General features: G+C 40.8%; 48 protein-coding genes (2 of these 48 only partly in view). 24 read left to right on the top strand and 24 right to left on the bottom strand.

Annotated features, from left to right (window positions below; translation table 11 throughout):
* On the bottom strand, positions 1-1,080 hold the 5' portion of the coding sequence (locus tag ACH30E_RS12405) for a S1C family serine protease (protein WP_294992737.1). Its footprint begins 24 nt before the window's first position; 1,080 of the gene's 1,104 nt are visible here — the first part of the coding sequence; it begins with the start codon at positions 1,078-1,080; its stop codon lies off the left edge, out of view.
* Between the two features lie 5 nt (positions 1,081-1,085).
* Entirely contained in the window at positions 1,086-1,652 is a 567-nt protein-coding gene (locus ACH30E_RS12410; RefSeq protein ID WP_294992734.1) for an RNA polymerase sigma factor, read from the bottom strand.
* Positions 1,653-1,795: 143 nt separating this feature from the next.
* Between ACH30E_RS12410 and ACH30E_RS12415 the strand changes: the two genes are divergently transcribed.
* The 13 genes from ACH30E_RS12415 to ACH30E_RS12475 all read left to right on the top strand — a co-directional run bounded on the left by ACH30E_RS12415 (position 1,796) and on the right by ACH30E_RS12475 (position 14,610).
* Positions 1,796-1,969 (top strand): hypothetical protein, encoded by a 174-nt coding sequence (locus ACH30E_RS12415; RefSeq protein ID WP_294992731.1) that lies wholly within the window; start codon positions 1,796-1,798, stop codon positions 1,967-1,969.
* Positions 1,970-2,521: 552 nt separating this feature from the next.
* A complete protein-coding gene (locus ACH30E_RS12420; RefSeq protein ID WP_490825069.1) occupies positions 2,522-3,376 on the top strand; it encodes a prephenate dehydratase in 855 nt (284 codons plus the stop codon).
* 3 nt (positions 3,377-3,379) lie between these two features.
* Positions 3,380-4,546: a pyridoxal phosphate-dependent aminotransferase gene (locus ACH30E_RS12425; protein ID WP_490825070.1), complete on the top strand. Its 1,167-nt coding sequence runs from the start codon at positions 3,380-3,382 to the stop codon at positions 4,544-4,546.
* Positions 4,543-5,382, top strand: a complete 840-nt coding sequence (locus ACH30E_RS12430) for a prephenate dehydrogenase (RefSeq protein ID WP_490825071.1) — start codon at positions 4,543-4,545, stop codon at positions 5,380-5,382. The genes ACH30E_RS12425 and ACH30E_RS12430 overlap by 4 nt, the downstream gene beginning before the upstream one ends.
* Before the next feature lie 138 nt (positions 5,383-5,520).
* Complete coding sequence (locus tag ACH30E_RS12435) at positions 5,521-7,212, top strand: DEAD/DEAH box helicase (protein ID WP_490825072.1); 1,692 nt, start codon at positions 5,521-5,523, stop codon at positions 7,210-7,212.
* 109 nt (positions 7,213-7,321) lie between these two features.
* On the top strand, positions 7,322-8,407 hold the full coding sequence (locus tag ACH30E_RS12440) for a chorismate mutase (protein WP_294992714.1): 1,086 nt from the start codon (positions 7,322-7,324) through the stop codon (positions 8,405-8,407).
* A gap of 26 nt (positions 8,408-8,433) precedes the next feature.
* Complete coding sequence (gene aroB, locus ACH30E_RS12445) at positions 8,434-9,453, top strand: 3-dehydroquinate synthase (protein WP_490825073.1); 1,020 nt, start codon at positions 8,434-8,436, stop codon at positions 9,451-9,453.
* Between the two features lie 37 nt (positions 9,454-9,490).
* The gene (gene aroA, locus ACH30E_RS12450) at positions 9,491-10,762 is read left to right on the top strand and encodes a 3-phosphoshikimate 1-carboxyvinyltransferase (RefSeq protein ID WP_490825074.1); all 1,272 of its coding nucleotides are present in this window, start codon (positions 9,491-9,493) and stop codon (positions 10,760-10,762) included.
* Positions 10,763-10,819: 57 nt separating this feature from the next.
* Complete coding sequence (locus ACH30E_RS12455; protein WP_490825075.1) at positions 10,820-11,812, top strand: chorismate synthase; 993 nt, start codon at positions 10,820-10,822, stop codon at positions 11,810-11,812.
* A 22-nt stretch (positions 11,813-11,834) separates the two neighbouring features.
* Positions 11,835-12,152, top strand: a complete 318-nt coding sequence (locus ACH30E_RS12460) for a DUF952 domain-containing protein (RefSeq protein ID WP_490825076.1) — start codon at positions 11,835-11,837, stop codon at positions 12,150-12,152.
* Positions 12,149-12,451, top strand: coding sequence for a thiamine-binding protein (locus tag ACH30E_RS12465; RefSeq protein ID WP_490825077.1), 303 nt, complete (start codon positions 12,149-12,151; stop codon positions 12,449-12,451). Before ACH30E_RS12460 ends, ACH30E_RS12465 begins: the two co-directional genes overlap by 4 nt.
* A 182-nt stretch (positions 12,452-12,633) precedes the next feature.
* On the top strand, positions 12,634-13,173 hold the full coding sequence (locus tag ACH30E_RS12470; protein WP_490825078.1) for a septal ring lytic transglycosylase RlpA family protein: 540 nt from the start codon (positions 12,634-12,636) through the stop codon (positions 13,171-13,173).
* A 72-nt stretch (positions 13,174-13,245) separates the two neighbouring features.
* The gene (locus tag ACH30E_RS12475) at positions 13,246-14,610 is read left to right on the top strand and encodes an OmpA family protein (protein ID WP_490825079.1); all 1,365 of its coding nucleotides are present in this window, start codon (positions 13,246-13,248) and stop codon (positions 14,608-14,610) included.
* Between the two features lie 79 nt (positions 14,611-14,689).
* Here ACH30E_RS12475 and murB read toward each other — a convergent pair whose 3' ends face one another.
* The 10 genes from murB to ACH30E_RS12525 all read right to left on the bottom strand — a co-directional run bounded on the left by murB (position 14,690) and on the right by ACH30E_RS12525 (position 30,342).
* Positions 14,690-15,721 carry a UDP-N-acetylmuramate dehydrogenase gene (murB, locus tag ACH30E_RS12480; RefSeq protein WP_490825080.1) on the bottom strand — a complete coding sequence of 344 codons (1,032 nt, stop codon included), beginning with the start codon at positions 15,719-15,721 and terminating at the stop codon, positions 14,690-14,692.
* Positions 15,722-15,736: 15 nt separating this feature from the next.
* Positions 15,737-18,172 (bottom strand): replication restart helicase PriA, encoded by a 2,436-nt coding sequence (gene priA / locus ACH30E_RS12485; RefSeq protein ID WP_490825081.1) that lies wholly within the window; start codon positions 18,170-18,172, stop codon positions 15,737-15,739.
* 28 nt (positions 18,173-18,200) lie between these two features.
* Positions 18,201-18,959 carry a lysophospholipid acyltransferase family protein gene (locus tag ACH30E_RS12490; RefSeq protein WP_490825082.1) on the bottom strand — a complete coding sequence of 253 codons (759 nt, stop codon included), beginning with the start codon at positions 18,957-18,959 and terminating at the stop codon, positions 18,201-18,203.
* Positions 18,960-19,030: 71 nt separating this feature from the next.
* Entirely contained in the window at positions 19,031-20,059 is a 1,029-nt protein-coding gene (locus tag ACH30E_RS12495) for an outer membrane beta-barrel protein (protein ID WP_294992685.1), read from the bottom strand.
* 237 nt (positions 20,060-20,296) lie between these two features.
* A complete protein-coding gene (locus ACH30E_RS12500; protein WP_294992683.1) occupies positions 20,297-21,685 on the bottom strand; it encodes an ammonium transporter in 1,389 nt (462 codons plus the stop codon).
* A gap of 225 nt (positions 21,686-21,910) precedes the next feature.
* The gene (locus ACH30E_RS12505; protein ID WP_490825083.1) at positions 21,911-23,383 is read right to left on the bottom strand and encodes a glutamate synthase subunit beta; all 1,473 of its coding nucleotides are present in this window, start codon (positions 23,381-23,383) and stop codon (positions 21,911-21,913) included.
* A 72-nt stretch (positions 23,384-23,455) separates the two neighbouring features.
* Positions 23,456-27,979 (bottom strand): glutamate synthase large subunit, encoded by a 4,524-nt coding sequence (gltB, locus tag ACH30E_RS12510; protein ID WP_490825084.1) that lies wholly within the window; start codon positions 27,977-27,979, stop codon positions 23,456-23,458.
* Between the two features lie 366 nt (positions 27,980-28,345).
* Positions 28,346-29,167: a 4-(cytidine 5'-diphospho)-2-C-methyl-D-erythritol kinase gene (ispE, locus tag ACH30E_RS12515; protein ID WP_490825085.1), complete on the bottom strand. Its 822-nt coding sequence runs from the start codon at positions 29,165-29,167 to the stop codon at positions 28,346-28,348.
* 155 nt (positions 29,168-29,322) lie between these two features.
* Entirely contained in the window at positions 29,323-29,907 is a 585-nt protein-coding gene (locus ACH30E_RS12520; RefSeq protein WP_294992348.1) for a bifunctional nuclease family protein, read from the bottom strand.
* Positions 29,908-29,985: 78 nt separating this feature from the next.
* Positions 29,986-30,342 carry a DUF3817 domain-containing protein gene (locus ACH30E_RS12525; protein ID WP_490825086.1) on the bottom strand — a complete coding sequence of 119 codons (357 nt, stop codon included), beginning with the start codon at positions 30,340-30,342 and terminating at the stop codon, positions 29,986-29,988.
* 11 nt (positions 30,343-30,353) lie between these two features.
* Here ACH30E_RS12525 and ACH30E_RS12530 point away from each other — a divergent pair, with 11 nt between their 5' ends.
* The 6 genes from ACH30E_RS12530 (at position 30,354) to ACH30E_RS12555 (ending at position 34,463) form a co-directional block, all read left to right on the top strand.
* Positions 30,354-30,680, top strand: coding sequence for a cupin domain-containing protein (locus ACH30E_RS12530; protein ID WP_294992340.1), 327 nt, complete (start codon positions 30,354-30,356; stop codon positions 30,678-30,680).
* A 10-nt stretch (positions 30,681-30,690) separates the two neighbouring features.
* A complete protein-coding gene (locus ACH30E_RS12535) occupies positions 30,691-31,479 on the top strand; it encodes an SDR family oxidoreductase (protein WP_294992337.1) in 789 nt (262 codons plus the stop codon).
* Positions 31,480-32,203: 724 nt separating this feature from the next.
* On the top strand, positions 32,204-32,749 hold the full coding sequence (locus ACH30E_RS12540) for a hypothetical protein (RefSeq protein ID WP_490825087.1): 546 nt from the start codon (positions 32,204-32,206) through the stop codon (positions 32,747-32,749).
* Between the two features lie 232 nt (positions 32,750-32,981).
* Positions 32,982-33,680, top strand: a complete 699-nt coding sequence (locus ACH30E_RS12545) for a GIY-YIG nuclease family protein (protein ID WP_490825088.1) — start codon at positions 32,982-32,984, stop codon at positions 33,678-33,680.
* 130 nt (positions 33,681-33,810) lie between these two features.
* Positions 33,811-34,053, top strand: coding sequence for a DUF6364 family protein (locus tag ACH30E_RS12550; protein WP_294992335.1), 243 nt, complete (start codon positions 33,811-33,813; stop codon positions 34,051-34,053).
* Complete coding sequence (locus ACH30E_RS12555; protein ID WP_490825089.1) at positions 34,050-34,463, top strand: type II toxin-antitoxin system VapC family toxin; 414 nt, start codon at positions 34,050-34,052, stop codon at positions 34,461-34,463. The genes ACH30E_RS12550 and ACH30E_RS12555 overlap by 4 nt, the downstream gene beginning before the upstream one ends.
* A 156-nt stretch (positions 34,464-34,619) precedes the next feature.
* Here the strand turns inward: ACH30E_RS12555 and ACH30E_RS12560 are convergent, their stop codons facing one another.
* The 3 genes from ACH30E_RS12560 to ACH30E_RS12570 all read right to left on the bottom strand — a co-directional run bounded on the left by ACH30E_RS12560 (position 34,620) and on the right by ACH30E_RS12570 (position 37,985).
* Positions 34,620-36,098 carry a rhomboid family intramembrane serine protease gene (locus ACH30E_RS12560; RefSeq protein WP_490825090.1) on the bottom strand — a complete coding sequence of 493 codons (1,479 nt, stop codon included), beginning with the start codon at positions 36,096-36,098 and terminating at the stop codon, positions 34,620-34,622.
* A gap of 148 nt (positions 36,099-36,246) precedes the next feature.
* Positions 36,247-37,209, bottom strand: a complete 963-nt coding sequence (locus tag ACH30E_RS12565; RefSeq protein ID WP_490825091.1) for an electron transfer flavoprotein subunit alpha/FixB family protein — start codon at positions 37,207-37,209, stop codon at positions 36,247-36,249.
* A 35-nt stretch (positions 37,210-37,244) separates the two neighbouring features.
* Positions 37,245-37,985 (bottom strand): electron transfer flavoprotein subunit beta/FixA family protein, encoded by a 741-nt coding sequence (locus ACH30E_RS12570; RefSeq protein ID WP_490825092.1) that lies wholly within the window; start codon positions 37,983-37,985, stop codon positions 37,245-37,247.
* 210 nt (positions 37,986-38,195) lie between these two features.
* Here ACH30E_RS12570 and ACH30E_RS12575 point away from each other — a divergent pair, with 210 nt between their 5' ends.
* Positions 38,196-38,507: a tetratricopeptide repeat protein gene (locus tag ACH30E_RS12575; protein WP_294992318.1), complete on the top strand. Its 312-nt coding sequence runs from the start codon at positions 38,196-38,198 to the stop codon at positions 38,505-38,507.
* A gap of 70 nt (positions 38,508-38,577) precedes the next feature.
* Here ACH30E_RS12575 and ACH30E_RS12580 read toward each other — a convergent pair whose 3' ends face one another.
* Together ACH30E_RS12580 and ACH30E_RS12585 are read right to left on the bottom strand one after the other, a co-directional pair.
* Positions 38,578-38,733 carry a hypothetical protein gene (locus ACH30E_RS12580; RefSeq protein WP_294992315.1) on the bottom strand — a complete coding sequence of 52 codons (156 nt, stop codon included), beginning with the start codon at positions 38,731-38,733 and terminating at the stop codon, positions 38,578-38,580.
* 49 nt (positions 38,734-38,782) lie between these two features.
* Positions 38,783-39,370 (bottom strand): hypothetical protein, encoded by a 588-nt coding sequence (locus ACH30E_RS12585; RefSeq protein WP_490825093.1) that lies wholly within the window; start codon positions 39,368-39,370, stop codon positions 38,783-38,785.
* Between the two features lie 349 nt (positions 39,371-39,719).
* On the opposite strand from ACH30E_RS12585, the gene hutU reads away from it, so the two are divergent.
* Positions 39,720-41,378 carry a urocanate hydratase gene (gene hutU / locus ACH30E_RS12590; RefSeq protein ID WP_490825094.1) on the top strand — a complete coding sequence of 553 codons (1,659 nt, stop codon included), beginning with the start codon at positions 39,720-39,722 and terminating at the stop codon, positions 41,376-41,378.
* 120 nt (positions 41,379-41,498) lie between these two features.
* On the opposite strand, the gene ACH30E_RS12595 is transcribed toward hutU, so the two are convergent.
* The 3 genes from ACH30E_RS12595 to ACH30E_RS12605 all read right to left on the bottom strand — a co-directional run bounded on the left by ACH30E_RS12595 (position 41,499) and on the right by ACH30E_RS12605 (position 43,855).
* Positions 41,499-42,062 carry a hypothetical protein gene (locus tag ACH30E_RS12595; RefSeq protein ID WP_294992307.1) on the bottom strand — a complete coding sequence of 188 codons (564 nt, stop codon included), beginning with the start codon at positions 42,060-42,062 and terminating at the stop codon, positions 41,499-41,501.
* 125 nt (positions 42,063-42,187) lie between these two features.
* Positions 42,188-43,003, bottom strand: coding sequence for an N-acetylmuramic acid 6-phosphate etherase (gene murQ, locus ACH30E_RS12600; RefSeq protein WP_294992305.1), 816 nt, complete (start codon positions 43,001-43,003; stop codon positions 42,188-42,190).
* Positions 43,004-43,012: 9 nt separating this feature from the next.
* Entirely contained in the window at positions 43,013-43,855 is an 843-nt protein-coding gene (locus tag ACH30E_RS12605; RefSeq protein ID WP_490825095.1) for an N-acetylglucosamine kinase, read from the bottom strand.
* Between the two features lie 137 nt (positions 43,856-43,992).
* On the opposite strand from ACH30E_RS12605, the gene ACH30E_RS12610 reads away from it, so the two are divergent.
* From ACH30E_RS12610 to ACH30E_RS12620, 3 genes are all read left to right on the top strand, one after another.
* Entirely contained in the window at positions 43,993-45,600 is a 1,608-nt protein-coding gene (locus tag ACH30E_RS12610; RefSeq protein ID WP_490825096.1) for a S41 family peptidase, read from the top strand.
* A 57-nt stretch (positions 45,601-45,657) separates the two neighbouring features.
* Positions 45,658-46,404, top strand: coding sequence for a DUF2490 domain-containing protein (locus ACH30E_RS12615; protein WP_490825097.1), 747 nt, complete (start codon positions 45,658-45,660; stop codon positions 46,402-46,404).
* Positions 46,405-46,472: 68 nt separating this feature from the next.
* Positions 46,473-53,402, top strand: coding sequence for an Ig-like domain-containing protein (locus ACH30E_RS12620; RefSeq protein WP_490825098.1), 6,930 nt, complete (start codon positions 46,473-46,475; stop codon positions 53,400-53,402).
* 5 nt (positions 53,403-53,407) lie between these two features.
* On the opposite strand, the gene ACH30E_RS12625 is transcribed toward ACH30E_RS12620, so the two are convergent.
* The 4 genes from ACH30E_RS12625 to ACH30E_RS12640 all read right to left on the bottom strand — a co-directional run.
* The gene (locus tag ACH30E_RS12625) at positions 53,408-55,480 is read right to left on the bottom strand and encodes a T9SS type B sorting domain-containing protein (protein ID WP_490825099.1); all 2,073 of its coding nucleotides are present in this window, start codon (positions 55,478-55,480) and stop codon (positions 53,408-53,410) included.
* 140 nt (positions 55,481-55,620) lie between these two features.
* On the bottom strand, positions 55,621-56,514 hold the full coding sequence (locus ACH30E_RS12630) for a M43 family zinc metalloprotease (protein WP_490825100.1): 894 nt from the start codon (positions 56,512-56,514) through the stop codon (positions 55,621-55,623).
* Positions 56,515-56,922: 408 nt separating this feature from the next.
* On the bottom strand, positions 56,923-57,594 hold the full coding sequence (locus ACH30E_RS12635; RefSeq protein WP_490825101.1) for a response regulator transcription factor: 672 nt from the start codon (positions 57,592-57,594) through the stop codon (positions 56,923-56,925).
* 3 nt (positions 57,595-57,597) lie between these two features.
* A protein-coding gene (locus tag ACH30E_RS12640; RefSeq protein ID WP_490825102.1) for a sensor histidine kinase crosses the window boundary here: on the bottom strand, positions 57,598-57,671 show its end. Its footprint extends 742 nt past the window's final position; only the last 74 of its 816 coding nucleotides appear in the window; the start codon falls outside the window, past its right edge; it ends in the stop codon at positions 57,598-57,600.

The raw sequence follows: 57,671 nt of genomic DNA on the forward strand, positions 1-57,671 counted from the left end.
GAACACACAATCTTCCACTTCTGCGATCTGCTGTTTGCGTTGTACGCCTTTGAGGCTGGATTTTGATGGGAGTTTTATTTTTTCTGCGGTATCGCTTTTGCGGAACGCATCAACAATGCGGAATATATTTCTTGATTTAACAGCGAATACCACACCTTCTGCTGAAGTTTGTCTGGTACTGAGTACGCCGATGATTTCGCCATTGCTGTTGAGAACTGGTGCACCTGAGTTGCCTGGATTGGCACTCATTTGAAGCTGGTAGGAGAGTGAGTCGCCTTCCAGTCCACTGCGTGCGCTCAGGTAACCCATTCCATAAACGATTTCATTACGTGGGTAGCCGAGTGTATAGATTTCTTCTCCGAGGTCAGAACTGTTTTTACGGATGCCGTATGGCAGGCTTTTACGGGGAACAAATTCTTTGTCGGTTACTTTCAGGAGGGCCAGGTCTTTTTCGTGGTCAATATGAACGATATCAGCACTGAATTCCTGTCCTTTACTGTTTACCACAATAGCACCAGAGCCTTTCAGTACGTGTGCATTGGTAATAATATAGCCCTTAGGGTCGATTAAGAAACCGGAACCACCGCTGACAAAGCGAACACCTTCGGGTAATTTGCTTTTTACTTCATTGATAAGGTTACCCTGTACCTGCTGGTTTCTTTTGATCACAGCAATATCGTTGCTAAGTTGTTGCAACTGGTTGCCATTTACAGCAGGTGCAAAATACATGACAATACCGCTGATAAAAAGTGCAATTACACCACCTACACCTGCTGCAATAGCTGTAACGCGCTTGTATTTATTCCATAACTGAATTACACGACCACGGGTACTGATGTCGCCACCTTCATTGATATCTCCTCTTTCGAGCAGGCGCTGGTGGGTTTCATGAATACTGTGTCGGAGGTTACGGTGGGCCGCATACATATCCATCTGGTGCAGGAACATGTTATGTTCAACAACCATCTGGTCGATCTCAGGGGTGTTTTTGCGGAGGTTTTCGAAATAGGTACGCTCTTCGGCGCTCATGTCGTCGCTGAGGTATCTTTCTATGGCTTCTAGTAATAAAATATCATCCATGGTACTTACTCTCCGATATTATATTGCGCAAAGAAGAGTTTCTTTAAGCGCATTAAACATTTATACTTTTGGTTTTTGGCATTATCGGCATTGGTATAACCAAATTCCGAAGCCAATTCCTGCATGCCCATTTTTTTAAGGTAATAACCTTCTAATAAGCTCTTGCAGGGTTCTCCCAGACTATTCATCGCCCGATCCATGATGGCGAAAGCGGCGTTTCGTTTTTCATGGTTTTCGAGGTCTTCTTCCACCGGTACAGTCTCCTCCAGGCTGTCCACCTGATTAGTATACCTTCCCAATTGCTGAAGTCTTTTAAGCCATAAACGCCTGCATATGGAATATACATAGGTTTTAATTTGACAGGTTAAGACAAATGATTCGCTTTGTGCTTTTTCATACAGCGCAATCATTGCTTCCTGAAAAATATCCCTGGCGTCGTCATAAGAACCGTTGTTATTTAGTATAAAAGCCTGTATGGTATTGAAATTCTCCTTGTAGATGGTCTCAATAGCCCTGGAATCGTTATTTGCCAGTCCTTTCAGTAATGCTTGTTCGTTAGTATCAGCTTTCACTAAATGTTCTTTTAATACGTTGAGGTCGGTAAAAGTAACCCAAAATACTGCGAAAACTTTTTTTTGAAAAAAATCCGATAACCCGGGTTACCTTTTATTATATCCGGGTATTAACATCAAAATCACTCAAAAAAAACCACACAATGAAAAAATTATTAGTCGTTCTAGCATTAGGCGCTTTCGCTGCATGTAATTCAGGTGAAAACAAAGAAGCAACTGCAGATACTGCTGCTGCTCCTGTAGCTGCAGATACAACAACTGCTCCTGCTGCTGACACAACTGCTCCTGCAGCTGATACTACAGCCGTAGCTAAGTAATTGAATTCGAAACCAGGTGATTCCTGTTTAGTAGGGCCTGCTTGCCGGCAGTACTGGTTTCTATAAGAATTTTCATATGGCAAGCAATCGTTAGAGGCCGCTCCGTTTCCACGGAGGGGCTTTTTTTTTGTCGCAGCCCTTGTGCGCTCCTCAAAATGACGGACGTTTCCTGTTTTAGCATCCTTCTTTACTGAGGTATTTTATGTTTCATAAACAATCATCATCCAAAGGAGTGTTTCAACCCCGGTTGAAACATACGACGAGGGAAACGAAGGTTTGTTAGTATAATTTTTTTTAATGACTTGATGGTTGGTATTATTTACTGTTCTATATTTGACTCAATGAACACAAAAGCAAACAATACCTGGTTTTATTTTTTCTTTTATTACTTCTTTAATCAAAGGAGCCGGGTTGTATTTGCTAAAGCTTAAGAAATAGAAAATACTAGATATAGAATCCCGGCCAAATGGTCGGGATTTTTTTTGTGGTAAACAGAGATAAGCAATAAGAAATAAAAATATTGAAGTGGGTAGGAGAGAAAATTTTTCGTTTATGAAATCAGTTGGAAATATTAAAGGTGGCATTGCCATTCAGGGATATGAAGGGAGTTTTCACCAGGTGGCGGCAAGGTCATTTTTTGGGAAAGATGTGGAAGTAATTCCATGCGCGAATTTCCGCGACCTTATTCATATTGCAGGTGATGCCAAACAATCTGCAGGTGGAATAATGGCTATTGAAAATTCCATAGCCGGAAGCATCCTTCCTAACTATAACCTTCTTCAAAAAAGCAAACTTAAAGTTGTTGGAGAAGTTTACCTTTCTATCAGCCAAAACCTTCTCGTTAACCACGGTGTAAAACTGGAAGACATCAAAGAAGTGCATAGTCATCCAATGGCCATTCTTCAATGCCTTGATTACCTGGAACAACACCCATGGAAACTGGTTGAAACAGAAGATACAGCCCTGAGTGCAAAACACCTGCAACAACACAGAAGTAAACATACAGCAGCTATCGCGAGTAAACTCGCCGCTGAACTTTTTAAGCTGGATGTTATTGGTCCTGATATACATACCATGAAAAATAATGTTACCCGTTTCCTGGTATTAAAACGGGCAAACGAAACAAAAGAGGATCCCAATGCAAATAAGGCATCCCTTTATTTTCAAACCAATCATGCCAGAGGTGCTTTATCGAAAGTGTTAACCACCATTGCATCAGGAGGTATTAACCTGAGCAAATTGCAAAGCATGCCTATCCCGGGTAGCCATTTCAAATACGGATTCTATGTTGATATGGAATTTGAAAAAAGAAGCCAGTTAGATAAAGTGCTGGCATCACTAACATCACTTACCAATAACGTTAAAATATTTGGAGTTTACCGGAAAGGAAAACTTATAAAAGGATAATTTATGCTGATCAAGACCGCGAATAGACTGGATGGAATCGGAGAGTATTATTTCTCGCAAAAACTGCGTGAAATTGATACGCTTAACAAAGCTGGAAAAGATATACTCAATTTGGGAATCGGTAGCCCAGACCTGCCCCCACATCCTGAAGTGATTCGTGTATTGCAGGACACTGCGGCACAACCCAATGTACATGCTTACCAGAGCTATAAAGGATCCCCGGTTTTACGCAAAGCAGTGGTAACCTGGTATCAGCAATGGTATGGCGTTTCACTTGATCCAGAAACAGAAATATTGCCGCTTATTGGTAGTAAGGAAGGGATCATGCATATCTGCATGACTTACCTCAATAATGGGGATGAAGCTTTGATACCTAATCCGGGATACCCTACTTATAGCAGTGCCGTTAAATTGGCGGGCGCAAAGCCAGTGCCCTATACTTTATCGGAAGAGCATAACTGGCAACCAGACCTGGATGCCTTAGCACAATCAGACCTGTCGAATGTAAAACTGATGTGGGTGAATTACCCGCATATGCCTACCGGACAATTACCCTCTGCCAGTTTCTTTGAAAAGCTGATTGCGTTTGCACAGAAACATAATATCCTGATCTGTCATGATAATCCATATAGCTTCATCTTAAATGAACAACCAGTTAGCTTACTGAGCATTCCTGGTGCAAAAGAAGTCGTACTGGAACTTAATTCGCTTAGTAAAAGTTCGAATATGGCAGGATGGAGGGTAGGAATGCTGGCAGCAGCCAAAGAAAGGATTGATGAAGTACTTCGTTTCAAAAGTAATATGGATAGCGGGATGTTTCTTCCGGTTCAACTGGCAGCGGCAAAGGCTTTGGAACTCGGAAAAGACTGGTACGATTCAATCAATACTATTTATGCAGAACGAAGGACCAAGGTTTTTGAAATGCTTGACCTGCTGAACTGCAGTTATGCAACTGGACAGGTAGGCATGTTTGTTTGGGCTAAAATTCCAGCAACTTTTACCGATGGTTTTGCCTTAAGTGATAAAGTATTGTATGAAGCTTCCGTATTCATTACTCCCGGTGGCATATTTGGTGATGCCGGTAATGGATATATCAGGGTGAGTCTTTGTGGAAGTATAGAAAGATTTGAAGAAGCTATTCAACGCATCAAAACAAGATTAGTAAAATGAGGATTACAATTATCGGAACCGGTTTAATCGGAGGCTCACTCTCACTTACCTTAAAGGCAAATGGAGTTGCATCTTTTGTAACCGGCGTGGAACAGAATGAAAAACACGCTAAACGCGCCCTGGAACTTGGACTGGCAGATGCCATTGAATCTTTGCCTAAAGCAATTGCTGATTCAGATCTAATTGTACTTGCTACACCTATTGATGCTGCTGAAGCACTGTTGCCGGGTATTTTGGACATGGTTTCAAAACAGGTGGTAATGGATGTAGGATCTACCAAAAAAGTCATCTGTGAATCGGTGGCAAACCATCCTAAGAGAGGAAGATTCGTGGCTACACACCCTATGTGGGGTACAGAATACAGTGGACCGGATGCGGCTATAAGTACCGCATTTGCCGATAAAGCCACTGTAATATGCTCGAAGGAAGAAAGTGATACAGATGCGGTTGAACTGGTAGAGCAGGTTTACAAAACATTGGGCATGCACTTACTATACATGAAGGCCGATGACCATGATGTACATGTGGCTTATGTGAGTCATATTTCACATATTACTTCTTTTGCGCTTGCCAATACCGTATTGGAGAAAGAAAGAGAAGAGGATGCCATTTTCGAACTGGCCAGCGGTGGTTTTGAAAGTACCGTTCGACTGGCCAAAAGTAACCCAGCTATGTGGGTTCCGATTTTTATGCAAAACCGGGAGAATGTGCTGGATGTACTAAATGAACACATTGCCCAATTGCGCAAGTTCAAAGCCTGTCTGGAAAAAGAGAATTTCGATTACCTCCAGGAATTGATTGAACATGCGAATGGGATTAGAAGAATTTTGAAATAGGGGGCGTGAATGGTCAATGGTGAATGGTGAATAGGTGTATTCATATTGACAATTCACCATTGACCATTCACCGGCTCTGTTCCCAAATAAAACCCGCAAAGCCCCTGATATTGGGTAACTTTGCAAAAAAAATTATACATGACGACATTTGAAGCGTTAGGAATTGATGCGAGATTGGTTCAGGCAACCGATGAGTTGGGGTATGTGAACCCAACCCAGATTCAGGAACAGGCAATACCCATTCTGTTGAGTGGTACGAAAGACTTTATTGGTCTGGCTCAAACTGGAACAGGTAAAACGGCTGCTTTTGGTTTACCACTCTTACATGTGATCGACGCAAAAGCAAAACACCCACAGGCATTAGTGATATGCCCTACACGCGAACTCTGTTTACAGATCGTAAAAGAAATTGAACTGTTTAAAAAATATATGACCGGAGTTTCGGTAGTAGCAGTTTACGGAGGCGCGTCAATTGGTTTACAAATTCGCGACCTCAAAAGAGGAACACAGATTGTAGTAGCTACCCCGGGCCGATTAATTGATTTGATTGAAAGAAAAGCCATCAACCTGGAAGAAATTAAGTACGTAGTGCTTGATGAGGCTGACGAAATGCTGAATATGGGCTTTCAGGATGATATTGAATTTATCCTGAAAAATACCCCTCAGCGTGAAAGTACATGGCTCTTCAGTGCAACCATGCCTCCTGAAATCAGGAAAGTGAGCAAGCGTTACATGAAAGAACCTGCAGAAGTTACAGTAGGTAAGGTAAACACTGCTAACAAAAGCATCGATCACCAGTACTATGTAACCAGTTCACAGCATCGTTATGAAACACTGAAAAGGATCATTGATTTTAATCCCGGTATCTATGGTATCATTTTTACCCGTACTAAAATAGATGCACAGGAAATTTCTGAGCGTCTTACACGCGAAGGATATGATATCGATGCATTACATGGCGATCTTACCCAGGCTCAGCGTGATAAGGTAATGGGACAATTCCGAGACAAAAGCCTGCAATTACTTATTGCAACAGATGTTGCTGCGCGTGGTATTGATGTGCAAGGTATTACCCATGTAATCAACTACGAATTACCCGATGATGTTGAAGTGTATACCCATAGAAGCGGAAGAACCGGTAGAGCAGGTAATGTAGGTATTTGCATTTCTATTGTCCACAGCAGGGAAATGTATCGCCTGAAACAAATAGAACGCATCAATAACTCCAGATTCCATAAGCTGGATATTCCAAGTGGTAAAGATGTGTGCCGTAAACAGTTCTTTCATTTCATGGATAAATTACTGTCGGCAGATATTAGTCATGGTGATTATGAAACTTATGTTCCCATGCTGGCAGAAAAATTTGCGGATGTGAGCAAAGAGGAAGTGTTGAAACGCGTAGCCGCAATGGAATTCGATCGTTTCCTCAAGTATTATGAAAATGCAGAGGATCTCAATTTCCGTGAGAGAAGCAGGAAAGAACAAAGTGACGCAGGCGATCAAGGTCGCCGTCGTGATGCAGGAAAAGGGGATAATCGTAAAGAATACAAACGTGGTGGTGGATTTAGTCGCCTTTTCGTAAACCTGGGTACAAAAGATGGTTTCTACAAAGCCAGCTTCCTGCAGTTTATTCTTGACATGAGCGATTTGAAAAAAGATGTGTTAGGAAGAATTGACATGAAAGATATGAACAGTTGGATTGAAATAGATAAAGGAGCTGCCAATCAAATGATCCGCGCCCTTGATGGTAAAAACTACAAAGGCAGAAGAATCCGGATGAACGACGCAGACAGCGGTGGCGGCAGAAAACCGAGGAGAGGAGAGGAGTAATTGCATTTTAAGATGTCAGATGGCAGATGTCAGATTTGAAATATATTAAATAATACATCTGACATCTGACATCTGACATCTGAGATCTGATATCATACATTTTAATTTTATGGAGCAAGCAATCGAACAAAAGACAGCGGTGGAGGCATTATTGCAAAAACGTCCACTGATTATTTCTGGTCCCTGCAGTGCAGAGACAGAAGAGCAGGTAATTCAAACTGCCACCAGACTGGCAGCTACCGGTAAAGTAGATATTCTGCGAGCAGGTATCTGGAAACCACGAACACGTCCGGGAAGTTTTGAAGGTATTGGTACCAAGGGTTTGCCCTGGTTGCAGCAAGCAAGAAAAGCTTCGGGATTACCAGTAGCGGTAGAAGTAGCCACCGGTAAACAAGTTGAAGATGCGCTTCATTTTGATGTGGATGTATTATGGATCGGGGCACGTACCACCGTTAATCCTTTTAGTGTGCAGGAAGTTGCCGATGCATTAAAAGGAGTGAAAGTGCCTGTATTAATTAAGAACCCCATTAACCCGGATTTGGAATTATGGATCGGTGCAGTAGAGCGCGTAGCGAAATCAGGAATTGAAGATATTGGTCTTATACACCGCGGCTTCAGCTCTTACGGCAATACTGAATACAGAAACGCCCCAATGTGGCACCTGGCAATTGAAATGAAAAGACGTAACCCGGGTATGCTGCTTATCAATGACCCTTCTCATATCTGTGGTCGTAGGGATATATTAATGGATGTAGCACAAAAAGCGATAGACCTGGATTTTGATGGGTTAATTATTGAAAGCCATATCGATCCGGATAATGCATGGAGCGATGCCAAACAACAGGTTACACCTGAACGTTTGGGTGAAATGATTGGTTCGATCATCTGGCGTAAGGAAGACATCAGTTCAGAAGAACTGCACGCAGCAATGGAAAAAATGCGCCAGCAGATTAATCAACTCGATGATGAACTGTTGCAGTTATTAGGACAAAGAATGAAAGTGGCCGATAAAATTGGTCAGTATAAGAAAGATAATAATATTACTATCCTGCAAACCAATCGCTGGAATGCCATTCTCGATCGGGCATTCGACAAAGGAGAAAAACTTGGGCTGAGCCGTGAGTTCATCACCAAGTATTTTGATGCCGTACACATGGAAAGTATCAATCACCAGAATAAGATCATGAACTCCTAAGCAATTAGGGTTGATGTGGAACAGGTATGAAAAAAAGAAGCTTTCAATTTGCAACCAAAACGGTTCAGTATTATTTCGATGCATCTTTCGACCTGCTGGATAAAATAGCCGGCAAGGAAAAAGCTGTACTCGTTACAGATGAACATGTTTTTAAAGCCCATAAAAAGAAATTCAAAGGGTGGAACACCATTGTGCTAAAGCCCGGAGAAGCCTATAAAATTCAGCAAACAGTAGATGTGTTGATTGATCAGCTAATCGAAATGGGTGCCGACCGAAAAACCATACTTGTGGGTGTTGGAGGAGGTGTTGTTACAGATATCACCGGATATGTAGCCGGTATTTATATGCGCGGCATTGAGTTTGGTTTTGTCCCCACCAGTTTATTAGCCATGGTTGATGCTTCAATCGGAGGAAAGAATGGTATTGATGTAGGCATTTACAAGAATATGGTGGGATTGATTCGCCAACCTTCTTTTCTTTTATACGACTACAGTTTACTTGCTTCTTTGCCACTTGCTGAATGGAGAAATGGTTTTGCAGAAATTATTAAACATGCCTGCATTAAAGATGCCGCCATGTTTAAACAACTGCAGCAGCATACATTGAAGCAATACCAGCAAGACAAAAAACTATTGTCAGCACTGGTTGAGCGAAATGCCATGATCAAAACCAAAGTGGTACTGGGTGATGAGTTTGAAAGCGGTGAACGTAAACTACTCAACTTTGGACATACGCTTGGACATGCTATTGAAAACATGTATGAGCTTAGTCACGGACAGGCCATCAGTATTGGTATGACCTACGCTGCAATTATGTCGCAGCAGTTAAAAGGGTATAAAGATGCTGATCAGGTTATGAACCTCTTAACCCGGTATGGGTTGCCAACAATGGCAGAGTTCGACAAGAAAAAAGCTTTTAAAGTTTTACAGAAGGATAAAAAGAAGGACAGCGTGAGTATACAATACATCCTGCTGGAAAAAACCGGAAAGGGTGTGGTGCAGCCATTGTTGTTTGTTCAATTGGAAGAAATTTTCAAACAGTTTTAATGCGATTGCTGCAGGGCAGTAATTCAGTTTATTATTTATGCAGGTAAGTATACAGCCATCTTCGATTCATGGAAATATAAGGGCAGCGGCAGGTAAAAGCAGTATGCAAAGGGCTTGTGCTGCTGCATTATTAACAAAAGGTACTACCAGAATCATTAACCCAGGCAAAAGCAACGATGACCTTGCAGCGCTTGATGTAATTCAGAAGCTGGGTGCAACCATTTCATTTGAAGAAAATGGTGATCTGCTGATTTATTCAAATGGGATTAACCCAGTGAGTACCGAAATTAATTGTGGGGAGAGTGGATTGGGTATACGCATGTTTACACCTATTGTAGCATTGAGTGAACAGGCACTAACAATTAATGGTAGTGGCAGCCTTACCACAAGACCTATGCATTTTTTTGATGAGATACTTCCGCAACTGAATGTACGGATACAATCGAACGAGGGTAAATTACCCTTACAGATACAAGGGCCATTGCAACCTGGCAATATTGAAGTGGATGGTTCACTAAGCTCTCAGTTTTTAACCGGACTATTGATGGCATTTGGTGCGGCTGGTGCAAATGGTGCTTCTATTCGGGTACGAGATTTAAAAAGCAAGCCTTATATTGATCTTACACTGAAAGTAATGCAGGATTTTGGTTGGAAGGTAACGCATGAGCAATATGAGCGATTTGATTTTCATGGCAGGCAGATCAATGAAGACGAAACACGCAGCTACGCTGTAGAAGGCGACTGGAGCGGGGCAGCTTTTCTGTTGGTAGCAGGGGCTGTTGCAGGTGGTATAACCGTAACAGGGCTCGATGTTTTTTCGACCCAGGCCGATAAAGCTATATTACAGGCTTTGATAGATTGTGGTTGTCGTTTATCTGTACAGGAAAAACAAATTGAGGTTTCTCCATTGCCTTTAAAGGCATTTCACTTTAATGCGACTGATTGTCCTGACCTGTTTCCTCCACTTGTAGCCCTGGCAGCTTATTGTGATGGTACTACGGTTATTGAGGGCGTTAGCCGACTGGCGCATAAAGAAAGTGACCGCGGTCTAACATTACAGGAAGAGTTTGCTAAATTGGGTATTGAAATAGTATTACAGGATGACCTGATGCTCGTAAAAGGCGGAACGGGAGTGAAAGCTGGAATAGTTCATTCAAGACATGATCACCGCATCGCTATGGCCTGTGCTGTAGCTGCATTAAAAGCTGAGGGCACGGTAACCATTCAGGATGCCGATGCCATCAATAAATCCTATCCCGATTTTTATGATCATTTAAAACTATTGGGTGCAGATATTATCATTGATTAATCTCCACCAAAGCCAACAACCTAAAACCTAATCCCTAACCCCTAAAAACCTTAAATTTTGAACTCATTCGGACGCATTTTCAGGATTCATATTTTCGGAGAGTCGCACGGTGATTGTGTCGGACTGGTAGTGGATGGTTGTCCGGCAGGACTCCAATTGTCCGTAGAAGACTTTATGCCAGATATCGAAAGGAGAAAAGGAGGGGTGCAGAAAGGTACTACGCCAAGAAAAGAGGATGATATTCCCATCTTTAAAACAGGGCTGTTTAATGGAAAAACAACCGGAGCGCCGCTAACAATCTTATTTGAAAATAAGAACACCCGGAGTGGTGATTACGAAAAGCAAAGGGCAGTACCTCGTCCGGGGCATGCTGATTTTACCGCAAATGCTAAATATGGGGGGTATGAGGACTACAGAGGCGGAGGACATTTCAGTGGAAGATTAACCGTATGCCTGGTCGCAGCAGGGGTAATTGCGAAAAAGCTGCTTAAAAATATTAGTGTTACTGCCAATATTCTTGAAATAGGGGGAGAAAAAGACCTTGAAAAAGGACTTCAACTGGCTATAGACCAAAAAGATAGTATTGGGGGAATTGTAGAGTGCAGGGCAAATGGGCTGCCTATTGGATTGGGGGAACATTTTTTCGATTCAATTGAGTCGGTACTGTCACATGCAGTATTCTCCATTCCTGCCATAAAAGGCGTGGAATTTGGGGCCGGGTTTGCCGCGGCAAGGATGTTTGGCACTGAACACAATGATGCCATCATGGATGCCAATGGCACTACCTCCACCAATCATGCTGGTGGGGTTGTAGGTGGTATTACCAATGGCAATGAACTGGTGTACAGGGTTGTAGTGAAGCCAACATCTTCTACCCCAAAAGAACAACAAACCTGGAATTGGGAAACCGGGCAGGTGGAAGGGTTTTCTGTAAAAGGAAGACATGATTTATGTATTGCCTTACGCGTACCTGTGGTGCTGGAAGCGGTAACCGCAATGGTACTTGTCGATTTTATGTTGATCGAGCAAAAAATTAATAAAGTTTTATAAAATATTCAATTTCAATTAGATAATGGAAAATTCATCTGAATTTATATATCATATTACAACAGCTGCCCAATGGGAGAAAGCAACCAATGAGGGAGTGTATACGGCCGATAGTCTGGCAACGGAGGGTTTTATTCACTGCAGTACCGAAGACCAGGTTGCGGGGGTATTAGAGCGTTATTATCAGGGTCAGAAGGGGCTGGTTAGGTTAACGATTCAGCGTGATAAAGTAGAACGGCCATTGATTTTTGAGCTGGCGGGTTCAATTAATGAAGTGTTTCCGCATATTCATGGTCCCTTAAATCTTGATGCGGTGGTGGCAGTAAACCCTGTTTTGTCATGAGTAATGCGAATATTGTCAGTGCGTCGATTCAAATGTTGCCTGTTCAATCGGGTAGCCTGCATCCTTATGAATGGGTTGATGAAGTAATCGATATCATTAAATCGAGTGGAGTAGTTTACGAGATAGGGGCATTTAATACTTCTATTGAGTCTGATTATGAGTCAGTTATGAGAGTTATTGATAAAATAAACAGGCATTTGCTGGAAAGAGGCTGTCCGGAATGGATTTTAGGGGTGCAATTGCAGCTTAGATCAGGCGCTGACATCACAAGCGCAGAGAAACTAGAAAAGCATAGATAGGATAATAATCATTTGATTATTAATTATTTAAAGGTTTTACTTCAACTAATTATTGGAGTAAAACCTTTTTTTTGGCATGGTGTTTGGTCTAATGGGTCACACAAAATAAGCTGAATATTTACTCGTTTACTATATAGGTGGATGGGTTTATTAACCCTTCGGGGCAGCGATAAAGGAATAATATGAAAACTATTGTGTACCTGATCGTCTTACTCATTTTTCTCCTTCCCTCCGGGGCAAGGCTGGAACCAGTGGGTGTGCACCAGACCAGGGATACCATACCTGCTTTAGATACTTTACCTTCAGATAGTAGCCGTTTCTTCAATGATAGTTTGATCATTGTTAGTGATACACTCGGTACAATTGATACGTTTACTTACAGTGGCAAGCAGGTTAAAGGGATTGCCAGTTATTACAGTAAAAAGTTTGAGGGCAGGAAAACAGCAACGGGCGATGTTTTTCGACATGCTAAACTTACCGCTGCCAGTAATCATTTTAAACTTAATACCCTGGTTAAGGTAACCAATCTGAAAAATAATAAAAGCGTAATAGTGCTGATTAATGACCGAATGCATGCCCGTATGAAGAAAAAGGGAAGGGTTGTTGATCTCAGTAAAAGCGCTGCTACAGAGCTTAATTTTGTAAAAAACGGGATTACCCGGGTAGCTGTACAGCCACTAACTCCATATACAAGAAAACAAGTGGGTATAAGTTCGGAATAACTTAAAGTTATCTTAATTTTCAGAAAATCAGATTCACCCTGTATTTTTGTGGGAATTAATAAAAACCTGTTTATGAAGAAACTGCTTTTTTCTTTATTAGCCAGTGGTTTGTTTTTTTCTGCTACCGCTCAAAATGCGCCAGCAAGCTATAAAAAAAGACCCTCCCTTGGTATCAATTTCATTCTTAAAGATATGTACACCTCTGAAGCTATCAGCAGGAGTTCTATATCATCTGTTATTTCTAATAAAAATTGGACGCCATTCAGCCAGTTGGATCCAGGACTAAGTGTACAGTATTTTAATGGCTTAACTGAGTATGTTGACTTCCAGGCAACACTTTCAGGTTCTTATGTGAAATATCCTTTTTATAAAAAAAGTGGTGTAGCACAGCCTACTACAGCAAAGTTTTTATTAGAGCTTGATGCTGCTGCAAATATCAAGTTGCTTACAGACAAATACAAAGTAGTTCCTTACCTCACTTTTGGTTTAGGTGCTTCAATGTACACAAGCACATATTTTGCTGCGTATGCACCAGCTGGTATGGGGCTTCAGTTTAACCTTGGACAGGAAACTTTTCTGCATACCCAGTTCGTTCACCGTTCTGCAATTTCAAATCTTGCAGTTAACCACCTGACTTACTCTATTGGCCTGTCTTCTCCTCTTAAAGATAAAAAAGAGCCTGTAGTAGTAACTCCACCGCCTCCTGCACCTGCACCTGTTGAAAAAGATACAGATGGCGACGGTATCCTGGATAGTAAAGACAAATGTCCTACAGTACCAGGTACTGCTAAATATGACGGTTGTCCGGTACCGGATACTGACGGTGATGGTATCAATGATGAAAATGATAAATGCCCTACCGTTAAAGGTCTTGCCAAATACGATGGTTGCCCTGTTCCTGATACCGATAAAGATGGTATTAATGATGAAGAAGATAAATGTCCAACCGTTGCAGGCGTTGCCCGTTACCAGGGTTGTCCTGTTCCGGATACAGACAAAGATGGTGTGAATGATGAAGAAGATAAATGTCCAACAGTACCTGGCGTAAGAGAAAACAATGGTTGTCCAGCAGTGAAAGAAGAAATCGTGAAGAAAGTAGCAGCTAGCGCTAAAAATGTATTCTTTGTAACCGGTAGTGCGAAATTGCAGACTAAATCTTTCAAATCACTTGATGAAGTGGTTGCTATTCTTAAAGAAGATGCGGCGCTGAAACTGGATATTGAAGGTCATACCGATAATACTGGTTCTGATAAAGTAAATGTACCATTGAGTCAGAATCGTGCTAAGTCTGTATACGATTATATCGTTAGCAAAGGAATTGATGCTTCAAGACTTAGCTCTGAAGGTTTTGGATCTTCTCAGCCTGTTGCAGATAACAAAACTGCAAAAGGTCGTACGCTTAACAGAAGAGTAGAAATGAAACTGAAATATTATTAATCGAAAGATTAATTGAATAAAAAATAAACCCCGGTTGAAATTTCAACCGGGGTTTATTTTTTATTATAAATATTGTACATCAAATAATGTTTACCTCTCTTTCCAGTCTTACCCCAAACTTTTTGAATACCGATTCCATAATTTCTGTGGAGAGTAGAAAAATATCGGCACCTGTTGCATTGCCATAATTCACCAAAACTAGTGCCTGCTGACTATGACAACCTGCATCACCTTTTCTGTATCCCTTCCATCCACATTGCTCTATTAACCAGCCTGCGGCTAGTTTTATTCTTGAATCATTCACCGGATAACCAACTATATCTGGAAATGATTCCTGAAGCTTTTTAAATAGTTGCTGTGATATGGTAGGGTTCTTAAAAAAGCTACCAGCATTACCCGTTATTGTGGGATCCGGCAGTTTCGACTGCCTGATATTAACTACCGCTTTCGCAATGGCCGAAATACTCAATTCCTGTACCCCCATCTTTTCAAGTTCCTCCGTTATGGCACCATAAGCGGTTTGGTATACCGGTTTTTTATTAAGCCGGTAGGTAACACTTGTAATAATAAACCTGTTCCTGTATTTTTCTTTGAACACACTTTCCCGGTAGCCAAAACCACAGTCTTTCAGGTAAAAGGTTTCCCTGTGTTTTTCGTTGATATGCCAGGCTTCTAATGAATGGAACACATCTTTCAATTCAACCCCATAGGCGCCAATATTCTGCATTGGAGATGCCCCTACACTGCCTGGAATAAGGCTTAGGTTCTCTACTCCCGCATAACCCTGTTCTATACAGTAACAAACAAACTGGTGCCAGTTTTCGCCAGCCTGTGCCCTTATATAATAATGATCTGCATCTTCATTCACCAATTCAATACCCTTCAAAGCATTTTGTAGTACCAATCCATCTACATCCCTTGTAAATAAAATATTACTTCCTCCTCCCAATATATGCATGGGCATATAAGGCAGATGCTGGTATTGTTCCAGTAATTCCTGCATCATTTCGTGAGATTGAAAAGAGGCATAGAACCTGGCCCGTACATCTATATGAAAGCTGTTCAGCGATTTTAGTGAATAGTCTGGTAGGAAGGGGGTATTTTGATACATAGCAGCTCTGTAGCATTAAAGTGGGTCAACATTTACTATAATTCTCACAGAACTGTATCGTTTGTTCGAATGTAAAATGGCAGTTTGTTGTAAAATCATTTGTTTGCACTGTCCGATCCTTAGCATGTCTTTAGGCAATTTAATCAATAACTCCCAAAGATATTGGTTTCTTATCCTGTCAACCACAGGTTGTGCCGGACCGCTGATTTCTTTTGGGAAATGGGTTGAAAGAGCTGACATCATGATATTGGCAGCTTCTTCTGCGATATGTTTTTCCTTGTGTTTAAAGACCAATTGAATGATTCTGGTAAAAGGAGGATAGTGAAATTCTTTTCTGTTAGACATCTCATATTGGTACAAAGCCCCATAATCGTGGTTTTGTACAAAACCTAATACAGGATGTCGGGTATTGCTTACTTGTATCAGCACTTTACCCTGGTCATCTTTTCTTCCGGCTCTTCCGCTTACCTGCTCCATTAATTGGAATGCTTTTTCATTAACCCTGAAGTCGGTAAATCCCAGAATTCCATCTGCGTCTATTATTCCTACCAGGTTCACATGTTCAAAATCAAGTCCTTTTACCACCATTTGGGTTCCTACCAATATATCGAGCCTTTTTTGTTCAAATAGTTTAATCAAGGCATCGTGTTCGTTTTTTCCGCGAACACTATCATGATCCATTCGGGCTACCCTGGCATCCGGAAATTGTTCATTCAGTAATTCTTCGATCTGTTCAGTTCCAAAATTCTTCTGGGTAAAATCATGACTGCCACAAGCAGCACAGGTATGTATTACGGGGTATTGGGTGCCGCAATAATGACAAGTAAGTTTGTTTTTAAACTTGTGATAAGTCAGGGTTACATCACAATATTCGCATTGCGGTATCCAGCCGCATGTGTTACAAATCTGGTATGGGGCGTACCCTCTTCGGTTTTGAAAGAGAATTACCTGTTTTTGCTGTTTCAGTGATTGATCAATGGCTTCAAGAAGGGGCGGGGTAAAAGCAATTTTACCTTTTTGCTGGAATTTTTTTATGTCAACCAATTCAATGGAAGGAATCCTTGCTTCACCATACCTTTCGGCTAAATGAACAAGCCCGTATTTTCCCTGCTCACAGTTGAAATAGCTCTCAACAGAGGGAGTTGCACTGCCCAATAATACTTTTGCTTTAAACTGGCTGGCATAATATATAGCCGCATCCCTTGCATGGTATCGGGGTGCAGGATCCTGTTGCTTGTAAGAATTATCGTGCTCTTCATCAGCAATGATCAGTGAAAGATCTTTAAAGGGAAGGAAGAGGGCAGACCTTGCTCCCAGGATGATTTTTATTTCTCCTTTTTTTACTTTGTTCCATATTTCCACCCTTTCATTCGCATTGAATTTGGAATGATAGATGGCAATATTACTTCCAAAATATTCCTGTAATCTTCTGATGATCTGGGCGGTCAGCGCAATTTCGGGAAGCATATATAAAACCTGTCTGCCAAGCTCTAGCTGTTCCTGAATGAGCTGTGTATAAATTTGCGTTTTACCACTTGCTGTTACACCATGTAAGAGGCAAACCTGTTTTGTTTCAAAACTGCTTTTAATTTCATTTAATGCATTCGTCTGTGCTTCAGATAAAGTGAAATTGATCTTAGAATGTTCTCCTTTAAAATAAATACGATCAGTACTTCTTTTTTCAGCAATCAATATTCCTTTTTCAATCAATCCTTTAAGTTGTGCAGCACTTGCATTCGCTTTCTTTAATAATTCGGATTGAATTACTTCGCCTTCTGTTTTCAGCAGATGGATATAGGAGAGAAGTAATTCCATTTGTTTGGGTGCACGGCTCCAGTTGTTTAATAAATCCGAGAGAGCGTCTTCATTACGATAAGAAGCTGCCAGTTCAATGAATACCTGCTTTTTTTCAGCGTATTTTTCTTTCAATTCTTCCCAGACATAACAAACTTCTTTTTCAATTAGTTTTTTAATAACAGGATAAACATGGGTAACATCCAATAGCTTTTGAACTTCGCTTATCCGAAGTTCTTTTTTTATTTCCAGCGCTTCGGCAACCATGTATTCATGATCAGACAGATCGCTGAAATTCATTGATCTGTCTTCGTTCCAAATTAAAATACTTTCGCTGGATAGTTTCAGGTTGGCCGGTAATGCAGCCTGCATTACTTCACCTTCACTACACATATAGTATTGAGCCATCCATTCCCAGAAATCCAACTGTTGGGAATGAAGTATAGGTTCCTGATCCAGGATGTTGATGATATCCCTGGGTTTAAATGCTGCGGGTTGTTCTGTAAACAGTTTTTTAATAATACCTGCGTATTTTTTTCTGCCACCCAGCATTACTTCAACCCTGATTCCTGGCTGCACAGATTGCCTGAACTGTTCGGGAATAGACCAGGTATAATTTTTAGGCAAGGCAAGAGGTATAATAATTTCTGCGAACAAAAGAAGCTGTTTAGGTCAAAAATAAGGCTTAAGCAATGGAATATTGGCGATAGCGTCTCAGTCCTTCATCCATAATCGCGTAAACCCTTTCTTTTAGGGTAGAAATGTCTTTCATGGTTAATCCGGTTACGGGTATCTCATCGAGGTAAATAACACGGTTTTTGCCAGGCGTAAGTGAAAATATGCTGTTGTAGTGAAGTCGCTCAAGTGTATCGACCAGTAAAACTGGTTTAATGGGTGTTTCGGTTTCAATGGCAATTCTAAAAGCGCCATCAAAAAAATCTTTCAGTGGGGCCGTACTCATATTGAAAGTTCCTTCCGGGAAAATAAAAATGGAGATGCCCTGTTTTAGTGCAGATTTTAAGGCACGTACACTTTTTGCCCTTGTTTCTGCATTTTTTCTGTCGACCAGCACAACGGCGGCTCTATAAATCCATCCAAAAACCGGAATTTTTACCATCTCATATTTACCGAGTATTCGAATGGGTTTATGGGCAATAAGTACGAGTGGTGGGATATCCATATAAGAACAATGATTAGCCACAAAAATGTATTGCCTGTTATAATCATGAGGTGTTTCGAAAATTTCCTGGTGTCTGATGCCTATGAGGAGGTACCAGGTTTTTGCCCAGATCATACATAATGCATAAATAATATTTCCTCCTTTGATTTTTCCAAAAGCCAATGCCATGAGTACAAATGGGAAGACTAAAAGCATGATCAGTACAAAGAGTAAAAAGGCATAGGCACAATAAATGAGTTGTATTATTTTCAGCAAGGGCTTCATAGCCCGAACTTAATAAAAAAAGCCGATCAGCCTTAGGCTGACCGACTTTGATTTTCTCATGTGTATCAATATCAAAACTTATAAACGGCTGCAAGTATGAAAGCTGCAGAATTTTTTGTTCCAGAGGCTGCGCTTCCTTTGAAGAAAACAGGCTGTTGGGAATGATCGTATCTGAATTCCGGGATAATGGTCAGGTTATCAGCCTTCAGGTTAGCAGATAAAGTTGTAGCCATAATTTTTCCACCCAAACCAATAGGGGTTAACTTACGGTCATCGAAATAATCCTGTCTGAGGGTTAATCCTACAGATGAAGTTGGGTCATAATTCAGGTATAGAGCATGGCTTTTCCAACTTGAAGTATTTCCTGCTGTAGAATAGGATTGTAAGCTACCATCGTAACTGATTCCCCATTTGTCTGCCAGGGCTCCCGTAACAACCAGGTTATACTGTGTAATGCCCGCTCCGCCCTGAAAGTTCAGGTAGGCTTTTACTTTGTCGTTAGAGGTTGCCGTGCTGAATTGAGCCAGGAAAAATTTATCGGCAGAAGTAGTGGTAGAATAGTCGGTTGGGTTGGCAATACCAACCATCATGGCGCTTTTGCCGCCCAGTGAAATGTCGGCTTTAATACCTGTATGAAAGAATGGTCCATAAGAGAAGCCATAAGACATGCTATAGTTTCTGTTACCACCTGCATCAACGAGTTCATAGCCCACATGTGTGGCCCATTTACCCATAGTGAATTTTACTTTGTCGGAAGCTGCATAAGTTATATACATCTGTTTGATAGCAGCCAGTGAGCCGGCGTCGTTGTAAGAAAATTCCTGTGCCCTTCTGCCAAAACCCAGGTCGGCAGTAGCGGTTACTTTGCCTATTGTGTGGTCTACCTTAAATGATGCCATACCAAGCTCAAAAGAGTTTTGTGAGTTGGTAAAACTGGTAAAATTGTTGGTTTTGCCGGGAGCATCGGAAAAACCGTACCGGTAATAGGCATCAACAGAGCCGGAAAATGTAGTAGTAGCTTTTTTAGTGGAGTCTGTTTGTGCATCAGCACAAATAAACGAGAAGAGCATACATGAAATGCTTGAAATTTTCTTTAACATTGCAAAAGGTTTTATGATTAACAAATAGGTACAGCCGGTAAACCTGGTCAGAGGTTTATCATATGGCTGTACCTTATTTTTTTAATAAGAAATAGGAAATAAGGAATAAGAAATAAGGAATATGAAATGAGGAATGATTTTTTTAGAAGGTCAGTTCTATGGGAGTTTAATCCCTTTCTTATTCCCCTTCGACAAGCTCAGGACAAGCTTTATTTCATATTTCTTATTTCCAATTTTCTATCCTGCAATCACACTTTCTTTTATTTCACCATTGTTTTCTACCAGAAGCGTTCCCTGAACATATTTTTCGTTATGCTGGGTAGCATCCAATCCTAATAACTCTTCTTCAGAGCTAACGCGAAGTGGCAGGATGAAATTGATGAATTTAAAAATGCCGAATGATACTACGAAGCTGTAAGCAACCACAATACCAAGCGCTTTTAATTGTGTGAAGAAGAATGCGGCATTACCGTAGAAAAGTCCATCAGCGCCGGCGCCATTTACTGTTTTGGTAGCGAAAATACCTGTAAGTAACATACCTACAATACCGCCGATACCATGACAAGGGAATACATCCAGTGTATCATCTAATTTAGATTTTGATTTGTAGTATACGGCGATATTTGAAACAATTGCTGCAATTACGCCCACGAAAATGGACTGAGGGATTGCTACGAAACCAGCAGCAGGAGTGATGGCTACTAGTCCTACAACCGCACCAATACAAAATCCAAGTACGGAAGGTTTTTTTCCTCTTAATACATCAAAGAACATCCATGAAAGACCTGCAGCGGCTGCGGCAGTATTGGTTGTAGCGAAAGCTGAAACGGCTAGTGGACCAGCACCTAATGCTGAACCCGCGTTAAAGCCAAACCAACCGAACCATAATAAGCCAGTTCCGATTAATACATAGGGGATATTAGCAGGTGGAATTTCTTTTTGTTCAACATGTGCTTGTCTGCGTTTAAGTACCAGTGCACCTGCAAGTGCGGCACAACCGGCAGAAATATGTACCACAGTACCACCGGCAAAATCAAGCGCACCCATTTTAAACAGGAACCCTTCCGGATGCCAGGTCCAGTGTGCTATTGGTGCGTATACAAGCAGACTGAAAAGTGCGATAAAAAGAATATAGGAAGTGAATTTGATCCTTTCTGCTACGGCGCCTACTACCAGACCTGGTGTAATAATGGCAAACATGAGCTGAAACAATGCAAATAAGGTAATTGGAATGCTTGGTGCAAGACTCCAGGGAGCGCCAGAATTCATGCCTTTGAAAAACATGTGTGTGGTAGGGTCGCCAATGAATCCGCCGATTGAATCGCCGAAGCAAAGACTATAACCAACAAAAACCCAAAGTATACTTACTACTCCTGTAGCAACCACACTTTTAATCATGGTAGAAATAACATTCTTTCTGTGCACCATACCGCCGTAGAAGAAGGCGAGACCCGGTGTCATCAGAAATACAAGTGCGGTTGCAACCAGGATCCAGGTAATATCAGCAGGATTATAAGCGCCTGCTTCATCTTTAAAATCTGGTAGGGAGGGAACGAATAGTGCCGCAATGGCTACTGCAACCAGTGCAACAAATGGTGCAGCCTGCTGGAATGTCAATTTTTTCATGCGAGGGTTAATTAATGTTAGAAATAATTGATATAAATAATTTCAATTCAATATTACTAAATTATTTTATCATTTTCTTATCATTTATTAACATTTATTATTTTTTTATTTGTTATTATTTAATTAGGAATCTGTCTTGTTATTTGATGTAAAATGTTGATAATCAAATAAAAAAGCCGATTTCTAAATTGAAATCGGCTTTTGAAAATAATAAATTATAAAATATTACATATTTAGTAAATAGCTTTGATCCTTCGATTCTAATACAGAATCGCCCATTAAATACTGATCTACCCTTCTGGCGCATTCTCTCCCTTCGCTAATAGCCCAAACTACCAGTGATTGTCCGCGCCTCATATCACCAGCGGTAAATACCTTAGGTATATTCGTTTGGAACTGCTTTTCATCTGCCCGAACATTTCCTCTTTCATCTAAAGCAACACCCAGCTCTGTAATCAGTCCATCATGTTGTGGATGCAAAAATCCCATTGCCAGCAAAGCCAGTTCACAAGGAATTTCTCTTTCAGATCCCGTTATCTCCGCAAAACCTGCCGGCTTTTCTGATGTGGAAGCTGTCCATTGAAGGTCCACAATCTGTAATGCCCTTAATTGCCCCGATGCATCGCCCAAAAATGCTTTTGTGGCAACAGCCCATTCTCTGTTTGCGCCTTCTTCATGCGATGAAGTGGTTTTGAGGGTCATTGGGTAAGTGGGCCAGGGCATTTGGGTAGTTCTTTGTTCTGGTGGCTTGGGTAATAATTCAAGCTGTGTTACAGAATATGCGCCTTGTCTGTTCGATGTACCTACACAATCGCTTCCTGTATCTCCACCACCAATCACCACCACATTTTTTGCAGTAGCAAATATGTCTTCACCAGTTACTGCTTCATTAGACACTCGCTGGTTTTGTTGTTTCAGGAAATCCATGGCAAAATGTACACCCTTCAATTCTCGTCCCGGTATATTTAAGTTGCGGGGAATAGTGGATCCTCCAGTTAATACAATTGCCTGAAATTCACGTAACAAATCATTGATACCAATATTTACCCCAACATTTGAATTGCACCTGAATTGTACCCCTTCCTGTTCCATTAAAGCAACCCTTCTTTCAACCACCCATTTTTCTAATTTGAAATCAGGAATGCCATACCTTAAAAGTCCACCCGGATAAGCATCTCTCTCAAATACCGTAACCTGATGTCCTGCATAGTTTAATTGAGCGGCGGCGGCAAGTCCTGCAGGACCAGAACCCACCACTGCAATTTTTTTACCGGTGCGTAGGTTAGGTATGCGCGGTTTTACAAAGCCTTTATCAAAGGCGATTTCAATAATATGCTTTTCAATTTCTTCAATAGTTACCGGAGGTTGATTGATGCCAAGTACACAGGCACTTTCACAGGGGGCTGGACAAATTCTTCCGGTGAACTCGGGAAAATTGTTCGTAGCGCTTAGTATTTCGTATGCTTCTTCCCAGTTCTGACGATAAACTGCGTCATTGAATTCAGGGATGATATTTCCCAGCGGACAACCACTGTGGCAAAAAGGTACGCCGCAATTCATGCATCGTGCCGCTTGCTGATTAAGGGATTGTTCTGGTAAGCGTTCTACAAATTCTTTATAGTCTTTAATGCGTTCCTCCGGTTTTCTTTTCCCGGGAAGCGTTCTCGTAAATTCTAAAAATCCTGTTGGTTTACCCATGTTCTTCTGTTTTTGTATTGCAGCCAGTTTTTTGTTAAGGAGGGGGGGAGTCTATAGACTATGGACTATGGACTATGGACTCATCACTACCTGCTCTTTCTGAATCAACACCTTCTTATAATCACTCGGGAATACTTTAATGAAATGTTTTTGCTGGTTGTCGAAATCATCAAGTATGAATTTGGCGACGGTGCTGTTGGTATATTTATAATGTTTGGCGATCATTTCCTGAAGGAAGCTTGCGTCTGATGAATCGAGTGGGTCGAGTTCTACCATTTCGCAATTGCATTTTTCTTCAAAACTTCCGGAAGCATTGTATACATAGGCAATTCCTCCACTCATACCTGCTGCAAAGTTTCTTCCGGTATCACCGAGGATAATGGCTCTGCCACCTGTCATGTATTCGCAGCCATGATCTCCAACACCTTCTACAACCACATTTGCGCCGGAATTTCTTACGGCAAATCTTTCACCTGCCTTGCCTCTGATATAGGCTTCACCAGCGGTAGCACCATAGAGGGCCACATTTCCGATGATGATATTTTCTTCCGGAACAAAACTGGCCTGCTTATCCGGATATACGATGAGCTTTGCACCACTGAGTCCTTTACCAAAATAATCATTTGCATCACCTTCCAGTTCAAGGGTTACGCCTTTGGTATTGAATGCGCCAAAGCTTTGTCCGGCAGTACCATTGAAATTAAAATGAATGGTGTCTTCCGGTAAACCTGCAGCCCTGTAGCGTTTGGTGATTTCATTTGATAGGATAGTGCCTGCTGTTCTATCCGTATTTTTTATAGAAAAGGATGCATGGGTTCGCGTAGCATTCTCCAGTGAAGCTGCTGCTGCTTTCAATAGCTTCCAGTCGAGTACATCGCTCAACCCATGATCCTGTTCTTCCTGTTTAAATAAGCCTGTATAAAGTGATTCAGGTTCTTTAAAGAGAACAGATGATAAATCGAGTTTGGAATATTTCCAGTGGTTGATATTATCGCGCATTTCAAGTGAGTCAACTTGCCCTACCATTTCATGTATCGTGCGATAACCTAATTCAGCCATGATTTCCCTTAGCTCCTGTGTAATAAAGCGGAAGAAGTTGACTATATGGTCCGGATCGCCTGTAAAACGTTTTCTCAATTCCGGATCCTGGGTTGCAACGCCAACCGGACAAGTATTCATGTGGCATTTACGCATCATGATACATCCTTCAACAATTAGTGCGGCCGTTGCTACGCCCCATTCTTCGGCACCAAGTAGTGTTGCTATTGCAATATCCCTACCCGTTTTCATTTGACCATCTGCCTGCACTACAATTCTGCTTCTCAGTTTGTTTTTAACCAGTGTCTGATGCGTTTCTGCAAGCCCTAGTTCCCATGGCAATCCAGCATGTTTAATAGAACTGATCGGAGATGCGCCAGTGCCTCCATCATGTCCTGATATCAATACAACATCGGCTTTGGCTTTCGCCACACCTGCTGCGATTGTTCCAACACCTGCTTTCGATACCAGTTTAACATTGATACGAGCGGCGCGATTGGCATTCTTAAGATCGAATATTAATTGTGCTAAATCTTCAATGGAATAAATATCGTGATGGGGTGGAGGTGAAATTAATCCAACACCAGGAGTCGCATGTCTTGTTTTACCGATCCAATCGTCTACTTTATGTCCGGGTAGTTGCCCGCCTTCACCAGGCTTTGCCCCCTGTGCCATTTTTATTTGTAACTCATCTGCTTCAGTAAGGTATAAGCTTGTTACCCCAAATCTCGCTGATGCAACCTGCTTAATGGATGAACGCATTGAGTCGCCGTTGGCCAAAGGTGTGTACCTGATTTCATCTTCACCACCTTCGCCTGTATTGCTTTTTCCACCCAGTCGGTTCATAGCGATTGCCAATGTGGTATGGGCTTCCCAGGAGATGGAGCCGAACGACATAGCGCCAGTTGCAAATCTTTTATAAATAGACTCTGCGGGTTCTACTTCATCAATGGAAATGGATGGACGATTTCTTTTAAATTGAAATAAGCTGCGCAATGTGCATGCTTTTTCAGATTGATCATTGATGAGTTTTGAATATTTTTTGAAAACGCTGTAGTCGTTTGTTTTAGTAGCGTTTTGTAAGAGATGGATGGTCTGCGGATTGAATAAATGAAATTCTCCTTTTCTTTTCCATTGGTAAATACCACCAACAGGCAAACGATCTATCGGTATATCTTTTTTGCCAAACGCGAAATAATGTTTTGCGAGTGTTTCTTTTGCTATTTCATCAAGTCCCATTCCTTCAATCCTCGAAGTAGCGCCAGTGAAATAAGTGTCTACTACTTTTTTATTCAAACCGATGATTTCAAAAATCTGCGCGCCCTGGTATGATTGTAAAGTAGAAATACCCATTTTGGAAAACACTTTCAACAATCCTTCATTTACCGCTTTGATATAATTTTTCTTCAGGTAATCTACATCGAGTGTTGTTTGTAATTTTTCAGTGAGCTTCATATCACGTATGGATGACAAAGCCAGGTATGGGTTTATGGCTGTTGCGCCAAATGCAATAAGGCAAGCGAAATGATGCACTTCCCATACATCACCGGCTTCAACTATAATGCCAACCTGACCACGATACCCTTTTCTGATAAGGTGATGGTGTACTGCTGCGGTAGCAAGTAAAGAAGGCATAGGAGCGTGATCGGAATCAATAGCCCTGTCTGTTAAGATAATTACTTCAAAACCATCTTCCACAGCGTCAACTGCATAGCGGCAAAGCCTGTCCAGGCCAGCTTTAAGTGATCCCGGTTTTCCATCGGCGCGGAAATAGGTTTGCAGGGTTTTTGCCTGAAAAATTCCGGTATCTATACTCCTTATTTTTTCGAGTTCATGGTTATTGAGTACGGGTTGTTTTAATGCTACGCTATGACAGGCAAGTGGATCTTCAACAAGCAGGTTGCCGTTGCTTCCGGCGAATGTTGCCAGTGACATCACCATGCGTTCCCTGATTGGGTCGATAGGTGGGTTGGTAACCTGCGCAAATAATTGTTTAAAATAACTGCTGAGATGTTGAGGTTGATCGCTTAATACCGCCAATGGTGTATCGGTTCCCATTGATCCAATAGGTTCTTTGCCATCTAATGCCATTGGAGCTATAATGGTATCCAGGTCTTCCGTTGAATAGCCAAATGCTTTTTGGTATTTGAATACCTGGTCGTGTTCAAGATGGGTGAACATTACACGGGGCTCTGGTAATTCTTCGAGCCTGATTTTGTATTTGTTCAACCAATCTGCATAAGGTTTCTGAGCGCAGATCTGCTGCTTCAATTCTTCATCGCTGATGATGCGACCCTGTTCCATATCAACCACAAACATTTTACCTGGCTGTAGTCTTCCTTTTTCAATGATGATGGATGGATCAACAGGTAACACGCCGGTTTCAGAAGCCATAATTACACGATCGTCGTTTGTAACACAGTAGCGTGAAGGACGAAGGCCGTTACGATCCAGTGTGGCGCCAATTATTTTTCCATCCGTAAAAGAAATCGATGCAGGTCCATCCCAGGGCTCCATCATACAGGCATGGTATTCATAAAACGCTTTTTTGATGGGGTCCATCTGGTCATTGCTGTCCCATGCTTCGGGAATCAGCATCATCATTACATGCGGTAAGGATCTTCCTGTAAGGGTTAATAGTTCAATCATATTATCCAGACAGGCAGAATCTGATTGTCCTTGTGTAACAATCGGTAAAAGCATTTCCATTTCTTCCTTACTGAAATAAGGAGAAGTGAATCCTTTTTCGCTTGTTCTGAGCCAGTTTAGATTTCCCTGAAGCGTATTTATTTCTCCATTATGTGCGATGTATCTGAATGGTTGTGCCAGCTTCCAGGAAGGGAATGTGTTGGTGGCAAAACGGGAGTGTACAAGTCCAAATGCAGATACAACTCTTTTATCGCTCAGGTCAGGAAAATACCCTCTAACCTGTGTGCTGGTTAGTTGTCCTTTATATACGATTGTTTTGTAAGAAAGGGAGGCGAGGTAGAAACCGATTTCATCTTTCTTAACCGTGTTGTTAATGGTATGTGATGCGTAATTACGTAATACGAATAGTTTTCTTTCGAATTCATCTGGCTGTGTAATATGATCCGGGCAGGCGATAAATACCTGTTCCATTACCGGTTCAACAGAGAGTGCGGTTTTGCCTATATCAGTAGTGTTTACCGGTACTTTACGGTAGCAGAGAATTTCAAGTCCCAGCTTTTCTGCTGAACGGTTAAAAATGTCGCGGCATTCTTCGCGTAAGCGTAATTCTTTAGGAAAGAAAATGCTTCCAACTCCATACTTACCAAAAGAGGGAAGATGTATTCCTTGTTTAATACACTCATCGAAAAAGAATTCGTGTGGAATTTGAATCATGATACCTGCTCCGTCGCCTGTATTGCTCTCGCAACCGCATGCGCCGCGGTGTTCCATGTTCTCCAATACCGTGAGGGCATCGGTGATGTGTTGGTGTGATTTACTACCCTTAATATTTGCTACGAACCCAATGCCACATGCATCATGTTCAAAGCTTGGGTCATACAAACCCTGGCTGTTTTTTGAAACAAGCATTTGCAACCGAATTAAAGTTCAGGAAATAGCATGGCAGGCAATCGGTACTAAATTAATCAAAAAAATCAAGATTTTAAAATAAGTTGTTCAATCAATGTGGATATTGATTGATTTTTATTTAATCTTAATGTGGTTTTGTAGAATATTGTTTAAAACGGAAACTAACGTTTGTTTCTATTTTGATTCTACTGAAATATGGGGTGCATCGTAAAATTGGCTGGAAGAATCCTAGTGCAGGTAAAGCGTAGGATAGAACACGGATTATCATGATTTTCAAGATTTATCATGATAGATCTTGAAAATCATGATAATCTGCGTTCTATTAATAGCAGGTTGTGTATTTACGGCAATCAAATATTTATTTAATCAGTTTCCCTGAAACAAGTAATAGTGGGCAGGAAATTTTAAATCTAATAAGACGTTTTTCGGGAAGATGCCGAAGACGGTACTACCAGTGCCTGTCATTGCTGCATAGAGTGCTCCTTGCTCCTGCAATTGTTTTTTGATGGCTCCAATTTCCGGATATGCTTTCATTACTGGTATTTCAAAATCGTTCGTCAGCTTGTCCTGCCAGGTTTCAATGGGTTGTTGAACGATAGTCTTGCAATTAAAAATAGCCTGATCAGGTTTTATCTGAGAGAATGCCCAGCCGGTTGGTACATGTATACCTGGGTTTACCAGCACAAATTGGTATTCAGAAAGGTCAAGTTCAATATTACTCAAGCGTTCTCCTCGTCCGGTAGCATAAGCCGGTTTATTGAGGATAAAAAAAGGGCAATCGCTGCCCAATTGCAAAGCATATTCAAGTAAACTGGATTCGGGTATTGCTAAGCCAAACTGTTTATTGAGCATCGACAGTGTAAACGCCCCGTCAGCACTACCACCGCCTAGTCCGGCTCCCATGGGAATTACTTTGTGCAAATGCATTTGAATAGGAGGCAAGGAGGGAAAATCTTTTTTTAAAAGATGGCATGCCTTGATGCAAAGATTATTATTTGTATCGCCTGAAATAGATAGTCCGGTTTGGGTAAACTTCAAAGTCTGCTCTTCACTACCATGTATTATTTCCAATGCATCCCGTAATCCGGCAACCGGATAAAAAACCGTCTCAAGGTCATGATACCCATCTTCCCGCTTGCGGATGATATTTAGTCCCAGGTTGATTTTAGCATTCGGAAAAGAAAGCATAGAGGGGGATTGGGGGATGGCAGATGGCAGATTTTGGATGGCTGATGGCTGATGTCTGATCTCGGATTTATTTTTTAATAAAAATACTAAGTCTATTTGGAAAGCAGTTTGTCCTAGAAGCTAGAAGCTAGAAGCTAGAAGCTAGAAGCTAGAAGCTACTTCCTCTTATTCATCTCATCCCTGATTGCAATTGCCCTTATATAATCTTCGTGTTCGAGTACATCATTCAGGAGGTTCTGAAGTTCTTCGAGACTCATATTTGAGAGGTCTTCTCTGTTGCTGGTATCGTCTTCAACACCTACGGCTTCGGCTTTTTGTTTTTTACCGCCATCTTCCATAAGAATACCTGCATTTTCAAGGATATGCTCATAGGTATAAATAGGGCATCCAAAACGTACAGCTAATGCCAATGCATCGCTGGTGCGGCTATCTATTTCAACGGTATCGTGTTCGGTGAAGCAAACCAGTTTTGAATAGAAAATGCCTTCCTGTAAATCGCTGATGATGATTTCCTGGAGTTCAACATTAAAGGCATTCATGAAATTCTTCATCAGGTCGTGGGTGAGGGGACGACTGGGTTGCATGTGTTCGAGTGCAACGGCAATTGCCTGGGCCTCAAAGCCACCAATAACAATGGGAAGTCTCCTCAAACCCTTTTTTTCGCCTAATACTACCGCATAGGAATGGGTTTGGGTGATACTGTGCGACAATGCTACTATTTCCAATTCTATCTTTCTCATAGACTACACGAAAATAAATCAAATTACCGTAACAATAACAGATTGGCGATTAGATGGGGTTTTGAACTGAATTGGAGGTCAGAACGGATTATCTGTCCTTAGTTTCTTGTCGAAGATAAATGTACCAAATGGGAGGAATGCTGCCAGGAATGCCCATGCCAGCATTTTGAATGGCCATTTTTTTTCTTCTTTCACCAGGTAAGCCAGACTGCAATAGGCAATAAAGAGTATGCCATGTGCCCATCCGGTATATTTTACAGCTTCAGGTATGCCGGCAAAATATTTAAGGGGCATGGCAATACCCATTAATACAAGCAGGGAAATTCCTTCTGCAATACCGATTTTTCGGAAGAGTGGGAGTGATGACGACATATTGCAAAGAAACGATAAAGATCGCTTGTGTGTATCGTTAACAGAATCTGTAATTTGCAGCATAAATAATCTTTATGCCTTTAGTAGACTTGTCAAGTATTACCCCGAAAGAAATAGTACCCGGTTATAGTGCCCGTTTTATTCATACGGAGAATATGACTTTCTCTTACCTCGATGTAAAAGCTGGTTCTGCGCTGAAAGAACATGCACATCCGCATGAGCAGGTTGCACATGTACTGGAAGGTAGGTTTCAGCTAACACTGGCCGGAGAGCCTATTGAGTTTGGTCCGGGTGAGGTTATCGTAATTCCTTCCAATGTGCCTCATTCAGGACTGGCTATTACAGATTGCGTATTGCTTGATGTTTTTCATCCGGTACGGGAAGATTACAGGGCCTTATAAATTTATTACTATGAACCTCGACTTAACTGGAAAAACAGCACTGGTATGTGGCGCATCGCAGGGACTGGGTGCTGCTGTTGCGCATGAGCTTGCTTTGCTGGGTGCCAATGTTTACCTGCTGGCAAGAAATGAAGCAAATTTGAAGGCTGTATTACACTCGCTCGATACTACACTGCAGCAACAACATGGTTATTTTGTAGCTGATAGCAATGAGCCTTCAAATGTTGCCACATTAGTGTATGATTTTTTGATCAAAGGGCATACAATCGATATACTTATTAATAACAGCGGGGGACCTGCATCGGGAGAATTGTTAAAAACGGAAGCCACGGCTATTGAAGACAGTTTTCGTTCGCATCTTATTACTGCACATACACTGGCGCAAGTAGTAGTGCCGGGGATGCGGGCTAAAGGATTTGGCAGAATCATCAATATTGTATCCACATCGGTGAAGCAACCGATTAATGGTTTGGGTATTTCAAATACCGTTCGTGCCGCTGTTGCTAACTGGGCAAAAACTTTGGCCAATGAAATTGGCATGTATGGCATTACAGTAAATAACGTTTTGCCGGGTTATACTAAAACAGACCGTCTCGATTATTTATTTGGTAAACAAGCCGCTAATGCAGCAACAACTATAGACGCAATTGTAGATAAAACGGTTGCAATGATTCCTGCTGGAAGACTGGGTGAACCGGAAGAATTTGCGGCAGCGGTTGCATTTCTTTGCTCGCCCGCAGCAGCATATATTAATGGGATTAATTTGCCGGTTGATGGTGGGCGAACGGGGAGTTTGTAAGTTGTTTTGATTTCAACTCATCGAGTATGATTAAATGAGATGGATTGGCGAAATGGCAAGTACTGTTTCGGCAATTTTTTTATGGGGTTGATAATCATGTAAATATGGAAATTGCGGTAATGGTTATTGATGGGTAATGTTTCGTAAATTTATTAGTTGTGTGTAAGCTTATTAACTGACACTTCGCGCCAATAAAAATTGCCTGTATGATATGGTTTTTAATCAAAGGACTTTTACTGCTTTTTGCCTTCTTCATTGCAACAGGGACAATTGGCAATCTCTTTGGTTGGTTATTCTTCAAGTTATCAAAAGTTTTAAACAATGAGAGGCTTCTTGTAGCCTCAACAATATTTCTCATAATATTTTCTATTGCTTGTTTTTCGTTAATGGGGCTATTTTATGCTTCGTTCACCTACGCTTTGACAACATACATGAAACTTTGGTTTGCAATCATTATTGTTTCAGTATTCATACTTTATATTTATATCCACACTGTCCGAGAGTACATGAAATTGAAGAGTGAATTACAATCTGATGAATTTAATTTTAATCTACGAAATAGCGAATATCATATACGAAACCATATTAACACAAAAACAATTTTATCAAGCGGACATTTTATAGTGCTTTCATATATTTTCTTTTTAATTTTAAACAGTCTTGCTGACAAATTTTCCTTTGGTTTTAACTCTTGGCTTTTATCACTCCTTAAATAATCAATATCATGTATGACATTTTAAAGGAAACTGCTGCGACAAAAAAGGAAATTGAAATACGGGGAAGATATTTAATGATGGCTTGTGATATTGAATATAGTCTTTTAAATATTATTATGTTTTGCAATCCAGATCCAGATAATCATGAACGAGTTGGACAGTTTAAGGAAATGAGAATGGCTGGAAAGATTAATAATGTCATAGCAGATTTAAAAAAACATAAACCCAATTATTATACGGAGTTTAAGACTGATTTAGATGGTTTGGAAGAATTTAGAATAGTACGAAATGACATGTCTCATTGTAAAGGAGATTTTCCATACGAGCCTGACCTCACAGTTTTTAGAATTGTATTCGTTGAAAAGGACGAAAAAGGAATTGAAGGAATAAAGTATCGAGAGTATACGGATGAGCATATAGCAAAAAGCATTGACAAATTTGCTTTGCTCAATGCAAGACTTTCAGCACTTTGGTTTAGACTAAGCAACGAATTTAATACAAGCGACCATCCTCTCGCTTATCCACCTAGTTTGACAACCTATATTAAAGACTAATTCCGAGAATGGCGAACGCATAACATTGCAATTGCGTATATGGCGGCTGGACGAATATTTTCTTGGCTTTCTTCACAAATAGGCTTTGGTTTCTGCAGACGAATAAAGCCGAACAGCCCAATAAACAATAAACTTCTGTATTTTTAATCTGCGGCGTCACCAGGCACATGGAACACAGAATGTCGCCACATCACCTATGCTTCAGCGTTGTTCGAAAAATAAATAGTATACAATGATTTCTAATGTTAATTCTCTCTACCCTTATAAAGGCGTACCATTAACGCCAGCGATAATTGAAGATTTAATAAAACAGTTGTTTACTGGACGATTAATTGGCAGACAGACCATAGTTGACGAAGTCGTAAGACATCACGAAAATCATGGAGGGTTGAAAGCAGATGTTCAGGATATAACATCCAGCGTAAAAAGGGCACTTACAAACTTGAAAGAACGAAACTTAGCAGAAAATCCATCAACAGGATACTGGAAAATAGGGGAGTTATCCATTATGGATAATTCACCATCTGATATTGTAGTACAACAAGACGAAATAATAAAGACGGCCCAACCAATCGCGGATAAGATAATTGGTAATGGTAGTAGTACAGTCTACCTATACTATTTGTCAATTTACCGACATACGGCTGAACAGAATAATGAAGCAAGTTGGTTTTGTAAAATTGGGAAGACAGATCGCGATCCTTTACAAAGAATCTTAACTCAGGCATCAACAGCACTACCTGAAAGGCCTCATATTGCATTGATAATTAGAACAGACTTGCCAACTCAATTAGAATCAGCTATCCATAGTATTCTTACACTTCGAGGAAAGAAAATCGACTCATCCCCCGGGTCGGAATGGTTTCTGACTTCGCCAGAAGAGGTTGAAACAATCTTTCTAAATATTATTGAAGACAATAATGTTCGATAAACTTAACCTAACAGCAGTTTTACAAAAGGCGGATGCCTGATTACCAACCTTCACAAAACCCATAATGTTATGGGTAATCTCCTTGGAAAAATAAAACATAGCACGTATATTTGTACAAAACACACGTGTTATGACAACCAAGCTCACGTTAACAGTTGAAAAGGAGGTGATTGAAAGGGCTAAATTGTATGCTAAAAATACCGGCCGCAGTCTTTCGGAGCTTATTGAGCAGTACCTGGACAAAATTACCCAGGAACAGGCAGCGCAAAAGGTTTCCCCTAAATTACAAAAGCTGATTGGTGCAGTCAAACTGCCTAAAGACTTCGACGAGAAAAAAGAACTTCGATCTTATTACGAGAAAAAGCATTTATGAGAAAGGTCTTTCTGGACACAAATATACTGGTAGACCTTATCGCCGATCGTAAGCCTTTTAGTAAGTACGCGGTCGACATTTTTGAGGCTGCTGAACGTAAAAAGATTAAACTATTTACCTCTTCCCATTCAATAGCAACTACCTATTACCTGTTGAAGAAGTATCATGATGATAAAACCCTCCGAGGAATCGTATTGGGTTTATTTGACTACCTATCGGTTGTGCCTGTGGATGCGTCGATATTAACTCAAGGGCTTAGATCGAAACATAAAGACTTTGAAGATTCAATTCAGATTCATTGTGCGATGGCGGTTGATAATATTAACTGCATTGTGACGAGAAACATAAAAGACTTCAGAGGGAGTGAGGTGACCGTTCTCGCACCAGATGAGTTTTGCGCGACAATCTGATAGCCTGCCTGTAACCTTGTAGTTTTGGGAAGCTGCAAGAGTTTGCAGCAGCCGTGGCCGCAGGCAGCGGCTTATATCGATGTTATAAATTTACCGTAAGATGTTGGGTGGACAGGCTCCTTATAGTTGGCGGAACTGCTTATAACTACAGGAAGCTTATTTTCCTGTTAGCTCTTTAACCAAAGCCTCAATATCTCTGCTGTATATACCAATGCTGTCCCTGTAGATGTCCGTGTCTTCATTTACCGCTTTGTAAATAAGGAAATAGCTTTTAAGCCTTAAATCACAATATTGTAGAAGTTTTTGATTTCTCTTGTGAATCAAATCAGGCAGGTTTAGTTTGTCGATATCATTTAGAAGTTTAATATTCTCATTCCAGTAATAAATCCCGTTTTCTTTTATTGCATAGAGTAATGAGTCTTTCGGGGAAGACTGGGGCATCTGGTAGATTTTTAATGCTTTTGCTTCCATTTCAACAAATGCTTGTATTTTTTTATCGTATTGGCCTATATCATTGGGCGTCTTAAAATAAACATAAAATGATGCGGCAAGGTTTATTGATATAAGGACAGCAGGAATGATATAAGGATATTGTTGCGTGTTGTTTTTTTTCAGCCCTGGAATAAGAGCAAAACCAATCACTAAACCACTTATTAAACCGCCAATATGGGCTGCATTGTCCACGCCACTATTGGGTTTAAACCCATTCATGATATTATAAGCCACAAAAATGCCAATGCTGGTAAGCAATGCTTTACGGGCCGATTTTTCGATCAGGTTGGTACTTAATAAAGCAAGGAATACACCATACATGCCAAAGATTGCTCCTGAAGCACCTGCACTGATGGTTAGTTCATGCCATGAGAGGCTAACAGTGTTTGCTGAGATACCGGTTAGTAAATAGGCGATCAGGAAGTTTGCCTTTCCTAAATATGGCTCCAATAACAATCCAATGTATAGTAATGCGTACATATTAAGCAGTAGATGTAAAATGCCAATATGTAAAAAGCAACTGGTTAATAATCGCCACCATTCACCATCTAATGTGGAAGGACGGAAATTAGCTCCCCATTTCAAAAGCGTTTCACTGCCTGGAAGAAAAATATTTGCACCTGAAGCTACCATTAATATAAAAACAGCAATATTCAGGTTGATGATTATTGGCGTTATATAATAGCCTTTCGTTGGAATAAATAAGGTAAAAAAATGGGAGATTTTTTCTTTCGTTGAAAGAGGAGATTGGTCAGAAAGTTCGATTTGATTTTCTGTATTAAAATCCTGTCTTTGGTTTTCATATAATATTGAAAGCTGTTCCGCAGAATAACTGTTCTTTAAATCGATAAATGTGTCAATGAATTTTTCAGTGTTTTTTCTGTTCTTTCCCCAATCCATCATTTGATTGCCGGTACAGGTGCTTTCTATGGTGCCAGATGATTCACCTATTTTAATTTTTATTTCTTCGCTGTAAGAGCTCATCGATAGGGGGGTATACGCAATAATACCTGTAGCAGTTACAATACTTATATCCCAGTTTAGAAACTTGGCAACTTCAATTGATATTGCGAGTGATTGCTCGATCGTTAGATCCTCTAACGAAAATTCCTGCTTAAATTTTGGGGAAAGTCCGAATGCCATAGATACTCTTTATAGTTAGAATAGTTGCTATCTTTTTTAAATAAGAAGATTGTATTTAAAAATACAGGTTTGTTTTAATTTTTATTCGTATGGGCATAAAAAAAGGACTGGCAGAACCAGTCCTTTCTCTATCATATAAATCAAGTAATTACTGCGCTTTCATTTTCTTGATTTCTTCGGTCAGCTTAGGCACAACTTCAAAAGCATCACCCACAATACCATAATCTGCTGCCTTAAAGAATGGCGCTTCGGGATCTTTATTGATTACCACAATTACCTTACTGCGGTTCACACCAGCCAGGTGCTGGATAGCACCTGAAATACCAATAGCGATATAAAGATTAGGCGCAATTTGAACACCTGTTTGTCCTACGTGCTCATGGTGTGGTCTCCAATGTGCGTCGCCTACGGGACGGCTACATGCAGTAGCAGCTCCCAGTTCTTTAGCAAGATCTAAGAGAATACCCCAGTTTTCTGGTCCTTTTAAACCTCGGCCACCACTCACTACTATTTCAGCTTCTGTTAAAGGTATTTCTCCGCTTACCTTATTCACTGCAGTTACTTTTACTTTAGGGCTATCAACTGTTACGGCTAACTGCTCAACTGTTGCACTACCTTCTCCTGCGATAGTTGTATAACTGTTCGGATTCAGTGAAATTACTTTTACCGGTGAGTTGATGCTAACATTGGCAAATGCTTTTCCTGAGAAAACGGTTTTCTTTACAACAAAACCATTCGAAGTATCAGGCAGGGCACAGGCACCAGCAACGAGTCCGGCTTTTAAACGCACTGCTACACGTCCGGCAATAGCTTTACCTGTTTGATTGTGTGAAATAACCACCACATTAGCGCCTGTAGCATTGGCCGCTTCGGCAATTAGTTTTGCGTATACCTGCGCATCGAGGTGATTAAGCGTTTCATTGTTCACCTGGTGAACTTTACTAACACCATATTTTCCCAAAGCAGCCAGGTCGTCGCTAACTGTACCTAAAACGAGCGCTTCCGCAGTTGTTCCTAATTGACCAGCTAATTTGGCGCCATAAGTCAATACTTCAAAAGAAGCTTTCTTGATATGGCCTTCTGATTGATCTACAAATATTAAAACAGACATTGATTTCTTTTTTTAGTTTAGAATCGGCAATCCTATCAGATCGCTTTTGCTTCTTCATGTAATAATCTAACCAGTTCGCCTACGTTATCAGGACTAACCAGTTTAACACCTGCTTTCGCTGGTGGCAATTCAAAACTGGCTACACTGGTGAGTGCATCAACCGCAACGGGCTCAACCACTTTAAGGGGTTTGGTACGGGCAGCCATAATACCTCTCATGTTGGGTATACGCTGCTCGGCTACACCTTTCTGGCAACTTACAACCGCAGGTAATGTCATTTCAGCAACCTCTTCACCACCTTCAATCTCGCGGGTAACAGTGGCTGTATTTCCATTTAATTCAAATTTGGTAGCGAGAGAAATATAGGGAGCATCCAGTAATTCAGCTACCATTGCACCTATGGAAGAGCCGTTGTAATCGATGGTTTCTTTTCCGGTGAAAACCAGGTCATAACCATCTTTTGCAATGGCTGCAATTTGTGAAGCGATATAATAGCTGTCGCTACCATCTGCATTAATACGAATGGCTTCATCTCCACCCAAAGCCAATGCTTTGCGGATAATCGGTTCTGCATCTGAACCACCCACCGTTACGAGGTGAACGATAGTAGAAGGATCTTTTTCTTTCAATTCAATCGCCCTCACCAGCGAATACCATTCGTCGTAAGGATTAATGATCCACTGAACACCATTCTCATCAAATTTGCTGTTACCGTCGGTAAAGGCAATTTTAGAAGTGGTGTCGGGTGTCTTGCTTACACAAACCAGGATTTTCATACTTCTCTATTAGGTTTTGATATAATAATTAGTTGTTTATGCAACTATTAAACAAATATAAGGAGCTTTTGTTTCCGGCAAAGGTTCGGATATTTTTTTTAACAGGGGAAATTTTTACGAATAGGTGAATTGTGAATGGTGAATGGTCAATATCGGATAGTCGTATTGACCATTCACCATTCACAATTCACGGACCACTATCTTTACATTATGGATAAAATACCCAGGATACTTGCATTTTTGGAGCAACAGCCTAAAGACAATTTTCTGAGACATGCTTTGGCATTAGAATATGTGAAAATTGGTAAACTGGTGGAGGCGAGGGAGTTATTCGAAGCAATACTCACCGACTCACCTGATTATGTAGGATCATACTATCACCTGGCGAAATTATTGGAACAGCTACAGCAAACTGATCTAGCCATTCAGTGGTACGAAAAAGGCATGGAAGCCGCAAAAGCAGCAGGAGATAACCACTCACTTAATGAATTGAGAGCAGCGTATGAGGATCTGGTGTATTAATGGCTGATGTCGGATGGCTGATTTATTATGTCAAATCCGACATCAGCCATCCGACATCAGCCATCTTCCCCTAGCTTCCTCTTGATCCGCCGGTTTTAATCGGTTTTTTTGCTACACCTACGGCTTTTGTGCCTGGTTTGGAGATGAATTTGGAGGCTTGACCACCGGTCTTTTGTCCAGCGGCTCCTGCCTTGCCTGCTTTTTTGTTATTTACTGGTAATCCCATATACTGCTTTTTCTCAAATATACAGGATGACAAATAATTTCTAAGGCCTTTATTTTTGACCCGCTTTTATCGGTTGACCCGCTATTTTGTTATAAGCAGCATCATGCACAATGATTCCCATAGGAACTGTGTTACTAAAAGAAATCTGTATCCATCCCAAATACGAAGCCCCATCTTTTACCAGTTTTACAGGCAGATATTTATTGGAATGGTTCAACCATGTTCCCTGCCAGTAACTATTGGCTATATCTGTAGGAATAACCCGCGTTACAATTGCAGCAGATAACTGGGTATTCCATTGATAGGGTAACTCATCCGTAATGTAAATAGGCACATTTTCTTCTTTCCTTGCAGGTGTTCTGTCATCTTTCATCAATATCTGGTTCTGGGCAAGACTGGTTACCCTGAATTCAAGTAAATCGCTTCCGGAACTAATATCCTGACTTAACTCTGTAGTTACACGGAAATCAACAGTGCCATCATTATTCAGATCGATTGTTAAGGGGGTAGTGGCAGTTACAACTGTATTATTAAGGTTTAGGTATGCCATAGATACCTGTGGGCTAGTGTTATCATTTTTACTACAACTGGCGAAAAGCAGGCCGATTCCTGCTGCTGTTAAAATTTGCTTGTACATGGTTGAATTTTTTTTCTATGACCAAAACAAATTATTCTGCGTTGCAGCGAAAATGTAAACTGTGAAAATTGGTGAATTGTGAACCCTGAATGGTGAATGCGCATGATTTTATGAAATGCTTTGCTGTAAAGGGTTTCAGGAGAATCACATCTTTATGCGATTGCCTTGTATTGGATTCTTTTGCACTGCCTGTTAGATGGGCTATATTGAAATCTGTTTAAAATACAGTCGTGTAATTTAACGACTGTTCAGGCAAAGTGGAGAAAACTACATTGCTTTTTAAATCACCGGCGGGATAGCGATCGTTCAGGATAAAATTGTACTTTGATGCCCTCAAAAACGAATTGCTATGTCTGTTACTACAGCCTATGATTTTGCAAAATACAAGACACCTACCGGAACAACATTAAACTGTAAAGGATGGGTGCAGGAAGCTGCCTTAAGGATGTTATTGAATAATCTGGATCCTGCAGTGGCAGAAAGACCAGAAGAATTAATTGTCTACGGAGGAAGGGGTAAAGCAGCACGAAATATTGAAAGCCTGGACCTGATTATACAATCCCTGAAAAAACTGGAAAACGACGAAACCCTGTTGATTCAAAGTGGTAAGCCTGTTGCAATTATGAAAACCCATGCGGATGCACCAAGGGTTTTACTTTCCAACTCACAATTGGTGCCTAATTGGGCCAACTGGAAACATTTTACGGAATTGGAGCAAAAGGGATTGATGATGTACGGGCAAATGACCGCCGGTTCCTGGATTTATATAGGCTCACAAGGTATTGTACAGGGAACTTATGAAACTTTTGCAGCGGTTGCAGATAAACACTTTAATGGATCACTGAAAGGAACACTTAGCGTAACAGCAGGATTAGGCGGTATGGGTGGTGCACAACCACTTGCTATTACTATGTGTGATGGGGTAGCACTTTGCGCCGAAGTGGAAGAATGGCGCATTGATAAGCGAATTGAAACAAAATACCTTGACCTGAAATTTGTTGATATAGATGAAGCGATCGACAGAGCAATCATTGCCAAAGAAAAAGGCGAACGTTTGAGTATTGGTGTTCTGTGCAATGCAGTTCAATTGCTGCAAAAGTTAATTGAAAGAAAAGTCAGGGTAGATGTACTTACTGATCAAACTTCGGCACATGATCCACTCATTGGTTATGTACCGCATACTTTAGATAATAATGCAGCAAATACACTAAGAGAAAAAGATCCCGAAGCATACATTGCACTTGCTTATGATAGTATGAAATTGCATGTTGAACTGATGCTTGAATTACAAGCTTCAGGCACAGTAACATTTGATTACGGTAATAATCTTAGAGCCCGAGCCCAGGAGCATGGGTTAACTAATGCCTTTGATTTTCCAGGATTTGTACCTGCCTATATTCGTCCTTTGTTCTGTGAAGGAAAGGGTCCTTTCCGCTGGGCAGCACTTAGTGGAGATCCGGCAGATATTGCTGTTACGGATGAATTGATTATTAATCTATTCCCTGAAAATAAATCGATGCAACGATGGATGAAGATGGCTAAGGAAAGGATTGCCTTTCAGGGACTACCAGCCAGAATTTGCTGGCTCGGACAAGGAGAGCGTGAAAAAGCGGGTCTGGCGTTTAATGAATTGGTGAAGACAGGAAAAGTAAAAGCACCAATTGTTATTGGGCGTGATCATCTTGATACAGGATCTGTTGCATCACCTAACCGCGAAACAGAAGCAATGCTCGATGGGAGCGATGCTGTGGCTGATTGGCCAATATTAAATGCTTTGGTAAATACTGCCGGAGGAGCAAGCTGGGTAAGTTTGCACCATGGCGGTGGAGTAGGTATGGGGTACAGTATACATGCCGGAATGGTAATTGTGGCAGATGGTACCGATGCCGCCGCACAACGTTTATCACGCGTACTTAGGAACGATCCTGGAATGGGTGTAATCAGACATGCAGATGCAGGATATGAATTAGCACAACAAACTTTAGTTAAGCATAACCTGGGCTTGTAACTTATGAGGGAGGGATTAGGTGTTAGGTGTTAGGTCTTTTATATAGTATGACCATACCTGCAACCCAGTACCTAGTGCCTAATACCTAATACCTAACCCCTAACCCCCATATCGCTGTAATCAATCAAGTCTTTTCATCAGGAGATCATCAATCTTTTTGAAAAGATGGTAGGGCTTATAGGTACGCCATTCCGGAAGATCCATTAATTCGATGTAGTAGTTTAATTTTTTCTTTTTGAAATCATATTGAGCGGCTTCGCTCATATTTAAAGCCACAGCCCATCCGTTTTCTTCGGTGAGTTCATCGAACCATTCCTGGTAATATTCTTTGTCGCTGCTGTGAAAGTTCATTACATTTTCTGCAATGAGAATGTATTTGGTGATGCCCTGTTTGTAAAACATATCCATCACTTCACGTTTCAGTTCCATGATATCGTTTTCAATGGCATCGTTCCACTCCCCAAGCAATTCGATTACAGCGAAATTCAGTTCATAATCAACATAGATTACTTTCAGGTATAAGGTTCTGCTGCCAAAATCATCCCATTGCGGATGGATGTAATAATTGTAAACTGTCTGAGAAAATTCAAACTCACTGTATGTACGTCCAAAAAAAGGGGAACGTTGATCCTCCTCAGAAACGTAAATATGCCGCCAGTTATAAAAAGGCTCAATGTCGTGCATAGAAAATAAGAAATAAGAAATAAGAAATAAGGAATAAGGACCGAAAAATGAATGTGAAATGTTCAATAGACGCCTAAATCAAACTTTCATATTTCTTATTTCATATTTCTTATTCCTCTGTTTTCTCACCCTGCTGCCTCCACAGCTTTCTTTACGCTGCCATGTTTGAGTAACAGGTCTTTAGCAACTTCGTATTCAGTTATTTTGAGGTTTTCCATCACCATTTTCACTCCTCTGTCAACCAGTTTTACGTTGCTCAGTTGCATGTTTACCATTTTGTTGTCTTCCACACGGCCAAGCTGAATCATTACGGCAGTTGAAACCATATTCAATACAAGTTTCTGCGCCGTACCACTTTTCATGCGGGTACTTCCTGTAACGAATTCTGGTCCAACCACTACTTCCACCGGAAAATCTGCTTCTCTTGACACTGGGCTATTTGGGTTACAACTGATACTTCCTGTAATAATTCCTTGTTTGCGACACTCTTTTAATGCGCTGATTACATAAGGTGTTGTACCACTCGCTGCAAGTCCAACCACCACATCTTTATCACTAACAAAATGTCTTTGTAAATCTGCCCAACCTTGTTCGGTGCTGTCTTCTGCAAATTCAACTGCCTGTGTAATCGCTTTATCTCCACCTGCGATGATGCCTATAACAAGTCCGTAAGGAACCCCAAAGCTTGGTGGACATTCACTTGCATCAACAATCCCAAGTCTGCCACTGGTGCCTGCGCCGATATAAAACAGTCTGCCACCTGCAAGCATTTTGTCAGCGATTGCTGCTACCAGTTTTTCGATCTGGGGAATGGCTTTCTCCACTGCGTTGGGAACCATTTTATCCTCGTTGTTGATATTGGTCAGCAATTCCTGGATCGACATTTTTTCCAGATGCCTGTACGTTGAAGTCTGTTCTGTTACTTTAATAAACTCAGCCATAATGCTTTTTTAGCGGTGATATTCAATTAGTCCTTGCATGGGTGCTTTCAATACCCTGCCCAATTCCAGTTCGTATGTGTTACAAAGGTCTTTTAATACATCTTTGAAACCAAATGCAATACTGCCAACAAAATGAATAGGGTGGGTCCAGCTTTCCCTGTACTTGTATAAATGGGTGAAAAAGAAGTCGTTTAATCCGTCTTCAATAATGTTTTCAATCATATAGTGTCCTCTGTTCTCGGCCAGAAATATGGCAAAAGAAGCGAGGTATCGGTTGGCGAGCGGTTTCTTGTAAACATTTTCCAGTATTTCCATTGGGGTAGTCTGGAAACGTTTTTCAAACCTTGCTTTAAGTTCTTCGTCGTAGGTATTATACAGGTAATACTGTATTACTTTTTTGCCCAGATAGGCACCGCTTCCTTCATCGCCAAGCACATAACCGAGTCCTGGACTGTTTTTTACCATTTTCTTACCGTTAAAAAAACAGGAATTGGCGCCGGTTCCGAGAATGCAGGCAATACCTTTCTGTTTTCCGCAAAGAGCCCTTGCTGCAGCGAGTAAGTCGTTCTGTACCTCAGCTTTTGATGCTGGGAACAATTTTTTCAATACAGATTTGAGTACGGTAACATTTTTAGGGTTAGCGAGTCCGGTTCCGTAAAAAAAGACCTGTTTTACGGTGAATTTCTTCAGCTTAGGGAGTAATTCTTTCTCAAGTAATACAATAATTTCTGGTCCTGATAAGAAATAAGGGCTGATTCCTTGGGTAATGATAGATTTGATTTTTTTACCATTTTCTAGTACACACCATTCACATTTGGTGGCACCACTATCAGCAATTAAACTTACAGGCATAGAATCATTTTGAAACCGGATAATAGAAGAAGCCACGAAGTACGAAAATTTTAATGAGAAATCAACTCATTTTATTGATTGATTAACTATACTAATGCCTGTTAGCCATTCATCCCAAGAGACAAAGAACTTAAACGATGAATTACGATATTTGCAGTATGGGAAATAATAAGTTGAAGGTTTGGTTGCCGATTTTGTTTGCCTTGGTAATGGTATTCGGTATGATGATTGGTTACCAGTTAAGAGATAAAACACAGGGTAACCGTTTTTTAAGCTTAAAAAAGAGCAGTGCCTTACAGGAATTGGTCGAGTTGGTTAGAAGTAAATATGTAGATCCTGTAAAAATCGATAGTATTAGTCAGGTTGCGGCAGATGAGTTATTATCACGTCTCGACCCGCATTCTGTTTATATTCCGGCTAAGGACCTCATGGAAGTGAATGAAGAACTGATGGGTAATTTTCAGGGTATAGGGGTAGAGTTTCAATTGTTTAGTGATACGGTACATGTGGTTACGGTAATAAAGGGAGGTCCTTCTGAGAAAGCTGGAATGATGGTTGGTGACAGACTGATTAAAGTAAATGACACTATTTCTCTGGCAGGAGTTAAAATTAAATCAGAACAGGTAAGGGCTACCTTAAGGGGGTCTGCTGATTCTAAAGTGCAGGTGACTGTATTAAGAAATGGCGTTGAGAAGAAAATTACCATACAGCGTGGAACCATCCCTGTTCCTACTGTAGACGTTTCTTACATGATATCACCGGGTGTTGGTTTTATCAGGATCAATCGTTTTGGAGAGCCAACCTATGAAGAGTTTATGCAACAACTCGAGCGATTACAGGCATTGGGTATGAAAGAACTAATCCTTGACCTGCGTGGAAATGGAGGTGGATTATTAAAAGAAGCAACTGATATAGCGGATGAGTTTTTGGATGAAGACAAACTGATTGTTTACACGGAGGGGGAACATGTGCCTAAAATGGAATACCGTTGTAAGCGTGACGGACTATTTGAAAAAGGAAAGCTTGTGGTGCTGGTAGATGAGACATCAGCCTCAGCCAGTGAGGTGTTAAGTGGGGCATTACAGGATTGGGATAGGGCCACTATTATTGGACGACGTTCTTTTGGTAAAGGGTTGGTACAACAGCAGTTTCAGTTATCGGATGGCAGTGCTGTAAGATTAACGATTGCCCGTTATTTTACTCCATTGGGTAGAAATATTCAGAAGCCATATGATAAAGGGAAGGCAAAATATGAGGAAGACCTGGTGTCCCGCTGGCACAACGGAGAATTGGTAAAAGCGGATACCGTGAAACCAATCGGCACATCTTATAAAACACCAGGAGGTAGAATGGTTTATGGCGGTGGTGGCATAACCCCTGATATATTTGTAGCCTACGATACTACCAGGCTCGACACCGCTTTAATGGCCATGTACTATAAGAATACGATGAATAATTTTGTTTATCGTTTATACCTTAGCCAGAGCGAAAAATTTAATAGCTATAAAACCCCAGATGACCTTTATGGGCAATATTTACCGGGTGAATCTGAGTGGCAGCAATTGGTGGCATTTGCAGCAAAAGACAGTATAAAACTGGCAGGAGCTTCAGCAAAGGATAAAAAATTCCTATTGCATAATGTACAACTTATGATGGCCAGACAGATTTGGAGAACAGAAGGTTATTATGAACTGCAGAATAAAACAGATCAGACTGTTATAAAAGCGTTGGAATCCCTGAAATAACCGGGATTAAAGTTATTTACCCTGAGCAGCAAGATTAATTGAATTAAATGCCGGTTCATGAAAATGAAGCTATCTATTATTGTCGCTATTTTAGTTGTTTGTGTTTCCGATGTAAAAGCCCAACCTAAAACAACATCACATGCTTCCCAGGTTTGGCTTGCTTACTTTAATCAAACAAGGCTTTCAAATAAATGGGGTTTATGGGGCGATTTTCAGATCAGAACCAGGGAAGATTTAGTGAGTCATTTTTCAACAGGTATTGCCAGGGTTGGGTTAACTTATTTTGTGGATGATAACGTGCGGTTAACATTGGGCTACGGTTATATCAATAATTATCCTGCGAACGATAATATTAAACTCTCGCAGCCTGAACACCGTCCATGGCAGCAGGTACAATGGTTTACAAAAAATAAGCGGACCAGACTTATTCAGTACATACGTTTGGAAGAAAGGTATCGGAAACGTTACCTGAGTAATACAGAACTAGATAATAGCTGGGCATTTAATTTCAGGATGAGGTATAATATACTCTATCAGATACCTTTAGCGGCGGATGGGTTGATACCTAAAAAATTGTCGGCGATTATAAATGATGAATTACACATCAATTTCGGCAAAGAGATAGTGAATAATTATTTTGACCAAAATCGCTTTTTCCTGGGCTTGAACTACCAGTTAGATGCAAATCAAAACCTTCAATTTGGATACCTGAATACGTTTATTCAAACAGCCGGCGGAAACCAGTACCGGAATATTAATGCCCTGAGAGTGGCATTTTTGCAAAATTTAGACTTACGCAAGTAATAATCAGTGCTTTAGGGGAGTGTGTAAACAACCAATCAGCCTGATTTTTCGTATTTTTATTGTTGAGTTTGTTGACATCCAATACCCATATAAAATTAGGCTTATATGTGAGGGCCCATAATCCGGAAGGCTTTTTAAATAAGTCTTTCTGCCTTTTTATTGTTTTATCTCTATTGTTTTTTTCGACCGACATTTTTGCCCAATGCGGTACTGGTACTTCACCTATTTATGATATCAATTTTTCTGCTGCAAAAGATACCTCATGGACACTCAATGCAGCAAGAAACGGCACTGCCTGTGTTGGAACGTCTGGTGAAGACGATCGTTGTATCAGGTTTAATGTAATGCTTAATCCTGGTTCGGATCTTTTGAATTTTACTGCGGATCAGTTAACTGGCGCAAGTTTTTATTCTATAAACTGTGGGGCATTAATACCTATTGGTACTCCGGCGTGTATTACTGGTTTGACCAGTGTATGTATTTCTTTTTGTAAACCAGGAGGCAACAAAGTAAATTATACCATTACTGCTTCCAGTATAATCAAAGGTTCGGCAGATTTAGTATTAAGGCAGAATTGCTCAGGTACAATGAGCGTAACTGGTGTATCTGCCGCTACTGTGGGTTGGCGATCAATATTTCCAGGTGCCGCAAATGCATATGATAGTTATTTAAGTGCTACATCTGGTGTAACAAGTGTAACGGTAACTCCGACTACAGGTGCACCTGCTTATATTGATTATGAAGTTAGTGGTACTGGTGCTTGTACTGGTCTGCGTAGAGATACCATTCGTGTTTACACGGTATCTCCAATGACGGTAAGCATCAATCCAACAAATCCGGCATTGTGTAATGGGGCGTCTGTTTCACTAAATGCAACAGTTAGTGGTGGTAATCCTCCCTATACTTATGCCTGGAGTACTGGATCAACAGCCGCAGGAATTACAGCATCAGTGGTAGGAAATTATTCAGTAAGTGTGGCGGATAATACTGTGGGCTGTCCGAATGAAGTTGGTAATGTAACGGTTGTTGCCGCTGCTACACCATCTGCACCAACGGTTGCACCAGTGAGTATCTGTGCAGGTAATACGGCAACATTAACGGTAACATCGCCCGTAGGAACACAGGAATGGTTTACTGTAGCCTCAGGAGGTACTGCAATTGCAACCGGAAATAGTTTTACAACACCTGTTTTGTTTGCCAATACAACTTATTACGTACAGGCAAATAATGGATGTACAGGTAGCCGAACAGCAGTAACGGTAACAGTAAATGCCATACCTGCAGCACCTACAGCTACTGGTGCCACCATATGCGCTGGTCAGACAGCCTCACTGAATGCAAGCGGCGGAGCTGGTGATGGTTTTAAATGGTTCGATGCTGCATCTGGAGGTAACCTACTTGTCTCTACTGCAGGGTATACAACTTCTGCGCTTAACACTGCAACTACTTTTTATGTGCAGGCTGAAAACAATGGATGTGTTGGTCCTCGAACAGCCGTTACGGTTAGCGTAAATAGTATTCCTGCTAATCCAACAATAGCAGGTACATCAATTTGTAGTGGTAATACGAGTACATTAACTGCTACCGCTCCTGGAGGTACCTATGAATGGTGGGATGCGGCCGTATTGGGAAATAGTATTGGAACAGGTATTGCCTTTACTACTCCGGTTTTAAATAGCACAACTACTTATTATGTACAAACCACGGTTAATGGATGTGCCAGTGCGGGTCGAACTGCAGTAACGGTAACGGTTAACCCAACCCCAGCTGCACCAACGGTAAACAATGCAAGTATATGTGGTGGTAATACCGCAACTGTTTCAGTTAGTTCATCAGGGGATACATATAGGTGGTATAATGCAGCAATTGGTGGAGATTTATTAGTTATTAATTCTTCATACACTTCACCAGTTTTAAATGCATCAGTAAATTATTATGTATCGGCAACTTCTGCAGCAGGTTGTGTGAGTAGTAGAGCTACAGCAACAGTAAGTGTTACGGCGATACAGAATCCTGTATTCACATACCCTTCGAGTACATTCTGTAAATCAGATCCGACACCGCCTGTGCCAAATTATATAGCACCTGGGGTAAGTGGAACTTTCTCTGGAACAGGATCATTAGTCATAAATGCTACAACTGGAGAGATTGATTTGACTGCAACACCAGTTGGCTCTTACACAGTTACTTTGAGTGTTGTAAGCGGATCATGTAGTTATTCTAGAAGCGTTACAGTTAATATTATTAATAATAGCCCAGACCCCAATTTCAATTATATAAGCGGACAGTTTTGTGTTAATCAATCGAATGCTACACCTGTATTTTCCGGAAGCGCAACACCAGGTGTGTTTACGAGTACGCCTGCGGGATTAACATTTCAGAATAACTCAACTGGTGAAATTGATTTTTCAAATACCAGTGCAAATACTTATTTCATAACAAATACAATAACAGGAGCAGGAGGTTGTGTAACAGTTTCGGCAACGATTCAAATCACTGTTTCTCCTCCACCTACAGTTGATGCAGGCTCTAACAAAATTGGATGTGAAGGTCAGCCAATTGCTTTAAATGGAATTATAGGTGGTACAGCTTCTTCAGGGGCATGGTCAATAGTAGGGGGAGGGCAAGGAAATTTTTCTAACTCAGGGGCACTTTCTAGTTCATTTACTCCTGCTGTTGGACAAACATTTATAACGATCCGACTTACAACGGATGATCCAGTTGGGGCATGTGCTGCAGTTAGTGATGATTTAACAATCGAAGTTAAGCCAACCCCAGCGCTTCCGTCTGTGACAATACCTTCAGTATGTTCTGGGAATACAGCGACTCTTATTGCAACTGCCCCGGGTGGAACTTACAAGTGGTTTGCAAATGCCAATGATATAACTGAATTGCAATCCGGAACTAATTTTACAACAGGAATACTTACTAGTAATTCGACCTTTTATATTTCAGCAACGTCATCAGATGGGTGTACAAGTAATAAGCAATCTATAGTAGTTCCAGTTAAACCTTTACCATCAATCAATACATCGTCAACAGGAAATGTATGTTCTGGCATTGCTCAAAATTATTCAATTGGAGCAGATATCCCTTCAAGCAGTTTTACGTGGAGTAGGGCAGCGGTCGTAAACATAAATAATCCGGTTATTTCTGGGCAAACGACAAATACAATTACCGAATCACTCAATAATATTACTACTAATGCTATCAATGTTGTATACCAGATTGTGCCCACAGCAAATGGTTGTACGGGCGCACCATTCAATTATACGGTAACGGTAAAACCAATACCCGCCACACCTACGGCTACAAATACTGGACCTGTTTGTGCGGGTGGAACCATACAGCTTTCGACACCTAATGTTTCGGGAGCAACTTTTTTATGGACAGGGCCATCAGCTTTTAACTCTTCCAATCGTGAGCCCCAAATCCTGAATGCATCAGGTGTAAATGGAGGTAACTATACCGTAAGCATTATTGTGGATGGATGTACAAGCCTGACTGGATCTGTAAACCAAATTATTAAAGCTATCCCTGCCGCTCCAACTGTTTCAAATTCATCACCAGTTTGTGTGGGTCAGGATGTTTCGTTAAGCACGCCGATTATATTGGGTGCGAGTTATCAATGGACAGGCCCAAATAGTTTTTCAAGTACGTTGAGAGAACCTGTCATCAGTGCAGCAGGTTTTGCTAATGCAGGAAATTATTCGCTTGCAATTACCGTAGACGGTTGTACCGGACCTTCGGCTAGTATGGCAGTAGTAGTTAATCCATTGCCTTCCGCAGTACCCATTTCCAGTACCGGACCAGTGTGTAATGCCGAACAACTTCGAATTGCCGCTGATGCATTACCGGCAGCTAATTATTATTGGACAGGCCCCAATGGTTTTGTATCTACGGATCGTGAGTTTGTTATTCCATCTATGAGTAGTAGTACTGTGGGCAATTATCAAGTTGTTGTATCTGTTGCAGGTTGTCCGAGTTTAGCCAATACTTTTGATGCAACATTAAAACCTACACCATCTGCTCCTGCGATAGACCCTGTTTCGCCTGTTTGTGAAAACGGTACACTTGTACTCAATGCTGCTTTGGTTTCAGGAGCAACGTATAGCTGGACAGGCCCCGCTGGATTTATAAGCAATACACAAAGTCCGGCAATTACCGCTATTACAACTGCAATGGCAGGTAATTATGCAGTGAATATAGTTGTGAATGGTTGCAGAAGTGCGAATAATTCCGTGAATGTTGTGGTGAATACTTTACCAGCCGCACCTGGTTTAAGTACCGGTGGACCAGCATGTGTTGGAAATACATTACAGCTCAATGCTGGGAATATATCAGGGGCAACATATAATTGGTCTGGACCCGCAGGGTTTACAGCCAGTACACAAAATCCAATAGTCACAAACGTATCATTGGCTAATGCCGGAACATATACTGCATCTGTAACAGTGAATGGATGTGCTGGGCCATCCGCTACGGTTAATGCAGTAGTTAATCCATTGCCAGGCCCTGTAAATATTAGTAGTACTGGTCCAACCTGTATTGCGGATCCGCTTACAATTACGGCAGATGCTGTACCCTCAGCATCTTATCAATGGTCGGGCCCGAATGGTTTTTCTTCTACGGATCGAACATTTGTAATTCCGTCTATGAGTACATCAACAGCAGGTACTTATCAACTGGTTATTGCTGTTGCCGGATGTACAGGTTCTCCGAATTTAATTGATGCAACGCTAAAACCTACACCAAATCCACCAACCATTGATCCGGTATCACCTGTATGTGAAAATGGAACATTGGTGTTGAGTGCAGGATCGATCTCAGGTGCTATATATAGTTGGTCGGGACCAGCAGGTTTTGTCAGTAATGCACAGAGTCCGGCAATCTCGTCTATTACTGCCGCTATGGCTGGTAATTATGCGGTGAATATCTTAGTGAATGGGTGCAGAAGTGCAAACAATATCGTGAATGTGGTAGTGAACCCACTTCCTACCGCCCCTGTATTAAGTACAGGTGGGGCAGTTTGTGTTGGAAATACTTTGCAATTAAATGCGGCAAATATTTCGGGCGCCAGCTATAGCTGGACAGGCCCAGCAGGGTTTGTATCAAATTTACAGAACCCTCTTGTTACAAATGCAGGGTTAAACAATGCAGGAGTTTATACAGCTTCAGTTACTGTTAATGGATGTGCAGGTCCGTCGAATACGATTACAGCGATCGTTAATCCTTTACCTGGAGCAGTAAATATCAACAGTAGTGGCCCTGCATGTCAGGGAAGACCTTTGCAACTTACGGCAGATAGTGTTGTTGCTGGTGTGTATACCTGGTCGGGACCAAATGGATTTACAGCCAATACACGCAATATTTCTTTTGCATCTATGAGCGCGTTACTTGCGGGAAATTATCAGGTAGCAGTTGCAGTAGCTGGATGTCCGGGTGCAAGTAATAGTATAACAACTGTGCTGAAACCAACACCCGCAGCACCTGTAATAAATACGGTTGCGCCGATATGTGAAAATGGACCTTTATTACTCAGGCTAAATACAGTTACTGGCGCTATTTATAACTGGTCTGGCCCAAATGGATTTACCAGTAATGCACAAAACCCATATTTTGATTCTGTAAAATTAAATCGCTCAGGTATTTATACAGCATCCGTCACAGTAGATGGTTGCATCAGCAATAACAGTTCTGTAAATATTAATGTAATACCCGAACCAACTGCCCCAACGATAAGCAGTAATAGTCCTGTATGTATCAACACACAATTGCAATTCAATGCTGGTGCTGTTGCTGGTGCAACTTATAAATGGATTGGAGAGAATGGTTATACTTCTTCTCTGCAAAACCCATTGATCAATACAGCGGCACTGAGAGATACAGGAAAATATGGGTTGGCTGTAACAGTTAATGGATGTGTAAGTGATACTTCTTATCTACAAGTTGCAGTTGATAAACTTGCGGTAGTAGATGCGGGAAGCGATCAGGTAGTTTGTGCCAATAATGCTTTGGTTAATCTTTCCGGAACGGTTAGTGGCGGAACCACCAGTGGTATATGGTCTACAAGTGGTACTGGTCGTTTCGGTACAAGAGCAGGTAGTTTGAATAATACTTATTTGCCGAGTAGCACTGATACAGCGAATGGTTTTGTTCAGTTAACGCTTACTTCAACCAATAATGGTTCCTGTGGTGCTATCAATGCGTCAATTGTTGTACAAATTACCGATGCTCCATTTGTAGATGTAGGAGCAAATAAAGTGGTGTGTGCAAATGATTCAATGCTGACGGTGAGTGCATTGTTTCGCAATGCAACTGGCGTTAGGTGGTCAACCAACGGTACAGGTTCGTTTGATGCATCTAATAACTCTAATGCAAACTATATTTTTTCAGATCGCGATCGTACTTTAAATAGTATTCGGCTTATCGCTACATCTACAGGCAATGGAAACTGTCTTGCGGCGACTGATGAACTGGTTGTAAATCTGGCTCCTATACCAGAAGTTGATGCGGGAAAAGATGTATTGGTTTTCGAGAATACGCCATATACTTTAAATCCGTTGATTAATGGTGCGATACAATCTTTTCAATGGTCGCCAGCTAATTTTCTGAATAATCCTAATTTACGTACGCCGGTTTTCAGGGGCAATGCTGACCAAACCCTTCGATTAACTGTAGTAAGTACCAATGGATGTGTCGCTACGGATGAAATTGCTATCACCGTTTTAAAACCTTTCCCCATCCCGAATGTATTTACACCTAATGGTGATGGTATTCATGATACCTGGGTAATTCCAGAGCTCAATAAATACCCCGATGCAGAAGTAAGTGTGTTCGATAGGACAGGGAAGCGGGTATTCTACACCAATGGATACAAGACACCTTGGGATGGAAGGTATGAAGGACAGCCACTTCCATTTGCCACATATTATTACATTATCATTCCAAAAATAATTCAGGGGGTATTCTCCGGATCAGTTACAATACTCAAATAGTTGGGTTATCTGATTAATACTAAAGTGCCTGATTGCTGTTGGTCTTTACCTAAAGGCGTTTTATAATTTATCTTATAAACATAAGTGCCTGATGGTTGTGGTTGTCCGCTTACATTACCATCCCATCCCTTATTTGTATCAATTGTGTCAAATACCAATACACCCCATCTATTGAAGATTTGCATCCTGTATCCGGGTAATGGTACTGGTATCAGTGGCTTGAATGCTTCATTTTTACCATCACCATTTGGAGTGAAGGCATTAGGTATCATGATGTCAACACAGTATGTAGTGCCAATGATTATTTGGTCGGTTCCATAACATCCGTTTTTGTCGCGAACCTGTAACTCGTAATTGCCTGCCTGTGTAATAGCCCTTGGATTTTGCGTGTTTCCATCGCTCCAGTTGTAGTTGGTATAGTTTGGTAAATCAATAGTGTATGTTGCCGTACTACAGATGATAGTGTCTCTGGGTAAGAATTGTGCGGGTGTATCTACCAGGTAAAGATTGGTAACCACTATAGAGTCGCAACCCAGGTAGGTCTTTAAAGAATCGGTGTAAACCCCTCTGCTGTTTCTCCATGTTCCTCCGAGTACCACAGAATCGCCCCGGCAGATTATCAGATTACGGTTGGTGAATTTCAATGGGTTTACGGTCAGGTTTAAAAGACGTACACTGTCGCAGCTATTAGCCCCTGTAAATACATCTGTATAAGTTCCGGTAGTTGAGTAACCCATATATTGTTCATTCCCGCAAATGGTAATATTTACAATTGTTACGGGTGGTTGATATAGAAAAGTGTCTATATTATTTGTACTATCCTTTTCAGAGAAAGACCTGCTTTGCGGAAGTATTTTAATGTTATTTCCATTGTCGTTAATGGAGGCATATATAATACCTGTGCCGATATGCTTAATAGATCGGGTGAATGATTGCGATAAAGCGAAAATGGTATCCGTAAGTTTAAATACAGGGCCTAATAAGATTGCAGTATCAGTAGTTGGGTCCCCCTTATAAAAGCTAAGTTCAAGGTTTTTGGGAAGTACCCCTTTTTTATAACTATTTTGTATGGTGAAGCTTATTGCTAGACTGTCTTTGGATAAACAATAAGCCTGTTGAATTAATACGGTATAATCATTTACGGGAGGCACTTTTATGGTAACGTAACTAGTGTCGAGGCATTGATATTGACTTCTTACTACCAATCGTTTTATTCTGCTTGAATCTGCCAGAAAAATGGGTGAGGGGCAGGAGGTACAACTTAATTGTTTTGCATCTGTCCAGGTATAAGTTGAGGTAAAACTTGGGTCCGGAAAAGTTCCTCCATTGATTAACAGGGTGTCATTTGGTTCAAGGGTTGTATCAAGAGGAGATACTACGGCACGGAACCTGATATTATTTACCCGAAGAGCATTATTGGCATAATTCAATTCTTTTAAAATCGTGTTAGGTAAGCTTATAGGTATTGAATTGCCTGAATCGCCCACAACTGCATATAAGCTATCTATGTGGCGATATCCAATATCAATAATATGTGTATAATAATATCCGCAACACCGGCCTTTTATTTCATCCGGAACAATTAATGTGGTATCTATTTTTTTGGCATTTGGTAGCGATGGGTTTCTGTCGTAAAAGCTAATGGGAGTTTTGGCAGGAATAGGTTTATAACCACTGTTGCATACAATTAATTCCAATCTGACTTTTGTTTCCTGGAAACAATTCGCTCTCGCTACATACAATGATGCATCTGATGTTGGGTCAAAAACAGTGATATTTAAGATATTGGTACTGTCAGTGCAGGTTCCGTTACTGGCAATCAAGCGGATAAAATGTTGACCTGGATCCTGAAATGTATAATTGAGGTTTGTAGCATTAGATATTTCCTGTTCCGTTAAAGAACTGTCGTTGCGCATCAACCATCTATAACTGGTAGCGTTTAGTGATTGATTGGTAAATAGAATGCTATCCAACAAAATATTGGCTTTAGAGGCGATGGTCTTTTTATTATTGTAGAACCTGGCTATAACACCACAACCAATAATTACTTCATCACGGTATGAAGCAAAACAAGACACCCCATTGAAAGCTCGCAGGGTAACGATAAATTTCCCTTCTGTAATAAATGTATAATTGAGGTTAGTACTTATTCCTACTAGAGAGTCGTTTACATACCATTGGAAACTGCTGGCTCCGGTTGATGTATTGGTAAAACTAATTAGATCACCTGTTTTGGTATAGCATTATTTCTGGTAAATGATGCAAGGATATTATCGTTACAAGGTTTGTTGCATTTGTTTTCAAGCAATCCCTTTCTCTGGGTATTAATAGCAGTTCGCATTCTAATTGCTTGTCCAAAAGTAAATTGGTTCGCACAACTTCCATTCCCATAGTCCATAAAGTTCAGCGAGAAATCGGCGGTATCTCTCGGAAAGTACCCATTTGAATAGTTAGATAAAGTATCTGTAGAACAGGAGTTCATACCTGTAGGATTACTACAGGCAAGTGTGTAGTTAGGAAATCCGTCTGGTGGAGTGTCGCAAACCCTGTCGCCATCAGTTTCACAATTATTGTTAGAACAAAACCCTTCAAATGTGTGGTATAAGCCCAGGTAGTGCCCCATTTCGTGGGCAAACAATGAACCGAAACCACTTATTACAATGCCATCAGAAGGGCCGCCACCCGGAGGCAGGGTTGCATAACCGCCTGCATTAAGTCTTGTCCACGTATCGCAGGAAAAGTCAGCACTTATTTCTCCGATAATATTATTTACCAACCAAACATTGATATAACGGGAGGGATCCCATTGAGCGAGTTTTTTTAATCGATCATCCTCCGTAAACATATTTAGATTGTCGCCGTATGTAGATACAACTCTATTAATCCCATCAGTGATTCCTCCGTCTGGTGCTACCTGGGCCAAGCAGAAGCGTATTTTGGTATCAACTCCGGTGCTACCATTATAGCTGCCAGATTTTCCAAAAGCATTGTTCAAATCATTGATGGCATTTATAATGGTGGTATTAGTTATGTTATATGGATTTTGATTGATAATGTGGAAAACCACCGGTAGAATGATGGTCGTATCAATGGTATTAGATTTCTTAACCAAAATATCATTATTCATCTTCATTTCCTGAACCCGAAATGTACTGGAGCTTCGTTTTATTGTCATTAACTGATCGAAACTGCAAAGAATGGGGGAAGGGGGAGTATTGGGGCTATAAGGACTATTTGGTTTAACGGGTATGGTTTGTTGGGCTATTGTTCTGCTAAGGCTACAGCAAATACAGCATGTAAGAATAAGGATTTGGATAGACTTAAATAGCTTCATCAAAAAAAGTTGGCTCAGATATGATTTAAATCTAAGATACGGGATGTAAGGAACATGCAGCCTGGATTTTAAAGAACCTTGTTTTAATTAGCATGAATACTGAGCTTATTCTCGTGGTAAGATTTTATAAAAATTGAATATGCGCAATAAAAAAAATATGTGCCTGATTTATTTCTGTTGGAGAGGTCAAATTAATTTGATGATATCATTTTTCGCGGCATACATAACCAATCCAGCCACATTTCTTGAACCTGTCTTTATCAGCAAATTATTTCTATGTCCGTTTACCGTTTTTACACTTAAAAATAGTTTCTCAGCTATTTCTTCAGCGGTATATTGTTGACAAATGAGCTGAAGTACTTCGAGTTCTCTGGAAGAAAGATTGACAATAAGTTTTTTCTGCTTGATTTTATTTGCCATACTGCTTTGTACGGCTTTTAATGTTTGGGTATTGAAATAAGATCCTTTATTATAAACAGCCATAATAGCGTCATGTACTTCCTGCGGATCGCTATCTTTAACCAGGTAACCATGTGCGCCGTTTTTAATCAGTTCCGCTATAAAATTTTCGTCATTATGAACTGATAAAATGAGTATTTTAATCGTAGGGAAATGTTCTGTTAAAGTCATGGTGACATGCAAGCCATTAAATTCTTTTTTTTCAAAAGGAGGCAAGGATAAATCAACTAATAGTACGTCCGGAAGCTCTTTCATATTTAATAATCTTTCAGAAAGAGAATAACCATCAGGACTTTCCATCACTACACTGAAATTGGGCCAGGAATGTAAAATAGCTTTAATGCCTTCTCGGAATAATACCTGGTCTTCAACTATGCCAATTTTAATTATCTTATCCATCATTTATTGTTTGAATGGTATGTCAAAAACTGCAACGAATCCGGTTTGGTACATAGGGGCTTCATATTTTACCGTGC

Source organism: Sediminibacterium sp. FW305-C-61, assembly GCF_058231065.1.

Bases quoted from the DNA above. Each gene is read 5' to 3' on its own strand.
- ACH30E_RS12415 (WP_294992731.1), top strand. From the start codon at position 1,796: ATGAAAAAATTATTAGTCGTTCTAGCATTAGGCGCTTTCGCTGCATGT.
- ACH30E_RS12420 (WP_490825069.1), top strand. From the start codon at position 2,522: ATGAAATCAGTTGGAAATATTAAAGGTGGCATTGCCATTCAGGGATAT.
- ACH30E_RS12425 (WP_490825070.1), top strand. From the start codon at position 3,380: ATGCTGATCAAGACCGCGAATAGACTGGATGGAATCGGAGAGTATTAT.
- ACH30E_RS12430 (WP_490825071.1), top strand. From the start codon at position 4,543: ATGAGGATTACAATTATCGGAACCGGTTTAATCGGAGGCTCACTCTCA.
- ACH30E_RS12435 (WP_490825072.1), top strand. From the start codon at position 5,521: ATGACGACATTTGAAGCGTTAGGAATTGATGCGAGATTGGTTCAGGCA.
- ACH30E_RS12440 (WP_294992714.1), top strand. From the start codon at position 7,322: ATGGAGCAAGCAATCGAACAAAAGACAGCGGTGGAGGCATTATTGCAA.
- aroB (WP_490825073.1), top strand. From the start codon at position 8,434: ATGAAAAAAAGAAGCTTTCAATTTGCAACCAAAACGGTTCAGTATTAT.
- aroA (WP_490825074.1), top strand. From the start codon at position 9,491: ATGCAGGTAAGTATACAGCCATCTTCGATTCATGGAAATATAAGGGCA.
- ACH30E_RS12460 (WP_490825076.1), top strand. From the start codon at position 11,835: ATGGAAAATTCATCTGAATTTATATATCATATTACAACAGCTGCCCAA.
- ACH30E_RS12465 (WP_490825077.1), top strand. From the start codon at position 12,149: ATGAGTAATGCGAATATTGTCAGTGCGTCGATTCAAATGTTGCCTGTT.
- ACH30E_RS12470 (WP_490825078.1), top strand. From the start codon at position 12,634: ATGAAAACTATTGTGTACCTGATCGTCTTACTCATTTTTCTCCTTCCC.
- ACH30E_RS12475 (WP_490825079.1), top strand. From the start codon at position 13,246: ATGAAGAAACTGCTTTTTTCTTTATTAGCCAGTGGTTTGTTTTTTTCT.
- murB (WP_490825080.1), bottom strand. From the start codon at position 15,721: ATGTATCAAAATACCCCCTTCCTACCAGACTATTCACTAAAATCGCTG.
- ACH30E_RS12490 (WP_490825082.1), bottom strand. From the start codon at position 18,959: ATGAAGCCCTTGCTGAAAATAATACAACTCATTTATTGTGCCTATGCC.
- ACH30E_RS12495 (WP_294992685.1), bottom strand. From the start codon at position 20,059: ATGTTAAAGAAAATTTCAAGCATTTCATGTATGCTCTTCTCGTTTATT.
- ACH30E_RS12500 (WP_294992683.1), bottom strand. From the start codon at position 21,685: ATGAAAAAATTGACATTCCAGCAGGCTGCACCATTTGTTGCACTGGTT.
- ACH30E_RS12505 (WP_490825083.1), bottom strand. From the start codon at position 23,383: ATGGGTAAACCAACAGGATTTTTAGAATTTACGAGAACGCTTCCCGGG.
- gltB (WP_490825084.1), bottom strand. From the start codon at position 27,979: ATGCTTGTTTCAAAAAACAGCCAGGGTTTGTATGACCCAAGCTTTGAA.
- ispE (WP_490825085.1), bottom strand. From the start codon at position 29,167: ATGCTTTCTTTTCCGAATGCTAAAATCAACCTGGGACTAAATATCATC.
- ACH30E_RS12520 (WP_294992348.1), bottom strand. From the start codon at position 29,907: ATGAGAAAGATAGAATTGGAAATAGTAGCATTGTCGCACAGTATCACC.
- ACH30E_RS12525 (WP_490825086.1), bottom strand. From the start codon at position 30,342: ATGCTGCAAATTACAGATTCTGTTAACGATACACACAAGCGATCTTTA.
- ACH30E_RS12530 (WP_294992340.1), top strand. From the start codon at position 30,354: ATGCCTTTAGTAGACTTGTCAAGTATTACCCCGAAAGAAATAGTACCC.
- ACH30E_RS12535 (WP_294992337.1), top strand. From the start codon at position 30,691: ATGAACCTCGACTTAACTGGAAAAACAGCACTGGTATGTGGCGCATCG.
- ACH30E_RS12540 (WP_490825087.1), top strand. From the start codon at position 32,204: ATGTATGACATTTTAAAGGAAACTGCTGCGACAAAAAAGGAAATTGAA.
- ACH30E_RS12545 (WP_490825088.1), top strand. From the start codon at position 32,982: ATGATTTCTAATGTTAATTCTCTCTACCCTTATAAAGGCGTACCATTA.
- ACH30E_RS12550 (WP_294992335.1), top strand. From the start codon at position 33,811: ATGACAACCAAGCTCACGTTAACAGTTGAAAAGGAGGTGATTGAAAGG.
- ACH30E_RS12555 (WP_490825089.1), top strand. From the start codon at position 34,050: ATGAGAAAGGTCTTTCTGGACACAAATATACTGGTAGACCTTATCGCC.
- ACH30E_RS12560 (WP_490825090.1), bottom strand. From the start codon at position 36,098: ATGGCATTCGGACTTTCCCCAAAATTTAAGCAGGAATTTTCGTTAGAG.
- ACH30E_RS12565 (WP_490825091.1), bottom strand. From the start codon at position 37,209: ATGTCTGTTTTAATATTTGTAGATCAATCAGAAGGCCATATCAAGAAA.
- ACH30E_RS12570 (WP_490825092.1), bottom strand. From the start codon at position 37,985: ATGAAAATCCTGGTTTGTGTAAGCAAGACACCCGACACCACTTCTAAA.
- ACH30E_RS12575 (WP_294992318.1), top strand. From the start codon at position 38,196: ATGGATAAAATACCCAGGATACTTGCATTTTTGGAGCAACAGCCTAAA.
- ACH30E_RS12580 (WP_294992315.1), bottom strand. From the start codon at position 38,733: ATGGGATTACCAGTAAATAACAAAAAAGCAGGCAAGGCAGGAGCCGCT.
- ACH30E_RS12585 (WP_490825093.1), bottom strand. From the start codon at position 39,370: ATGTACAAGCAAATTTTAACAGCAGCAGGAATCGGCCTGCTTTTCGCC.
- hutU (WP_490825094.1), top strand. From the start codon at position 39,720: ATGTCTGTTACTACAGCCTATGATTTTGCAAAATACAAGACACCTACC.
- ACH30E_RS12595 (WP_294992307.1), bottom strand. From the start codon at position 42,062: ATGCACGACATTGAGCCTTTTTATAACTGGCGGCATATTTACGTTTCT.
- murQ (WP_294992305.1), bottom strand. From the start codon at position 43,003: ATGGCTGAGTTTATTAAAGTAACAGAACAGACTTCAACGTACAGGCAT.
- ACH30E_RS12605 (WP_490825095.1), bottom strand. From the start codon at position 43,855: ATGCCTGTAAGTTTAATTGCTGATAGTGGTGCCACCAAATGTGAATGG.
- ACH30E_RS12610 (WP_490825096.1), top strand. From the start codon at position 43,993: ATGAATTACGATATTTGCAGTATGGGAAATAATAAGTTGAAGGTTTGG.
- ACH30E_RS12615 (WP_490825097.1), top strand. From the start codon at position 45,658: ATGAAAATGAAGCTATCTATTATTGTCGCTATTTTAGTTGTTTGTGTT.
- ACH30E_RS12635 (WP_490825101.1), bottom strand. From the start codon at position 57,594: ATGGATAAGATAATTAAAATTGGCATAGTTGAAGACCAGGTATTATTC.